This is a genomic window from Moraxella osloensis (assembly GCF_001553955.1).
Classification (GTDB): domain Bacteria; phylum Pseudomonadota; class Gammaproteobacteria; order Pseudomonadales; family Moraxellaceae; genus Faucicola; species Faucicola osloensis.
This window is the reverse complement of record NZ_CP014234.1, coordinates 749731-807401: the sequence shown is the minus strand read 5'-3', so window position 1 is coordinate 807401 and position 57671 is coordinate 749731. Positions and strand designations below refer to the sequence as shown.

Annotated in this window: 45 protein-coding genes, 4 tRNA genes and 3 rRNA genes (2 of these 52 only partly in view); 30 read left to right on the top strand and 22 right to left on the bottom strand. The window is 45.2% G+C overall.

Annotation, left to right across the window (positions count from 1 at the left end; all coding sequences use genetic code 11):
- The 6 genes in view from pseG to AXE82_RS03480 are tightly spaced (at most 55 nt apart) and all read left to right on the top strand, a layout consistent with a single transcriptional unit that may run on beyond the window.
- Positions 1 to 433, top strand: the end of a protein-coding gene (gene pseG, locus AXE82_RS03505; protein ID WP_062331479.1) for a UDP-2,4-diacetamido-2,4,6-trideoxy-beta-L-altropyranose hydrolase. 1262 nt of this gene lie to the left of the window's left edge; only the last 433 of its 1695 coding nucleotides appear in the window; the start codon falls outside the window, past its left edge; it ends in the stop codon at positions 431 to 433.
- Between the two features lie 55 nt (positions 434 to 488).
- Positions 489 to 1541, top strand: a complete 1053-nt coding sequence (gene pseI / locus AXE82_RS03500) for a pseudaminic acid synthase (RefSeq protein ID WP_062334749.1) — start codon at positions 489 to 491, stop codon at positions 1539 to 1541.
- Complete coding sequence (locus tag AXE82_RS03495) at positions 1541 to 2797, top strand: oligosaccharide flippase family protein (protein WP_062331475.1); 1257 nt, start codon at positions 1541 to 1543, stop codon at positions 2795 to 2797. The genes pseI and AXE82_RS03495 overlap by 1 nt, the downstream gene beginning before the upstream one ends.
- Entirely contained in the window at positions 2794 to 3795 is a 1002-nt protein-coding gene (locus AXE82_RS03490; protein ID WP_062331473.1) for a glycosyltransferase family 52, read from the top strand. Before AXE82_RS03495 ends, AXE82_RS03490 begins: the two co-directional genes overlap by 4 nt.
- Positions 3796 to 3799: 4 nt before the next feature.
- Positions 3800 to 4624 carry a beta-1,6-N-acetylglucosaminyltransferase gene (locus AXE82_RS03485; RefSeq protein WP_062331469.1) on the top strand — a complete coding sequence of 275 codons (825 nt, stop codon included), beginning with the start codon at positions 3800 to 3802 and terminating at the stop codon, positions 4622 to 4624.
- On the top strand, positions 4621 to 5430 hold the full coding sequence (locus tag AXE82_RS03480) for a glycosyltransferase family 2 protein (protein WP_062331466.1): 810 nt from the start codon (positions 4621 to 4623) through the stop codon (positions 5428 to 5430). Before AXE82_RS03485 ends, AXE82_RS03480 begins: the two co-directional genes overlap by 4 nt.
- A 1-nt stretch (position 5431) precedes the next feature.
- Here AXE82_RS03480 and mnmC1 read toward each other — a convergent pair whose 3' ends face one another.
- On the bottom strand, positions 5432 to 7549 hold the full coding sequence (mnmC1, locus tag AXE82_RS03475) for an FAD-dependent 5-carboxymethylaminomethyl-2-thiouridine(34) oxidoreductase MnmC1 (protein ID WP_062331463.1): 2118 nt from the start codon (positions 7547 to 7549) through the stop codon (positions 5432 to 5434).
- A gap of 161 nt (positions 7550 to 7710) precedes the next feature.
- Between mnmC1 and AXE82_RS03470 the strand changes: the two genes are divergently transcribed.
- On the top strand, positions 7711 to 8190 hold the full coding sequence (locus AXE82_RS03470) for an APC family permease (RefSeq protein WP_174901003.1): 480 nt from the start codon (positions 7711 to 7713) through the stop codon (positions 8188 to 8190).
- 52 nt (positions 8191 to 8242) lie between these two features.
- On the opposite strand, the gene AXE82_RS03465 is transcribed toward AXE82_RS03470, so the two are convergent.
- From AXE82_RS03465 to AXE82_RS03450, 4 genes are all read right to left on the bottom strand, one after another.
- Positions 8243 to 9523 carry a TIGR03862 family flavoprotein gene (locus tag AXE82_RS03465; protein WP_062331460.1) on the bottom strand — a complete coding sequence of 427 codons (1281 nt, stop codon included), beginning with the start codon at positions 9521 to 9523 and terminating at the stop codon, positions 8243 to 8245.
- A 30-nt stretch (positions 9524 to 9553) separates the two neighbouring features.
- The gene (locus AXE82_RS03460) at positions 9554 to 9982 is read right to left on the bottom strand and encodes an SH3 domain-containing protein (protein WP_062331457.1); all 429 of its coding nucleotides are present in this window, start codon (positions 9980 to 9982) and stop codon (positions 9554 to 9556) included.
- A 65-nt stretch (positions 9983 to 10047) separates the two neighbouring features.
- Positions 10048 to 10350 (bottom strand): YciI family protein, encoded by a 303-nt coding sequence (locus AXE82_RS03455; protein WP_062331453.1) that lies wholly within the window; start codon positions 10348 to 10350, stop codon positions 10048 to 10050.
- Between the two features lie 12 nt (positions 10351 to 10362).
- A complete protein-coding gene (locus tag AXE82_RS03450) occupies positions 10363 to 10926 on the bottom strand; it encodes an inner membrane-spanning protein YciB (protein ID WP_062331450.1) in 564 nt (187 codons plus the stop codon).
- A 204-nt stretch (positions 10927 to 11130) separates the two neighbouring features.
- Between AXE82_RS03450 and AXE82_RS03445 the strand changes: the two genes are divergently transcribed.
- Positions 11131 to 12054 (top strand): PHP domain-containing protein, encoded by a 924-nt coding sequence (locus tag AXE82_RS03445; RefSeq protein WP_062331448.1) that lies wholly within the window; start codon positions 11131 to 11133, stop codon positions 12052 to 12054.
- Positions 12055 to 12148: 94 nt separating this feature from the next.
- Here AXE82_RS03445 and AXE82_RS03440 read toward each other — a convergent pair whose 3' ends face one another.
- Positions 12149 to 12715 (bottom strand): FixH family protein, encoded by a 567-nt coding sequence (locus AXE82_RS03440; RefSeq protein WP_062331444.1) that lies wholly within the window; start codon positions 12713 to 12715, stop codon positions 12149 to 12151.
- A gap of 126 nt (positions 12716 to 12841) precedes the next feature.
- Complete coding sequence (ccoG, locus tag AXE82_RS03435; protein WP_062331441.1) at positions 12842 to 14266, bottom strand: cytochrome c oxidase accessory protein CcoG; 1425 nt, start codon at positions 14264 to 14266, stop codon at positions 12842 to 12844.
- Between the two features lie 585 nt (positions 14267 to 14851).
- Here ccoG and AXE82_RS03430 point away from each other — a divergent pair.
- From AXE82_RS03430 to upp, 6 genes are all read left to right on the top strand, one after another.
- A 16S ribosomal RNA gene (locus AXE82_RS03430) occupies positions 14852 to 16383 on the top strand.
- 136 nt (positions 16384 to 16519) lie between these two features.
- Positions 16520 to 16596: transfer RNA gene (locus tag AXE82_RS03425), tRNA-Ile, on the top strand.
- A gap of 85 nt (positions 16597 to 16681) precedes the next feature.
- A tRNA-Ala gene (locus AXE82_RS03420) sits at positions 16682 to 16757 on the top strand.
- Positions 16758 to 17141: 384 nt separating this feature from the next.
- Positions 17142 to 20276 (top strand): 23S ribosomal RNA (locus tag AXE82_RS03415).
- Between the two features lie 113 nt (positions 20277 to 20389).
- Positions 20390 to 20503: ribosomal RNA gene (rrf, locus tag AXE82_RS03410) — 5S ribosomal RNA — on the top strand.
- Together the 16S, 23S and 5S rRNA genes with 2 tRNA genes alongside form the textbook arrangement of a ribosomal RNA operon.
- A 161-nt stretch (positions 20504 to 20664) precedes the next feature.
- Complete coding sequence (upp, locus tag AXE82_RS03405; protein WP_062334748.1) at positions 20665 to 21300, top strand: uracil phosphoribosyltransferase; 636 nt, start codon at positions 20665 to 20667, stop codon at positions 21298 to 21300.
- 72 nt (positions 21301 to 21372) lie between these two features.
- Here the strand turns inward: upp and AXE82_RS03400 are convergent, their stop codons facing one another.
- The 3 genes from AXE82_RS03400 to AXE82_RS03390 form a co-directional block, all read right to left on the bottom strand.
- Positions 21373 to 23031: a vWA domain-containing protein gene (locus AXE82_RS03400; protein ID WP_062331438.1), complete on the bottom strand. Its 1659-nt coding sequence runs from the start codon at positions 23029 to 23031 to the stop codon at positions 21373 to 21375.
- A 113-nt stretch (positions 23032 to 23144) separates the two neighbouring features.
- Positions 23145 to 23357, bottom strand: a complete 213-nt coding sequence (locus tag AXE82_RS03395) for a DUF2905 domain-containing protein (protein ID WP_007115869.1) — start codon at positions 23355 to 23357, stop codon at positions 23145 to 23147.
- A gap of 510 nt (positions 23358 to 23867) precedes the next feature.
- Positions 23868 to 26267 (bottom strand): YgiQ family radical SAM protein, encoded by a 2400-nt coding sequence (locus AXE82_RS03390; RefSeq protein WP_062331435.1) that lies wholly within the window; start codon positions 26265 to 26267, stop codon positions 23868 to 23870.
- A gap of 424 nt (positions 26268 to 26691) precedes the next feature.
- Here AXE82_RS03390 and AXE82_RS03385 point away from each other — a divergent pair, with 424 nt between their 5' ends.
- Entirely contained in the window at positions 26692 to 27579 is an 888-nt protein-coding gene (locus AXE82_RS03385) for a threonine/serine exporter family protein (RefSeq protein WP_082741401.1), read from the top strand.
- Between the two features lie 48 nt (positions 27580 to 27627).
- Positions 27628 to 28095, top strand: a complete 468-nt coding sequence (locus AXE82_RS03380; RefSeq protein ID WP_062331433.1) for a threonine/serine exporter family protein — start codon at positions 27628 to 27630, stop codon at positions 28093 to 28095.
- 42 nt (positions 28096 to 28137) lie between these two features.
- Here the strand turns inward: AXE82_RS03380 and AXE82_RS03375 are convergent, their stop codons facing one another.
- Positions 28138 to 28605 carry an Lrp/AsnC family transcriptional regulator gene (locus AXE82_RS03375; RefSeq protein WP_062331430.1) on the bottom strand — a complete coding sequence of 156 codons (468 nt, stop codon included), beginning with the start codon at positions 28603 to 28605 and terminating at the stop codon, positions 28138 to 28140.
- 173 nt (positions 28606 to 28778) lie between these two features.
- Here AXE82_RS03375 and rarD point away from each other — a divergent pair, with 173 nt between their 5' ends.
- Complete coding sequence (rarD, locus tag AXE82_RS03370; RefSeq protein ID WP_082741400.1) at positions 28779 to 29756, top strand: EamA family transporter RarD; 978 nt, start codon at positions 28779 to 28781, stop codon at positions 29754 to 29756.
- A gap of 136 nt (positions 29757 to 29892) precedes the next feature.
- A complete protein-coding gene (locus AXE82_RS03365; RefSeq protein WP_062331427.1) occupies positions 29893 to 30435 on the top strand; it encodes a BLUF domain-containing protein in 543 nt (180 codons plus the stop codon).
- A 58-nt stretch (positions 30436 to 30493) separates the two neighbouring features.
- On the opposite strand, the gene AXE82_RS03360 is transcribed toward AXE82_RS03365, so the two are convergent.
- Complete coding sequence (locus AXE82_RS03360; protein ID WP_082741399.1) at positions 30494 to 31060, bottom strand: DNA-3-methyladenine glycosylase I; 567 nt, start codon at positions 31058 to 31060, stop codon at positions 30494 to 30496.
- Positions 31061 to 31185: 125 nt separating this feature from the next.
- Positions 31186 to 32535, bottom strand: coding sequence for an MFS transporter (locus tag AXE82_RS03355; protein WP_406946758.1), 1350 nt, complete (start codon positions 32533 to 32535; stop codon positions 31186 to 31188).
- Between the two features lie 208 nt (positions 32536 to 32743).
- Between AXE82_RS03355 and AXE82_RS03350 the strand changes: the two genes are divergently transcribed.
- From AXE82_RS03350 to gorA, 3 genes are all read left to right on the top strand, one after another.
- Positions 32744 to 34039: an McrB family protein gene (locus tag AXE82_RS03350; RefSeq protein ID WP_197931407.1), complete on the top strand. Its 1296-nt coding sequence runs from the start codon at positions 32744 to 32746 to the stop codon at positions 34037 to 34039.
- Positions 34036 to 35274, top strand: a complete 1239-nt coding sequence (locus tag AXE82_RS03345; protein WP_062331419.1) for a 5-methylcytosine restriction system specificity protein McrC — start codon at positions 34036 to 34038, stop codon at positions 35272 to 35274. Before AXE82_RS03350 ends, AXE82_RS03345 begins: the two co-directional genes overlap by 4 nt.
- 133 nt (positions 35275 to 35407) lie before the next feature.
- Positions 35408 to 36778, top strand: coding sequence for a glutathione-disulfide reductase (gorA, locus tag AXE82_RS03340; RefSeq protein ID WP_062331416.1), 1371 nt, complete (start codon positions 35408 to 35410; stop codon positions 36776 to 36778).
- Between the two features lie 96 nt (positions 36779 to 36874).
- Here the strand turns inward: gorA and AXE82_RS03335 are convergent, their stop codons facing one another.
- The 4 genes from AXE82_RS03335 to potA are packed head-to-tail and all read right to left on the bottom strand — an operon-like array spanning position 36875 to position 40948.
- Positions 36875 to 38011, bottom strand: coding sequence for an ABC transporter substrate-binding protein (locus tag AXE82_RS03335; protein WP_062331411.1), 1137 nt, complete (start codon positions 38009 to 38011; stop codon positions 36875 to 36877).
- A gap of 10 nt (positions 38012 to 38021) precedes the next feature.
- Complete coding sequence (potC, locus tag AXE82_RS03330; RefSeq protein WP_197931408.1) at positions 38022 to 38825, bottom strand: spermidine/putrescine ABC transporter permease PotC; 804 nt, start codon at positions 38823 to 38825, stop codon at positions 38022 to 38024.
- 10 nt (positions 38826 to 38835) lie between these two features.
- Complete coding sequence (gene potB, locus AXE82_RS03325; protein ID WP_060995225.1) at positions 38836 to 39705, bottom strand: spermidine/putrescine ABC transporter permease PotB; 870 nt, start codon at positions 39703 to 39705, stop codon at positions 38836 to 38838.
- A 55-nt stretch (positions 39706 to 39760) separates the two neighbouring features.
- Positions 39761 to 40948: a spermidine/putrescine ABC transporter ATP-binding protein PotA gene (potA, locus tag AXE82_RS03320; RefSeq protein ID WP_228140541.1), complete on the bottom strand. Its 1188-nt coding sequence runs from the start codon at positions 40946 to 40948 to the stop codon at positions 39761 to 39763.
- Between the two features lie 350 nt (positions 40949 to 41298).
- On the opposite strand from potA, the gene AXE82_RS03315 reads away from it, so the two are divergent.
- The 4 genes from AXE82_RS03315 to gloA all read left to right on the top strand — a co-directional run bounded on the left by AXE82_RS03315 (position 41299) and on the right by gloA (position 44448).
- Positions 41299 to 41691, top strand: a complete 393-nt coding sequence (locus AXE82_RS03315) for a hypothetical protein (RefSeq protein ID WP_062331409.1) — start codon at positions 41299 to 41301, stop codon at positions 41689 to 41691.
- A 78-nt stretch (positions 41692 to 41769) separates the two neighbouring features.
- On the top strand, positions 41770 to 42876 hold the full coding sequence (locus tag AXE82_RS03310) for an RNA-guided endonuclease InsQ/TnpB family protein (protein WP_062331406.1): 1107 nt from the start codon (positions 41770 to 41772) through the stop codon (positions 42874 to 42876).
- Between the two features lie 188 nt (positions 42877 to 43064).
- Positions 43065 to 43706, top strand: a complete 642-nt coding sequence (locus tag AXE82_RS03305) for a carbonic anhydrase (protein ID WP_062331404.1) — start codon at positions 43065 to 43067, stop codon at positions 43704 to 43706.
- A gap of 247 nt (positions 43707 to 43953) precedes the next feature.
- Positions 43954 to 44448 (top strand): lactoylglutathione lyase, encoded by a 495-nt coding sequence (gene gloA, locus AXE82_RS03300; RefSeq protein WP_062331401.1) that lies wholly within the window; start codon positions 43954 to 43956, stop codon positions 44446 to 44448.
- A 67-nt stretch (positions 44449 to 44515) separates the two neighbouring features.
- On the opposite strand, the gene hemF is transcribed toward gloA, so the two are convergent.
- On the bottom strand, positions 44516 to 45511 hold the full coding sequence (hemF, locus tag AXE82_RS03295) for an oxygen-dependent coproporphyrinogen oxidase (RefSeq protein WP_062334739.1): 996 nt from the start codon (positions 45509 to 45511) through the stop codon (positions 44516 to 44518).
- Positions 45512 to 45863: 352 nt separating this feature from the next.
- Here hemF and AXE82_RS12240 point away from each other — a divergent pair, with 352 nt between their 5' ends.
- From AXE82_RS12240 to AXE82_RS03270, 5 genes are all read left to right on the top strand, one after another.
- Positions 45864 to 46043, top strand: a complete 180-nt coding sequence (locus tag AXE82_RS12240; RefSeq protein ID WP_062331398.1) for a hypothetical protein — start codon at positions 45864 to 45866, stop codon at positions 46041 to 46043.
- Between the two features lie 216 nt (positions 46044 to 46259).
- Entirely contained in the window at positions 46260 to 49907 is a 3648-nt protein-coding gene (gene smc, locus AXE82_RS03285; protein WP_062331395.1) for a chromosome segregation protein SMC, read from the top strand.
- Between the two features lie 158 nt (positions 49908 to 50065).
- Entirely contained in the window at positions 50066 to 51025 is a 960-nt protein-coding gene (locus AXE82_RS03280) for a cell division protein ZipA C-terminal FtsZ-binding domain-containing protein (RefSeq protein WP_062331391.1), read from the top strand.
- Between the two features lie 185 nt (positions 51026 to 51210).
- Complete coding sequence (ligA, locus tag AXE82_RS03275) at positions 51211 to 53232, top strand: NAD-dependent DNA ligase LigA (RefSeq protein ID WP_197931481.1); 2022 nt, start codon at positions 51211 to 51213, stop codon at positions 53230 to 53232.
- A gap of 203 nt (positions 53233 to 53435) precedes the next feature.
- On the top strand, positions 53436 to 53714 hold the full coding sequence (locus tag AXE82_RS03270) for a hypothetical protein (RefSeq protein ID WP_036601927.1): 279 nt from the start codon (positions 53436 to 53438) through the stop codon (positions 53712 to 53714).
- Between the two features lie 239 nt (positions 53715 to 53953).
- Here the strand turns inward: AXE82_RS03270 and AXE82_RS03265 are convergent.
- The 4 genes from AXE82_RS03265 to AXE82_RS03250 form a co-directional block, all read right to left on the bottom strand.
- Positions 53954 to 54029, bottom strand: a tRNA-Lys gene (locus tag AXE82_RS03265).
- Positions 54030 to 54124: 95 nt separating this feature from the next.
- Positions 54125 to 54200, bottom strand: a tRNA-Lys gene (locus AXE82_RS03260).
- A gap of 256 nt (positions 54201 to 54456) precedes the next feature.
- On the bottom strand, positions 54457 to 56439 hold the full coding sequence (locus tag AXE82_RS03255; protein ID WP_062331386.1) for a MacB family efflux pump subunit: 1983 nt from the start codon (positions 56437 to 56439) through the stop codon (positions 54457 to 54459).
- Positions 56440 to 56517: 78 nt separating this feature from the next.
- On the bottom strand, positions 56518 to 57671 hold the 3' portion of the coding sequence (locus tag AXE82_RS03250) for an efflux RND transporter periplasmic adaptor subunit (RefSeq protein ID WP_062331382.1). It continues 157 nt past the right edge of the window; the window shows 1154 of its 1311 coding nt (coding positions 158-1311); its start codon lies off the right edge, out of view; its stop codon occupies positions 56518 to 56520.

The window sequence follows — 57671 nt, the reverse complement described above, 5'->3', positions numbered from 1 at the left end:
GCTGATTTTTGAAACGGATGGGAGTAAAGGCGGCGAGCCGATGGGGCTAGTCAATGTTACCCAAATGACGGCAGATAAATACCAGACGCTGCAGTTGGCAAACACCCATGCGCCAAACCCTAATGCGTCAAATCCTAATTCTTTAAGCGCGAATGAAAAAACTGCCAGTTGGGGGTTTTATTTATCCCCTAATAGCGCAAAAGGGCAGGGGCTTGGCTTTGCGTTGGGAGTTTTGGCGATTGCACGGATTTTCAACACCACTGACATTGGCAAAATCACCGCGCAAGTGCTGGCATATAATACCGCGTCATTGGCGTTACATCGTAAATTGGGATTTAGCGAAACAGGTGTGTTAAAACAGCATTTTGGTGTGGGTGACAAAGTGTATGATGTGGTTGAGTTTGAATTAAAATCGCAAGATTTTTTATTTTAGGGGTGGGTCTGAGTGGGGTATATATGAAAAAAACGGGGTGTCTATGAATCAAAATATGAATCAAAATTTCAGCATTAACAATCGCCCAATCGGCATTGACCATGCGCCATATATCATTGCTGAAATGTCCGCCAACCACAACGGCGACATCAATAACGCTTACCGTATCATTGACATGGCAAAGGCGTGCGGTGCTGATGCGGTCAAAATGCAAACTTACACCGCAGATACCATCACCCTCAACAGCAGCGCCGCTGACTTCCAAATTCATGGGGGACTGTGGGACGGGCGTACCTTATATGACTTGTACCAAGAAGCTTACACGCCGTGGGACTGGCATAAACCATTGTTTGAGCACGCCCACAAAGTCGGTATCACCATGTTTAGCTCACCGTTTGACTTTACTGCGGTGGATTTGCTCGAGGATTTGAACGCGCCAGCGTACAAAATCGCTTCGTTTGAAGCCATTGATTTACCGCTTATCAAATATGTAGCAAGTACCGGCAAGCCAATGATTATCTCCACAGGGATGGCGGACCAAACCGAAATTGCCGAGGCGATTGCCGCCGCTCGTGATGGCGGCTGCAAGCAGCTTGCGTTATTGCACTGCGTGAGTGGCTACCCAGCTCCCGCACAGGACTATAACCTGCGTACCATCACCGATATGCAGCGCCGTTTTGGCGTGCCGATTGGCTTATCCGACCATACGCTTGACAACACCACCGCCGTGACAAGCGTGGCATTGGGGGCGTGTATCATTGAAAAACACGTCACCCTAGATCGCAATGGCGGCGGGGCGGATGACAGCTTTTCACTGGAAAAAGACGAACTCACCGCGCTCTGCCGTGATAGCAAAACCGCTTGGCAGTCGCTCGGACAAGTCGATTATGGGCGAAAATCAAGCGAAATCGGCAATGCGCAATTTCGCCGTTCACTGTATTTTGTCAAAGACATGACGGCAGGGGATGTGATTGATGAAAGCTGTATCCGAAGCGTTCGCCCTGGCTTTGGGCTTGCCCCGAAGTTTTATGATGAATTAATGGGCAAAAAAGTGCTAACGGATATCCAAGCCAATACCGCTACCTCGTGGGATGTTCTTGAAAGGTAATGTTAAATAAAATCAAACGTTTAACACACTCTGCTTTGCTCAAAGACAGCCTGATTTATGTGGTGGGCGAGATGACCGCCAAAGCCGTGCCGTTTTTGCTATTGCCCTATTTGACACGGGTATTGGGAACGACGGGCTTTGGTGATTTGTCTTATTATTTATCGCTCACGGCATTTATTGTAATCGCCATGAGTCTGTCGCAAAATGGCGCTTTGACCCGTTATTTTTATGTGTATGGCAGGCATGGGCTGGGCAATATTTTACTGGCGGGTGGGCTATATAGCGTGGGCGTGCTGCTGATTGGCACAGCGATTAGCTGGCTGTTACATAGCGAATTGTTATTTTACTGCTTTTTTACTGCCTTTTTGCAAACCTTGATTCAAAACCAACTGGCACTGCGGCAATGCCAAAAACGCCCGTTTAGCTATCTGACCATCCAATTGGGCTTAGCCTTGGGAAATTTACTATGGACGGTGCTGATTTTTCAGTTTTTTGCGGGCGATACCACGGATAAAGTTGCCCAGCGTCTTATCGCGATTATCTTGGCGCATGGGGTTACTTTTGTGGCAGCGTTGGCGTGGGCAAAATACCAATTTGCTATCAAATTTCGCTTTACCCCAAAACGGCTCAAACTGGGACTTGGCTATATTTTAACCCTAGGCTTGCCGCTGCTGTTACATGGGTTAAGCTATACCATCAAAGGGCAACTTGACCGAGTGTTGATTCACCAGCGGTTTAGCAGTCATGAGCTAGGCGTATACTCGGCAGGCGTGCAAGTCGCCAGTAGCTTGACTATTGTGATTATGGCGGTCAATTCTGCGCTGGTGCCTCACTTATATGAACGGCTAAAATCGCAGCGCATGACAGTGATGCAATTGCATCGACTGTTTTGGCTGAGTTTGATGGTGCCTGTTATATTGACTGCCATGGCTTGGGCGATGCCGTCGTCATTAATGGCGTGGCTATTGGGGGCAGATTTTGCCCAAAGCCAGTATTATGTAGTGATGTTTGTACTGGCGTTTTCGCTGATAATTCCGTATTTGTTGTTGGTGAATTTTTTGTTTTATCATGCCAAAAGCGCGCAAATCTCACTGTGTTCCGTCATCTCAACGGTGGTGTATTTGGTTGCCTTGTGGGTGTTAAGTGGCGTATCACTGGCGGTGGTGCCGTATGCGACTATTATTAGTGGCGTGGTGATTTTGCCGCTGTTATATTATTATACGCTGCAGGTGGAAAAGGTCAAAAAAACGCCATGAATCTCATTATTTGTATCACCCCCTTGCAAGTGTTGATTGCCAAGCAAATTATTAAGCAACACAGTACCCCCTTTATAGGGCTTTATTTGCCGTATGGCATCCATTCAAAAAGCGAGCCCAAACACCGCTATTATTTTGAACAACTTGAGCAAGTCTGCCAAAAATCCGCCTTTATCGAATTGAACAATAAAACCTGGGGCGAACGTTTTGTCACCCTAAACCACATCAAAACCACACTTAACATGCTTGATATTTGGCAAAAACCTATCGAAAACGTCTATCTTGCCAGTATTGACGTGTTGTTTTTGCAATATGTTATTTCTAAAGTAAAATTCCAACAGCTGTATACCTTTGATGACGGCACCGCTAATATTTTCCCCAACTCTAGCTATTTTCAACCGTTACCAAAATCCTTACCATTACAACTGTTTAAACGCGTTGCGGGCATTACTTATCCCAGTATCCCTAGTATTTTGGCTATCTCCAAAAAACATTTCACCATTTTTCCTCAGGAAAAAAATATCATAGCTACTACCGAGCCTGTTTATTTGTTTGATAAAGCAGACAATCAGCCTGATGAAAATTTGCCGGTAAAACGGCTGTTATTGGGGCAAGCCCTCGACAATTTTATCGGTGACAAAGCTTATGCTGATATTGTAGAAACAATGGTCAAGGTATTTCACCTTGACGCATTTTGTCCACACCCGCGAGAAAAATTGGATTTTAGCCATCTTTTGCCGGTGATTGATAGCGATAAAATCATTGAAGATTATCTAAGCGAGGCATTGCAACAAAACCCCCAGCAACGCTTTGAAATTTATACCTTTATCAGCACTGCCGTGTTCTCGCTCAAAGAATTTCCCCGCACCCAAGTATTTATGGTATATACCCAAACACTATGGAATAAATTCCCTGATGCGTATCAGTTTCTTGCCAGTCGTGGTTTTACCCTCATTAATTTAGATGACGCAGATAATCTAAATGGGTTCAAAGGGTAACCGCATGAAAAAACACGCCTTACTTATCCAAGCCCATCAAGATATCAGTTATTTTATTAAGCTGGCGAAAATTCAGCCAAACGTCAATTTTTATGTGCATATGGATGCTAAATCTAATTATTTTCCTGAGGCTGAGACTGCACAGCTAGCCAATGTCGTTTTGCTCAGCGACAGGGTATCGGTGCGTTGGGGCGGGTTTAGCCAAATTGAAGCAACATTAAAATTGTTTGAAACGGCGTTTGCCAATGAGGACAATGCTTATTTTCACCTGTTAAGCGGTGAAGATGTGGTGTTACAACCATTTGAAGTGATAGAAAAACAGTGGCAACAGCGGTTTGATTTTCAGGCGATGATGACCTGCGAGAGGGCGCCACAGTATGCGTATCGCTTTATTATGGACAGCCCCCATGCCGACAGCAACTGGCAACGGCAATTGACGGGTAAAATCATCACCAAACTGCAACAGGCCGTGGCAAAAGTAAAACCCTATCACTCGCCCATTTATTTTGGCTCACAATGGTTTTCAGTGACGCGTGCAGACTGGGAAAAAATTATGCCTTTTACCGATGAATACAGTGATTTTTTCCGTCACAAGCTGGTGCCCGATGAACACTTTTTTCAAACCCTAATTACTGAAAAATTAACCAATCAAATTCGCCTAAGTAATGATAACCGCCGACAAATTATTTTTGATAAAAATGTGAATAATGGTAATAGCCCGATTTATTTGGATTTATTAAAGCTTGAGCAGGCGAAATTTAATGGCTATTGGTTTGCCCGTAAAGTAAAAAAGGATGTGGCATTGACTTGGCTGGGTGAGTTAACATGAAATTTTCTGTATTGATGTCCCTATACGACAAAGAAAACCCCGAATTTCTAGCCGAATGTCTAACCAGCTTGGTCAACCAAACACGACAAGCCGATGAAGTTGTATTGGTTTTTGATGGTCCAATCAATTTGGCATTACAAAAAGTGGTACAAGAGTTTAAGCCGCAACTGCCGTTAACGATTATCGCTTTAACAAAAAACGTCGGGCTTGGACAGGCTTTGAATGCAGGTCTAAACGCTTGTCAACATGACTGGGTCATGCGTATGGATACGGATGATATCTGTGTGGCTAACCGCTTTGAGCAGCAAATCAACTTTATCCAAAATCATCCCGAAATTGACGTGTTGGGCGGGCAAATCATTGAATTTGAAAAGCAGCTATCACAGGGGAAAAAATCTCGCACGGTGCCAACCTCACACGAGGCAATTTTTGCCTCAGCCAAGTCGCGCAATCCCATCAACCACATGACGGTTGCCTTCAAAAAATCAGCGGTACAAGCGGTCGGTAGCTATCGGCATGCGCCGCTGTTTGAAGACTATGATTTGTGGGTGCGGTTGTTGCTCGCTGACTATCAGTTTGCCAATTTGTCCGAGGTGCTGGTGTATGCACGGGCAGGGGATGCAATGTATGAACGGCGCGGGGGCTTGGCGTATGCCCGTTACGAGTGGGCTATTCAGCAAAGCTTTTATCAACAAGGGTTTTTGCCTATTGCGCAATTGCTTAAAAACCTCGCCATTCGCTTACCGGTGCGATTATTGCCAAATAGTTTACGCAGTTTGGTTTATCAAAAACTTTTAAGAAAATAACTTAGCGCCGAATGACCTTGCGATTGGGGCTTAAACTGTTGACCATGTTGTTAGCTAACGGCAATATTTCCCCACACATCAGTCCCGCCAACAGCTCACTACAAATCGGGGCATAAGCATAGCCTTTTGACCCCAATGCCGAAAAGCTCCAGACTCGGCTGTTGCTTTCATAACCCGCTTGCCACACCTGCCCAACTAGGGGTAGATAATCCACGGTTTGGCTGCGGATACTGGCGCGACCCTGCCAATGGCGTAGGTTTTTTTCGACAGTAAACATATCGGTGTTGTTGACCAAATCGGGCACCGCAGCCGCCAAATCTGCCACATTCATCTGGTGGTCAGTGGTGGCTGGCGTGGTATCCAAGGTATCCCTGACAAAACTTGCCCCAAGCATGACATGGCGTTTGCTGTTCTCGTTAAAACTGGCGTAATAACTGCCATACTTTAGCGGCAGTTTTGGCAATTGCGCTTTATCATGCTCATCGACAGCAAACCACGTCACTTGCCCACGGCTGTGATTAAAGCGTTTGACGGTGGGTAAAAAATCGCAGGTGTCTAACGCCATGCACAAAATCACATGGTCAAAAAACTGCTGATGCTCAGTGAATGTTAATAGCACTTGGTCGCAATCTTGCTGAAAATAGGCTTGCTGAAAATAGGTTAATTCCTCGGTTTGAAAGCTGATATTGGGGTGGCATAAAACAGCTTGGGCAAAGTTTGCGGTAGTGATTAACCCGGCATTGGGCAAAAATATCGCTTGCCCGACATCAAAACCTGTCATTGCTTTAGATTGTTCAGCGGTCAATAAACGGGCAAATTGGGGTGGGAAATCTTTGACTTCATCAAGTTGTAACCGATTGTGTGAGAGTAAATCCACACAGCCGGTGGTTTGTAGGATGTTAATACCAGTTTGTGCGGTCAAATAAGGATAAAATCGACAGCTTGCCAAATAACCAATCGCATGTAGATTGGTTTCAAGGCGTTTTAGGCTCGTAAGTTTTGGCGCAAGAAAACCGCGGATATTGCCCGATGCGCCTGCCAATGGCTTAGCTTTATCAAAAATGGTGACCTTGTGTCCACGGGCAGCTAAGGCATACGCACTGCTTAACCCCGCCACCCCAGCCCCAATCACCGCCACAGACAGCGGTTTTGTGATGGCGGAAAAATTGGGTAGTTCAAAGCCTTTAACCTTATTGGCTTTTCGACGTTGACGACGTCGGGATTCAAACGTGTCAGTAAAGGGTAGGGTAACAAAAAATGGTTTAATTTTTTTGTTATAGCGAAAATAAGCTTCGCAAAAATTGGCGGATGTTGACTTAGGTTGAAAGCTTGCGGTGAGCATTTCTCGCTTTTTGCCAAAGCCTTTACGTTTGGCTAAGCTAAAACCCTGATGTTTTAGCCCCTGTTTGACTGCGCTTGCCACGCTAAATGTCGCCAAAGTCGTGTGAGGTTTGGATAACCTTGCAATTTGAGCCAATAAATCCGCTGACCAAAGTTCTTGGTTACAGCTCGGTGCAAACCCATCAAGCAGCCAGGCATCGACTTTGCCTTGCCCAGTCACTTGCGACAAACTACTCGTCGCATCGCCAAGCCATAAATCAATCGTCAATCGTTCGTCAAACCAGTTCAAACGATGGCAGCCAGCCAGTGGCGGTGGATAGTTGTCAATGAGCTGTTGTGATAACCCAGCAAGCGCTGTCCACACGCTCAATGCTTGTTCAAGGTCAGTTTTGCTTAAGGGAAATTTTTCGGTGGTAATGATATGTAAATGGCTGTGATTGTCAGGTCTGATTTGTTGCCACAGTTGCCAAATAGCCAAGATATTAAGCCCTGTGCCAAAACCAATTTCACCGATGACAAATCGTTCAAAGTTCCGCAAATTAGCGAGGCGAGTGGCTAAGTCGTTGCCATCAATAAAAACATGGCGAGATTCTGCCAAGCCGTCTGTTTTGGAAAAATAAACATCGCCAAAGTCGCCAGAAATGGGGACAGTCACGCCGTTATCATCTAGCTGCCAGTGCAGTTTGGCGGTTTGAATGGTTGCTGCTGGGGTGCTACTTTTGCTTGAGCTTGAGCTTGAGCTTGAGCTTGAGACAGGAGGTTGGCTAGATTGTGACATCAGTGACCCATAATAAATAACTAAAAGTTAGTGCTAAATAAAATATTACTAATACAAGGCTTGAAAACAGCGATTAGGGGGTATAGCATAACTGATTTTTTATCGTTGCAACATGGCATGCAGCTTTTTTTGGGTGTGGCAAAGCCTTTTTGGTATTTGTGGTGATTTCAGTGATGGGTACGGTCAATGGCTTGGTATTAGGGATGATTCGTCTGCCGCATTCTTTAGCGCTCAAATCATTGATTCCGTTTAGCACGCAATTGCGTCAGGTCTCCCCCAACTATCAGCTATCGGTTGCTTCAGCGCTGCTAGGTTTTGTCTTATCTATGTTTTGGGCGGCTGTGCATTATGCGGTGATGAAAAATCAGCTACTTGGCGATATGGATATTTCAGAAATCGCGATTGTGGTGAGTTACTTGCTGTATTTGGTATTTTACTTTGCGGTGTTTCGCTTATGGCAACAAGGTCATATTAAAAGTATGTTATTGGGTGTGATATCGCCGATTTTGGCGGCATTGGGCTCGCTGATGGTAGTGTTCGGCGGGATGCAAAATCCGCTGTTTTTACCTGTGTGCTTACCGATTTGTGCGCTTGTGCTCTTGCTTGCCTACTTTTACAGTCGCTATCTACACAGTCGATAAGTACCTTATGTCAAGTGCCTTATGTCAAGTGCATTGCGTCCAATGCATTGCGTCAAGTGCATTGCGTCAATTTTTTGGATAACGCTAAAAACTGCGCCACGCCTTGTCCGGCGGCTCGACCCGTGGCAAAACAAGCCGTCAGCAGATAGCCACCTGTTGGCGCATCCCAATCAAGCATCTCACCACAGCAAAATATATAAGGATTGGATTTTAGCGCAAAATCCTCGGTTAATGCGGTGCGTTTTACCCCGCCGCCACAGCTAATCGCCTCTTCAATCGGTCGAAAACTATCGAATTCTACGGTTAACTGTTTGATTGCCTTTGTCATTTTATCGGCATCATGCCAGTGCGTTTTTGCGACGATTTCTCTGAGTAAGGCGATTTTGACAGGGTCAAGTCCTGCCTTTCGCCAAAGGTTCGCTAGCGATTGTTTTTTGGGATTTTTTAAACTACTCAATAATTTTTCGTTAGCCACATCAGGTAGCAAATCAAGTTGTAGTGATACCTTGCCCGTATGATTTAATTGCTCACGCATGGCACGATTGAGCCGGTATATCAGCCCGCTTTCCATCCCATACTGGGTGATGATAATGTCGCCAAAACCCTGCTCAATTTTGCCATCGGGCAATGTCAGCTGGGCTTTCACCCGTTTTAATGCTTTGCCAAAATCGCGGTGCAAATGCGCCGACCAAGGCTGCGACAGTGGGCGACAGATACCGACATTGCTGGCATAAAACGGCGTCAATTCTGTGTCGCTGAGCCATGTCTGCCATTTGCCATCACTACCGAGCCGCGACCATGACATCGCACCCGTTGCCAACACAATCGCATCAAAGCTTTGGCTAACAGTCAGATTACCGCTTTCACGCGCTACCGAAAAAGTCGCTTGCTTGCCGTCAATGTCGTCACAGCTATGCCGATAAAAAAACGTTACACCGTCCTGCTGCAGCGCTTGCAACCAAGCCCGCAGCAGTGGCGAGGCTTTCATCATGGTAGGAAAGATGCGACCTGTCGAGCCAACAAAAGATTCAATCCCCAAGCGGGTCATAAAATCACGGATATGCGCCGCATTAAAATCTTCAATATGCGGCGTAAGCCAGTCGTCGGGCTGATAGCGCGTGACAAAGGTATCAACGGGCTCAGCGTGCGAGATATTGAGTCCAGATTTACCGGCCATCAATAGTTTGCGGGCAGGGGATGGTTTTTGTTCAAATACGTGGATTGTAACATCAAACTGGCGCAGATAATCTGCCGCCATCAGTCCAGCAGGACCTGCGCCAATGATGGCGACGGTGGGCTTTTTTGGCAAGTCGGCTTGGTTATTTGGCATCATGGCAAGTCAATGTTAGGCTTATAAAGTCGACTACCAACGACCTTTACGCCCTGCGACCATCCAGCCCAGTGCGATACCAAGGATCCCACTGAGCAGTGCAGTGACCGCACCGTAGATAAAAATCTGTCCACTGCGCTCATTGACAAGTACTTTGACCTGCGTATTTAAACTATCGACTTGGTTTTGTAATTCAGCATTTTTTGCCAATAGTTGTTGGTTGGCGTTGGACAACTGGCTGTCAGTGGGCTGGTTGAGCTGGGCAAGGGTAGGTTGTTTGGGATTTTGCATTGGTGAGGTGCTACTGGCAACGCTTGAGGCAAGCTCTGGCTGTTTGGCGAGTGGTTGTCCTGTTTTTGGGTCAGTGACGACAACTTGCGGTGCTGCATGGGTCAGGCTTGTCACCTGTAATACCGTCAATAACACTGCGCCGCTTGCCAATCTGCCCACCAATTTTTTCATGCTTGTCACTTATCACCACCCAGACTTTGCCAATTATGCACTACAAACAACTGCTAAACCCAACATTAACTCGCTGATTTAGGAAAAACTTGGATAAAAGGTTTGATATCCACATGACTATACACACCATTTAATAAGTAAGGCTCTTCACTTGCCCAAGCTTGCACGGCTTCATCGCTGTCAAAATCCACGACCAATACACTGCCACTCATTTCAGGCTCTCCATGCGCAATTGGCGTAGGGCCTGCGATGATTAGACGGCGCTGCTCATCTAACACCGTTAGACGCTCAAGATGAGCAGAACGGAATTGTTTGCGTAGCTCAAGGCTATCAGGGACGTCATGACCGATAATGACAAAAAGTGCCATCCATATTCTCCTTTAGTTTTTTCCTTTATCATTGATTTGTTGCTGCATGTCTGGATTTAGGTGGTTTTTTAAGAACACAAATTGCCCGATTAAAAATACCAGCATCACCGGTATCCATCCCCAGCTTTTAAAATTAATCCAGGTATCGTTGTTGGTAAAAAACGCAAAATAATATTGCAAACCTGCCATCAGTAAGAAATACCCTGCCCAAGCGAGGGTGAGTCTATTCCAGCCCGATTGGGTCAATCGAAACACATTTTTCATTGCCAACTCTAATAGCGGTTTACCTATCGCGACACTGATAATGAGGGCAACTGCAAATACGCTATTGATGACGGTTGATTTCCATTTTAAAAACGCTTCGTCATGGAAAATTAAGCTTAATCCACAAAATCCCACGGTTAAAATCAGTGTCACCCACTGCTGTTTATTGAGCTTGCCTTTTTGTCTGGCAAAATGCACGACATATACCACCAGTGTGGTAATCAATAACGCCGCCGCACCTGCCAGTACCCCTTGCTGTTTGGAAAAGTAAAAAAATGCCAGTAAAGGTAGCAAATCCAATAAACCGCTCATAGTCGTCTCTAACAAAAATCGCTTGTAAAAATCTTAGCCGCTAGTTTACACGGATATGCTAAAATCGAAAAGTAACTTTGCGATTTTCCTTGCTTCATCAATCACGTGCACTTGTGAATAAGCCTGCGCAGAGTTAACCCCTCTTTGTCTTAACCCCTTTTTGTCCTATTGTTGGCAACTAGCTTTTGTAATTAAGGCGTATTTGTGAATTCTTTAAATCTCGATATTTTGTCTAGCAGTCCTATTTATACCCAACTCCCGATTGATATGCACTGCCACAGTACCCGCTCCGATGGCACTTTTAGCCCAAGCGAAGTGGTGCAAAAAGCGCATGAAAAAGGGGTGAAAGTATTATCCTTAAGTGACCATGATACAGTACTTGGTATCCTTGAGGCGCGCCAAACCGCTGAGAGTCTTGGTATGACGCTGATTCACGGTGTTGAAATCAGCTGTCGTCATCGTGTCATGGGCGGCTACGCCAAAAAACCTGCCCAAAATGAAAAAGTGATTCATGTACTGGGGTACGGCTTTAGTGATATCGAAACAATGCACAGCAAACTGGCTGCCATCCAAGCCAATCGAGAAACGCGCGGATATGCGATGTGCGAGCGTGTGGCAAGTACCTTTAAACGCCCGATGGATGAGATTTGGCAGGCGGTGTTAGTGCAAGCCAAAGGTAATCCCCAAGCGGTCGGTCGCACCCATATCGCCAAAGTGATGGCGGATCAAGGCTTGGTGAGTGATGTGCAAAAAGCCTTTACTGGCTATTTGGCTGACCATAAACCTTGCTATGTGGCACTCGATGGCTTATCGCTTAAAGACTGTATCAATTTGATTCATGACTGTGGTGGCAAAGCGTCTTTGGCTCATGCGACCCGTTACAATTTAACCGCCAACAAAGTGCGTAAACTGATTGCGGATTTTGCCAGTAGTAGTGGTGATGCGGTGGAATTGCCTGCCAGTAATGAACCGACTTCAACCCGCCATATGGTCGATAGAGTGATTAAAGCGCATGAGTTAAAGGTGTCTATCGGTAGTGATTTTCATGGCAGCACCATGCCGTGGCGGGTGCTTGGCGGTGTGCCAAAACTTCATGAAGGGCAAGTGGGGATTTGGGAGAGTTGTTAAACACTTGCCATTTCGTTGACTACCCAGCAAGGTTTTAAGGAAGCCAAGCACCTGTAACCAATGTAACTAAGTCCCTGTAATTAGTTGACTGAAACTAAGATTTTTTGTCAAACGCGGTCAGTGGCTTAAACTCAATCGACTTTGCCATCGGCAACTCTTCAATTGCACGCAGTCGCCAGCTATTGGCTGGGTCATGCACCACAATATAGTATTTACCTTTAGACGGGTCTAGCTGTACATTGCCCGCATAACTGCCATCACTTAACCGTTTGATAATGATGTCACGGTCTTTTTGCTTTTGGGTGGCATGGGAAATCTCCACTGCCAATTGCTCAGGTGCTTTAAACTTGTCACTAGCGGGCGCCTCAAGTTTAAAATTGACGGACTGATTATGAATCATCATTTGACCGGTTAGCCCCAAATCATGCGCCAGTTTGTCTTTTGACACATCCGCATATAAGGTCTTACCATCCATGTACCAGTCATCACGCACAGTAGAATCTTGGATTCTCACCGAGTAAAACACGAACCAGATACAGGCGACTACCACAAATAGCGGCAGACCAATGACAAAAATCCAAACCATATAATTTTTATACCAAAGTTTGGATATCGACTGATTAGAAGTTGATGAAGCAGAAGAATTTGTCGGTGTTGCCATAGACCACTCAGCAGATAACAATCAAAAAGCTAGTATAGCAGAAAAACCCATGCCCCAATAACGTGCCCCAATAATTTGGCACAAAAAAAGCCGATTATCAAAACCAGCTTTTTTAGACAACCAAACTTATTTATCCGTGGTAAACACGTTATCTTTTACCGCTTTATATTTACCGCCATCATCCACACTTACCACTTGCATTTGGATAGGAATATTGCTTTTGGTAATCACTTTTGGATCGCCCAGCACAGTGACAGGGAATTCATAACTTTCGCCCGCTTCTAATGGAATGGTTTTAAAGCGGCTATCAAGTTTTAAGCCGGGTTGTGGTGTCAATGTCACCGCATACTCATGGTCTTGCTGGGTTTTATTGGTGATTTTAACGATGTAGTTATTTTCTACCAAACCTTGCGCATTGATTGACGACAACTGATTACGGTCACGGCGAATATCAATCTGCAGCGGTACACGGCTGGTTAAAAAATAAACCCCCGTCCCAATCAACAACGCAATCACCGCCAAATAAGCAAAAAACCGTGGACGCAAAATTTTACTTGGCTCATTCTCTACCAACTGGCGTTCGGTACTATACCGTATCAAACCGCGTGGTTTATTGACTTTATCCATAATGTCATTACACGCATCGATACAAGCCGCACACTGGATACATTCCACTTGCAAACCATCACGAATATCGATACCCGTCGGACACACTTGTACACACATCAGACAGTTGATACAGTCACCTAAATTCTCATCTTCACCGCCTCTTTTACGCGCGCCACGTGGCTCACCACGTTTATAGTCGTAGGTTACAATCAACGTATCTTTATCGAACATCACGCTTTGGAAGCGACCATAGGGGCAAATATGGGTACAAAAGTGCTCACGCATATAGCCTGCATTGGCAAACGTCGCAAAGGTAAAAATAAGTACCGAAACCCAAGTTAATGGCGTCCAATTTGGCACAGGAATAACGCCAAACCATTGCCAATTATGATAAAGATAATCAGTCCCAACAGCATAACTAGTAAACGTCAATGCCGTCACCAACGCCATGATAAACCAAATCAGATACACCAAGCCGCGTTTCATGATTTTTTCGCCATTCCAAGGCGCTTTATCTAACTTAAACTGCTTATTACGATCGCCAATGACAAGCTTCTCAGTATATTGGTACATATGCGTCCAAATCGTCTGTGGACAGGCATAGCCACACCACACACGACCGGCATAAACGGTTACCATAAACAATAAAAAGGCCGCAACCATAAAGAAAAACGCAAAAATAAAAACGTCTTGGGGTAAAAAAGTTAGCCCAAATAGCACAATCTTAGAACCCGAGAAATCAAACCATATTGCTTGGTGTCCGTTATAGCGAATCCATGGCAACACCAAAAACAACAACAATAAAGAATACATACTGACAACGCGGATGTTTTGATAAAAACCCGTCACAAAACGAGGATGTACGCGTTTTTTAGTGGCATCTACTTGGTGGACAGGTAGTCTAAAATCATTACCAGCAGGGGAAGGAGGTTGTACAGACATTGTTTGCCCTCACATATTTTCTGACATGAACATAAAAAAATGAAAGACGACAACCGCAAAACCACCGAACATCGCCTAACGAAAAATTGTTTAAACAATATATTCAATTATATATCAAATGGCAGTAAATACCCACAAAATAAAGGGAGTTATCAACAACTGCAAAATAAATCAAAAAAATTTTCGTAGTGGTATTGACAGGCAAAAAGAAAAGCGTATAATACGCACTCACTGGCAGCGACTACAGCCGTAAACTGTAGTAAAAACAACAACTTAAATTAATACAGATATAAGTTGAGCGGTCATAAAAAATTAAAGAAAAAAGTTATTGACAACACAAAATAATCTGTTAAAATAGCGACCTTCTTAACAACAACCAGACGATGGTGTTGGCACTAAATAACAACAAACACAAGAACAACTTGTGTGGATTTTCACTTAGGGCGATAAAATTAAGACTTTAATTAATTATATTGTCAGAGTGAAGATACTCGTAAGTTTATTTGAGCAAAGACAGTATAAATAATTGAGTCAACAAATTAAATCTATTGACACCGCTACGCGGTGACAATAGATAGAAAGATTAAACTGAAGAGTTTGATCATGGCTCAGATTGAACGCTGGCGGCAGGCTTAACACATGCAAGTCGAACGATGACTCTCTAGCTTGCTAGAGATGATTAGTGGCGGACGGGTGAGTAACATTTAGGAATCTACCTAGTAGTGGGGGATAGCTCGGGGAAACTCGAATTAATACCGCATACGACCTACGGGTGAAAGGGGGCGCAAGCTCTTGCTATTAGATGAGCCTAAATCAGATTAGCTAGTTGGTGGGGTAAAGGCCCACCAAGGCGACGATCTGTAACTGGTCTGAGAGGATGATCAGTCACACCGGAACTGAGACACGGTCCGGACTCCTACGGGAGGCAGCAGTGGGGAATATTGGACAATGGGGGCAACCCTGATCCAGCCATGCCGCGTGTGTGAAGAAGGCCTTTTGGTTGTAAAGCACTTTAAGCAGGGAGGAGAGGCTAATGGTTAATACCCATTAGATTAGACGTTACCTGCAGAATAAGCACCGGCTAACTCTGTGCCAGCAGCCGCGGTAATACAGAGGGTGCGAGCGTTAATCGGAATTACTGGGCGTAAAGCGAGTGTAGGTGGCTCATTAAGTCACATGTGAAATCCCCGGGCTTAACCTGGGAACTGCATGTGATACTGGTGGTGCTAGAATATGTGAGAGGGAAGTAGAATTCCAGGTGTAGCGGTGAAATGCGTAGAGATCTGGAGGAATACCGATGGCGAAGGCAGCTTCCTGGCATAATATTGACACTGAGATTCGAAAGCGTGGGTAGCAAACAGGATTAGATACCCTGGTAGTCCACGCCGTAAACGATGTCTACTAGCCGTTGGGGTCCTTGAGACTTTAGTGGCGCAGTTAACGCGATAAGTAGACCGCCTGGGGAGTACGGCCGCAAGGTTAAAACTCAAATGAATTGACGGGGGCCCGCACAAGCGGTGGAGCATGTGGTTTAATTCGATGCAACGCGAAGAACCTTACCTGGTCTTGACATAGTGAGAATCTTTCAGAGATGAGAGAGTGCCTTCGGGAACTCACATACAGGTGCTGCATGGCTGTCGTCAGCTCGTGTCGTGAGATGTTGGGTTAAGTCCCGCAACGAGCGCAACCCTTTTCCTTATTTGCCAGCGGGTTAAGCCGGGAACTTTAAGGATACTGCCAGTGACAAACTGGAGGAAGGCGGGGACGACGTCAAGTCATCATGGCCCTTACGACCAGGGCTACACACGTGCTACAATGGTAGGTACAGAGGGTTGCTACACAGCGATGTGATGCTAATCTCAAAAAGCCTATCGTAGTCCGGATTGGAGTCTGCAACTCGACTCCATGAAGTCGGAATCGCTAGTAATCGCGGATCAGAATGCCGCGGTGAATACGTTCCCGGGCCTTGTACACACCGCCCGTCACACCATGGGAGTCTATTGCACCAGAAGTAGGTAGCCTAACGAAAGAGGGCGCTTACCACGGTGTGGTCGATGACTGGGGTGAAGTCGTAACAAGGTAGCCGTAGGGGAACCTGCGGCTGGATCACCTCCTTAACTAAAGCACTAAGTGAGAATTCACAGCAAGTTGTTCTTGTGTATAAATAAGCTAATTCGAGGGTTACGGCTTTAGAATTTACTTCGTAAATTCTCTTGCACTCGGGCAAAGCGATGCTTTGCTAATCCTCGTTCAGGGTCTATAGCTCAGTTGGTTAGAGCACTGCCTTGATAAGGCAGGGGTCATAAGTTCAAGTCTTATTAGACCCACCATTTAACCAGAGGTTAAATGCTTTAGAATTTACTTCGTAAATTCTCTTGCGCTCGGGCAAAGCGATGCTTTGCTGATCCTTGCTCAGGGGCCATAGCTCAGTTGGTAGAGCGCCTGCCTTGCACGCAGGAGGTCAGGAGTTCGACTCTCCTTGGCTCCACCATAATTAGCTTAACGTTATAAAGCAGACAGAGTAATTTAGTAAGTATTAAGAGATTACTTCAATCTGTTTTATCAGAAATCACGACCTGACGAAGGTCTGATAATTCAATAACAACATAGAGAAATGAGTCTGGGTTAATTATCAAGTTCCAACGAAGATAATTAACCTTTACCGCACCTTGCTGCCTTTAGCAGACAGGTGCGGTATAAAAGTAAAGAGAACTGAATCAAGCGTAAACATAGGTGAAGATCGTTACCATTACGAATATAACTCAAATAGAAAAGTGCAGTAAGCACTTGCTTGAAATCTCGAATTATTTCGAGATGCAAAGCAAGTAATAGCTGTCACTCATTTGGCAACAGATGAAGCTATTTAGGGTTGTATAGTCAAGTAATGAAGTGCACATGGTGGATGCCTTGGCAGTCAGAGGCGATGAAAGACGTGACAGCCTGCGAAAAGCGTCGGGGAGGCGGCAATATCCTGTGATCCGGCGATATCTGAATGGGGAAACCCACTTGTCATAAGACAGGTACCCCGCTATATTTTATAGCGGGGGGCAAACCGGGAGAAGTGAAACATCTCAGTAACCCGAGGAAAAGACATCAATAGAGATTCCCCTAGTAGCGGCGAGCGAACGGGGAGGAGCCGACTGATTATAATTTAGAGGAATGACTTGGAAAGGTCAATCGTAGAGGGTGATAATCCCGTACTCGAAAGGTTATAAGAAGCATATTAAGTAGGGCGGAACACGAGAAATTCTGTCTGAAGATGGGGGGACCATCCTCCAAGGCTAAATACTCCTGACTGACCGATAGTGAACCAGTACCGTGAGGGAAAGGCGAAAAGAACCCCTGTGAGGGGAGTGAAATAGAACCTGAAACCGTGTGCATACAAGCAGTCGGAGCCCCGCTACTTAATTATTTTGGAATGATAATGTTCTACGTATATATACTCAAAGGTGAAGATGGTTCGCATTATTGTGGATACACATCAGACCTAAGACAACGATTTGCCGCCCATAACAGTGGTGGAAACAAATCGACCAGTTACCAGCAATGGCAACTACTATACTATGAAGCATATCAAACAAAACAATTAGCAATGAGAAGAGAGCAAACGCTCAAACATCATGGCAAAGTTTACCAGTCCTTAATCAAGCGACTGGCAGAATAATTAAGTAGCGGGGTGACGGCGTACCTTTTGTATAATGGGTCAGCGACTTATATTCTGTAGCAAGGTTAACCGAATAGGGGAGCCGTAGGGAAACCGAGTCTTAATAGGGCGTCTAGTTGCAGGGTATAGACCCGAAACCGAGTGATCTATCCATGAGCAGGTTGAAAGTGACGTAACAGTTACCGGAGGACCGAACCCACTGTCGTTGAAAAGCCAGGGGATGACTTGTGGATAGGGGTGAAAGGCTAATCAAACTCGGTGATAGCTGGTTCTCCCCGAAAGCTATTTAGGTAGCGCCTCGGACGAACACCATTGGGGGTAGAGCACTGTTTCGGCTAGGGGGTCATCCCGACTTACCAAACCGATGCAAACTCCGAATACCGATGAGTGATATCCGGGAGACAGACGGCGGGTGCTAACGTCCGTCGTCAAGAGGGAAACAACCCAGACCGCCAGCTAAGGCCCCAAATTCCTAGTTAAGTGGGAAACGATGTGGGAAGGCACAGACAGCTAGGAGGTTGGCTTAGAAGCAGCCACCCTTTAAAGAAAGCGTAATAGCTCACTAGTCGAGTCGGCCTGCGCGGAAGATGTAACGGGGCTCAAACTAGGAGCCGAAGCTGCGGATTTAATTGTTTCAATTAAGTGGTAGGGGAGCATTGTGTAAGCCTGTGAAGGTGTGTTGTAAAGCATGCTGGAGGTATCACAAGAGCGAATGCTGACGTGAGTAACGACAATGCGAGTGAAAAGCTCGCACGCCGGAAGACCAAGGGTTCCAGTCCAACGTTAATCGGGGCTGGGTGAGTCGACCCCTAAGGCGAGGCCGAAAGGCGTAGTCGATGGGAAATCGGTTAATATTCCGATACTTGTTTATGATGCGATGGAGGGACGGAGAAGGTTATGCCAGCTTGGCGATGGTTGTCCAAGTGGAAGGATGTAGTTAGGTTTAGTAGGCAAATCCGCTAGACTATTAATGAGATCTGATAGCAAGCTGTACTTGTACAGCGAAGTGGCAAATACCCTGCTTCCAGGAAAAGCTTCTAAGCGATAGTCATAAACAAATCGTACCCGAAACCGACACAGGTGGTCAGGTAGAGAATACCAAGGCGCTTGAGAGAACTCTGCTGAAGGAACTAGGCAAAATGGTACCGTAACTTCGGGAGAAGGTACGCTGCCGATGGTGAGTAGTCACGCACTACAAAGCTATTGGCAGTCGCAGATACCAGGCCGCTGCAACTGTTTATTAAAAACACAGCACTCTGCAAACACGAAAGTGGACGTATAGGGTGTGATGCCTGCCCGGTGCTGGAAGGTTAATTGATGGGGTCAGCCGCAAGGCGAAGCTCTTGATCGAAGCCCCAGTAAACGGCGGCCGTAACTATAACGGTCCTAAGGTAGCGAAATTCCTTGTCGGGTAAGTTCCGACCTGCACGAATGGCATAATGATGGCGGCGCTGTCTCCAGCAGAGACTCAGTGAAATCGAAATCGCAGTGAAGATGCTGTGTACCCGCGGCTAGACGGAAAGACCCCGTGAACCTTTACTACAGCTTTACATTGAACTTTGACCTTACCTGTGTAGGATAGGTGGGAGGCTTTGAAGCAGGCACGCCAGTGTCTGTGGAGCCATCCTTGAAATACCACCCTGGTAATGTTGGGGTTCTAACTCAAGCTTAACAGAGCTGAGGACAATGTATGGTGGGTAGTTTGACTGGGGCGGTCTCCTCCTAAAGAGTAACGGAGGAGTACGAAGGTGCGCTCAGAACGGTCGGAAATCGTTCGAAGAGTATAAAGGCAAAAGCGCGCTTAACTGCGAGACCCACAAGTCGAGCAGATACGAAAGTAGGTCTTAGTGATCCGGTGGTTCTGTATGGAAGGGCCATCGCTCAACGGATAAAAGGTACTCTGGGGATAACAGGCTGATACCGCCCAAGAGTTCATATCGACGGCGGTGTTTGGCACCTCGATGTCGGCTCATCTCATCCTGGGGCTGAAGCAGGTCCCAAGGGTATGGCTGTTCGCCATTTAAAGAGGTACGCGAGCTGGGTTTAGAACGTCGTGAGACAGTTCGGTCCCTATCTACCGTGGGCGTTGGAAATTTGAGAGGATCTGCTCCTAGTACGAGAGGACCAGAGTGGACGAACCTCTGGTGTTTCGGTTGTCACGCCAGTGGCATTGCCGAGTAGCTATGTTCGGATGGGATAACCGCTGAAAGCATCTAAGCGGGAAGCCCACCTTAAGATTAGATTTCCCTAAAGAGCCGTTGTAGACTACGACGTTGATAGGTTGGGTGTGGAAGCATAGTGATATGTGTAGCTAACCAATACTAATTGCTCGTTTGGCTTGACTATACAACGCCTAAATGGCTTTGTATGATAATGTATGATGTTCACCAATACTTGATTTAGCTTATTCATTACTTTTAACTAAATAAAAAAACAGATTCATTCCTCTATCCCCCTTTGCTGACGATAATAGCTTGGAGGTACCACCTGATCCCTTCCCGAACTCAGAAGTGAAACTCCAATGCGCCAATGGTAGTGTGGTTCGCCCATGTGAGAGTAGGTCATCGTCAGCTCCCTATTCCAAAACCACCCCCCTTACACTAGTAAGGGGGTATTTTTTTGCATTCTTGAAAGCCTCAGAGAAAAACTCAGAATAGAAAATTAATGTTTTTATCGCAGACTTTGGGTAAAATAGGCGAAAATTTTTGGTGTGAAATTTAAAGTGAGTGTTACCATGCAAATTACCGTTATTGACCACCCCTTAGTTAAGCATAAATTATCTTTGATGCGCGAGGTAGATAGTAGCACTTATAAATTTCGTACCTTGACTAAAGAACTTGCACGTTTGATGGCGTATGAAGCAAGCCGTGATTTTCCCATAGAAAAAATCAGCATTCAGGGTTGGGAAGGCAACCAAATAGAAGGGATTCAAATCAAAGGTAAAACCGTCACTGTCGTACCTATCTTGCGTGCAGGTTTGGGAATGCTTGATGGGGTTTTAGACCTTATTCCCACGGCTAAAATCTCGATGGTTGGACTGCAACGTGATGAGGATACCCTTGAGCCTGTGCCTTTTTTTGAAAAGTTGGTCAAAGATATTAATGAGCGTCCTGCGTTGATTTTAGATCCTATGCTTGCCACGGGTGGTAGTATGGTAGCAACGATTGATATGATGAAAAAACACGGTTGTAAAGATATTAAAGCCTTGGTATTGGTTGCAACGCCTGAAGGGGTGAAGGCGGTGAATGATGCCCATCCTGATGTGAAGATTTTTACCGCAGCCCTCGATAGTCATCTCAATGAACAGGGGTATATTATCCCAGGGCTTGGGGATGCAGGGGATAAAATTTTTGGCACAAAACAGCACTGATGGACAAAACATTAAAAGTAGGAAAAAAGCTAGATGATTTATCTAGCTTTTTTATTGACAGTTGTATAGTGGCTATTTTTTGGTCGGTTGTAAGCTATCGGCTAAGTCGATAAGCTTGATAAACTCGCGGCGAATACCTTGTGGGTCGTTGCCGATATTGGCTTGGGCGAGTCGCTTGCTGTCGTTTAGTTGCCAATTACCGAGGTATTTGCTTTGCTTGAGGGTTTCACCAAAACTTGCCACACTTAGCGCAAACGCCAGCTCGCTGCTCGGTGGTTGCGTTTTACTGGTAATGGGCAGGGTCAAAAGCGTTGATGTGTTGCTATTTGGGGCTTTATAGCGCAGTTTTAAAAACCCTAACTCAGTATTTTTGCCTGTGTGATTGATAGGGTGAGATTGATAGCGGCTATCATCTAGCCAACCTTGCTGACCCACAGGGGTAACTTCAAACAGCGCAACCACGGATTTGCCTGCCCCTAGCTCACCTGCGTCTACTTTATCGTTGTTAAAATCTTCTTTTGCAAGGACACGATTTTCATAACCAATTAAGCGCCATTCTTTAACCGTCTGGGGATTGAATTCCACTTGGACTTTGACATCTTTTGCTACGGTATTAAAGGTTGCTGACATTTCGTCTAACAAGGCTTTTTTGGCCTCAGACAGGCTGTCGATGTAGCTATAGTTACCGTTGCCGTTATCCGCGACTTGCTCCATCATGTGGTCGTTTAAATTGCCTTCACCAAAGCCAAACGTGGAAAGTGATACCCCGCTGTCACGCTCACGGCGGATAATATCTAGCATTTCATCGACGTCCGATACGCCGACATTAAAATCCCCATCGGTCATCATCAAAATGCGGTTGATGCCGTCTTTTTTATAGTGGATTTTTGCTTGTTGATAAGCCAACTTTATCGCTGCTTCGCCATTGGTCGAGCCACTGGCATCTAGGCTATCAATTGCGGCTAATATTTTGTCGGTATCACTGCCTTTAGTGGCAGGAAGCGTCACTTGGGTATGACCTGCATAGGTCACGATACTGATGGTATCTTGCGACCTCAATTGCTTGGTGAGCATTTTTAGCGAAGATTTGACCAGTGGCAATTTATCGTTGTCTGACATCGAGCCTGACACATCCACCAAAAATACCAAGTTGGCAGACGGTAAGACGCTTTTTTTGGTGATGGTAGGGTCATCCGCTTTGATAGCCACTTTGATGATACGATTGGTAGCACGCCAAGGTGCGGCAACTGTTTCGGTACTTACTAAAAAAGGGGCGTTGGCAAGGTGCTTGGCTTGTGAAAAGTCATAGTTAAAATAGTTGATAAGCTCTTCAATACGCACCGCGTCAGTGGGCGGTAATTGTCCGTTGTTGAGAAAACGGCGCACATTGGCGTAGCTGCCCGTGTCGGTATCGATACTAAAGGTGGCAACGGCATCGGTGGCGGTTTGGTGAATGGGATTGACTGCAAGGTGCTGATATTTTTCGCTATTATCCTGTTGTCTCGGCATCGGCATCGGCATCGGCATGATAGGCGAGTAGCGTGCCATCTTGCTCATTGCTGCCGCTTCCATCATTATGGCAGGCGCAGCAACCACGGGCGTTGGTTGGGCGATGACGGGTGTGGCAGGGCTGGTATCACGGCTATTTGACGGTGAGGGGCTACACGCCGTCAATAAGCTTTGGGCGATGACAAGGCTCAGTAGTGTTGGCTTAAAAATGTCGCGCTGCATGACTAACTCCTTTTCAATCGTGACTGGCGTAATCACAGTTTACGACATTTTTTAATGAAAAAGGCAGTTTTTTGCGATAAAACCCGCTAGACATCGCTGTGATTAGCGCGGTGTCAGCGGTTAAATAGGTTAAGAATAATGGTAAGAATGATACTCACGATTATCATGGTGACGATGGGAAAGTGAAAGCTAAAGCCACCGCCTTCTGAGCGATAATTAACGTCCCCCGGCATACGACCAAACCAACTAAAGGCATTGGGAAAAAACAGATAAATTAAGCCAATGATGAGAAATAAAATCCCTATCCCAATAAAAATTTTTGCCATGCTCAGAACCTTTTTGTTTTTATAATGGCTTGTATTTTATTGATTTTTTAATGTTTTTAGTGCTACGTTTAGTTGTTAAGATGTAAGCTTAATGTGAAAATAAAAATTTAAATTTTATTGAGAATTTTTTATCAATAAGAAAGGCTGTCACATAATGTTTGAGGCTTCGAGTCTTTATTTGGAACAATACATTGGATTTTTAGACAGAAGGTGAAATAACGCAGCCATCAGTCATGGGAATGGTTTAATCCATTCAGACTATAGGTTATTTCTAGCTAATTATTTTGCATTTAACGATTACAGTATTCGAAGAAAACACCAAAATCAAATTGGGTACTTTTAGAAATCATCAAAGTCTAAACCAAGTTAAAGGTGCTAAACACTCTCTTTTTAATCATGCAAAAGACATAAAATTGCTATCAATCTTCAGACATGGCATTAAAATTGAAATTATTTAAAAATAAATGAGGCGGCTTGTAGAAATACTCTACAAGCCTTGAATAACATAAACTATTTAGTTTTCCGCGGCGGTAAGCCTGTATGTTGCGTTTGGAAATTACTCTTTTTCGGATTCGGTTTTTTACCAAAGCTCGTGGGCGTGGGTTTTTTTTCCGATTTACTTTGCCCATTATTTGAATTGGAGTTATCCGCTTTACCATTACGCTTAACAGAATCGCCACCTGCTGAGCTGTTTTTCTTTCTTGCCGATTGGTAAATGTCTTCGCCTTCCAATTTTGGGTTATAAGGCGGAATTAAACACTGACTGCCATGCCCAATCAAATCCTCACGCCCCAAATCTTTAAGCGATTGACGCAGCAGTGCCCAATTTTTGGGGTCATGGTAACGTAGATACGCTTTGTGGAGTTTACGCTGTTTACCCGATTTGACGATTTCCACCCCTTCGCTGTCACGGGTGACTTTATGCAAGGGGTCTTTGGCAGTATGATACATGGTAGTAGCAGTTGCCATTGGGCTTGGGTAAAAGGCTTGTACTTGGTCGGCACGAAAGCCATTGCGCTTGAGCCAAATCGCCAAGTTCATCATGTCCGTGTCGGTGGTGCCAGGGTGCGCGGCGATAAAATACGGAATCAAATATTGCTCTTTACCTGCTTCACGGCTGTATTTGTCGAACATCTGCTTGAAAGTATCGTACGTCCCCATACCCGGTTTCATCATTTTGGAGAGTACGTTGGTTTCAGAATGTTCGGGGGCGATTTTGAGATATCCGCCGACATGGTGGGTGACCAATTCTTTGACATATTCGGGGTCTTTGACCGCCAAATCATAGCGCAAGCCTGACGCAATCAGGATTTTTTTCACCCCTTTGATATCACGAGCTTTGCGATACAGTTGGGTGAGATGACTGTGGTCGGTGAGTAAGTTGTCGCAGATATCGGGATACACGCAGGAAGGTTTGCGGCAGTTTTTCTCAATGGCATCGTCTTTACAATGCAAACGGTACATGTTGGCAGTCGGTCCACCAAGGTCAGAAATTACCCCAGTAAATGATGGCTCGGTATCGCGGATTTTTTTGATTTCGCCCAAGATAGACTCTTCTGAGCGGTTTTGGATAATGCGTCCTTCATGTTCGGTAATCGAGCAGAAGGTACAGCCGCCAAAACAGCCGCGCATGATATTGACTGATAATTTAATCATGTCGTAGGCAGGAATTCTTGCGTTGCCGTAGCTAGGGTGGGGCAGACGGGCATACGGCAAATCAAAGATATAATCCATCTCTTCCATGGTAAGTGGAATGGGCGGCGGATTGAGCCATACATCAATGTCGCCATGTCGCTGCACCAAGGCGCGGGCATTATGCGGATTGGTTTCTAGGTGCAAAATACGGTTGGCATGGGCGTAAAGTACGGGGTCAGATTTGACTTGCTCAAAGTCGGGCAAGCGAATCACGGTTTTGTCACGCGGCGGCAACGGGCGTTTGTGTTTTAAGGCGTTTTTATTGGGGTCTTTGAGGTTAACCACTTGGATGTCTTGGCTTTCAGCGACCTTATCAGCATTGAGGACTTTGTGCTCGACTTTATCTGCTACAAAACCTTTATATTGACTCTCAAGGGTTTTTTCTTGTTCGATGTGACAGTCGCCCACATCTTCCATCATCACATATGGATTGATAATCGGGTCAACGCGCCCAACGGTGTCGACGTCGTTACTGGCGATTTCTATCATATCGGCTTGCCAGTGTTTTTTGGTTTGTGTCGACAGATACGCGGTGCCACGCACTTTGGCAAGGTCTTCAAAACGGTAACCTTTGGCAAGTGCATGTACAACATCGACAATCGCGCGTTCGGCATTGCCATACAGCAAAATATCAGCGCGGCTATCCATCAAAATGCTACGGCGCACTTTGTCTGACCAATAATCATAATGGGCGATACGGCGCAGCGAGCCTTCAATCCCGCCCAAAATAATGGGCACATCGGGATAGGCTTCACGGCAGCGCTGGCTATATACCACAGCCGCACGGTCGGGGCGTTTGTCGGGGGCATTGTCTGGCGAATAGGCATCGTCACTGCGAATGCGTCTATCGGCGGTGTAGCGGTTAATCATACTATCCATATTGCCTGCGGTGACGCCCCAGGCGATGGTCGGTTTGCCAAGTGTCATAAAAGCGTCTTTGCTCGTCCAATCTGGCTGGGCGATGATACCGACGCGAAAGCCTTGCGACTCCAGCAATCTGCCGATGATTGCCATACCAAAGCTTGGGTGATCGACGTAGGCATCGCCTGAGACGATAATGACATCACAGGCATCCCAACCAAGGGCATCCATTTCGGCTCGGCTCATCGGCAAAAATGGCGCAGGCTCAAAGCAGCTTGCCCAGTGTTTGTCATAGTCAAATAAGGCTTTGGTGCCTTGTTTAAAGGCTTTGTTGGCAATAGTTTCGGCAGACATAGGCTTGGATGTTAAATAAAATGAATATGGCTCATTTTATCATGAATCAATTTTGCGATGGGGGTTTATAGGGCGAAATAACAAAAAAACCTGATTAAATTAGTCGGGTTTAATTAAAGGGTAAGACGATTCCATATTTTGTAAAAATTAACGGAAAAAATGACTGTCAAATCGCTAGACTTTGATTAAGATGGAAGGTATTGAATATCGCCCTACTATTTAAACCAAAATAAACCAATCGCAGCTTTTTAAGTGGGTAGAATTTTTTTAAATAACGGGTGGTTTTCAACTTTTTGCTCATTTTCACTCGGCTTTTTCATCAACTTTTTAATCAACCTTTTAATCAATAAAGCAATACTGATTCGCCCTGATTTTATGCTGGTTTAATGCTAGAATGAGATATCAAGGTTGTTAAAATGATGCTATGACCGATACCTTTGCTGATGCCCTAGAAGCGCTTGATCCGCTGACACCTGAGCCTGCCAAGCTTTCGCCCCCGACAGAGCCGAAGCCTAGACGGCGGTTGCCGTATATGGCGTATGAACACCAGCAGCAAATCACCCGTCTGTGTGTGCGCTGTGGGCTGCTACTCATGCAATATGGGGCAGAGTCGGCAACGGTAACAGATTTGTGCCGCCGATTGGGGTTAGCGTTGGGGTTGGCTAGCGTGGAGTGTGGGATTGCCTATAATGGCTTGACCATCACCACAATTTATAATAACCGCTGTATTACCACCCTGCGCGCGTCAACTACCCATGCCATCAATGTCAATATCATTGTGCAAATTCAGCGAATTGTACTGGATTTGGAAAGTATGCCGGTGACGAGTACCCTAGAGCACGCGACCTATCGATTTGATGAGATTGATCGGGGCACTTATCCTGCCAAGATGGTCGCGCCGATGGTCGGTGTGGCGTGTGCCTGCTTTGCGTATTTGGCAGGGGGCGATATACTGGTGTGTTTGGTGACTTTTATTGCTAGTATGATGGGGTATTCGCTGCGGCTATGGCTGAGTAACCGCAACTTTAACCCCTTTATATCCGCGCTCATAGCGGCGTGTTTTGGCTCCATCTTCGCCAGCACCGCGCTGTTATTGGGGATTGGTAACGACCCGCATATTGCTATGGCATCAAGTGTGCTTTGGTTGGTTCCCAGTTTTCCTTTGATAAATTCGTTGTCGGATATGTTCAAAGGTTATATGAACATCGGTATCGGGCGCTTTATGTTTGTGATTATCTTGACGTTATCGAGCTGTATCGGCATCGTGTTGTCATTGCTATTACTAAATATCAGTCATTGGGGCGTGGGTTGATGAAAGCGTTTGATAAAATTCTATTGCCAATATTGGGTCGGGTGAAAAATGGCGATTGATGCGATTGCCTTGATACGCGCAGCAACTTTTGCTTGCTTGATGACGCTTGGCTGGACACTGCTTGTCAATGTGCCGCGCCGCTATATTTGGCAATGCTTATTGTTGACTGTGCTGGGTTACGGACTTAGAGAACTCTTAAAACAACTGTCAGTCAATTTGATACTAGCGACGTTTGTAGCAGCGGGTATTTCATCCTTTGTAGCAATTTATTTGGCAAAAAAATATTTACTCACCCCAAAGATGATTTTGGTGCCTGCCATGCTGTGTATGATGCCGGGGATTACCGCGTACAAAGCCATGATTAGCTTTGTACAGCTAGGCTACTATGGCTACAATCCACAAGTATTTGCCCAAATGATGGATTTTAGCTTCAATGCGATATTTGTGACCGCTGCGTTGGTGTTTGGCATTTCGTTACCGACGTCATTTTGGTATCGAACTAAGCCCATTGTTTGAGCCCATTGTTTGAGCCCATTGTCTGATGGCGCATTAATCTAACTAATCTAACTGGATTTTAGTGCCTACCTTAGAAAAATTCATCACAAATTGACTCTTAAAGCGTCGGACATTGTTTTCATAAGTTAAATTATCACGGGTAAAACGGTGATATTCCGCCATATTTTTGGCATGTACCAATAGCAAAAAGTCATAATCCCCTGAGATTTCATAGCAACTCATCACGTTAGGCAATCGGTTCATCAAACGCTCAAAGCCATGCTGCAGCGCGGTATTTTGTTTTTCCATTTCAATCAGCACAAACGCGCTTAAATCAAAGCCCAATTCGGTGGGGTTGACAATCACCACTTGCCGAGTAATCACCCCGGTCTCTGTCATCATTTGGATACGACGCTGACAGGTCGCTACTGATGCATGCACTTTTTCGGCGATGTTCTTAAGCGGTAGCGTCGCATCTTCTTGCAATAAGTTTAAAATACGTTTATCGATATCATCGATTTCATGAATCATAGCCATGTCCTTCTAAAAATGCATAATGATAAAAATTGAGAAAAATATAGCAAATTTATCTTATATTAATATTAAATTATCATAAATAAAGGTATTTTGAAATAATTTACCAAAAATAATTGTTATACTGCTTGCAATTTAACCGCAAAAGCAAAAATATAACAAGGTCAATTATGTCAGTCTCCAGCGTTTTATCACCATCGCCTATTGTTGTCCCCCCCAAGGCAACAACGCCACAGCCTGCCACCGCTGGCAAAAAGTTACGTTTTGGGGTGGTGCTGGCATTGATTTCTAATGTGTTGTTTGGCGTGCTGTATCTGTACAGTCACTGGCTTGCACCGTTGTCAGGCACGCAAGTTTTTTTGTGGCGCATGGTGGCGATGTGGTTTGGGTTGGTGGGGTTATTGGCTGTGACGCAAAGTTTTGGTCAACTCAAAGCATTTTTGATGGGATTAAACAAACAACAATGGGTTTTATTGCTGTTGCCGACACCGATTTTGGCAAGTCAGCTGTGGCTGTTTATGTGGGCGCCTATCAATGGACAGGCGGTCAATACCGCAATGGGGTATTTTTTGTTTCCCTTGATGATGGTACTGATTGGTTGTGTGGTGTTTAAAGAAACCTTAAATCGATTGCAGTGGGCGGCGATTATCGTTGCGGCAGCAGGGGTGGGATTGCAATTTTGGCTCGCGGGGAGCGTATCGTGGGCGACTGCATGGGTGTGTTTGACGTATCCGATTTATTATGGACTGCGCCGCTGGCAAGGGGTACCGGCGCTGATGGGGCTGTTTGTGGATTTGTCAGTGATTGCCCCGATTGCCCTAGGTTTTTTATTATGGCAAAACACGAGTGTATCGATAGTCACAGGGTCAATGACAATGGGGCTGTTAGTGATTGGGCTGGGTGTGATTAGTGCGCTTGCCATGCAGACCAATCTCAAAGCCAGTCAGGTGTTGCCGATGAACACCTTTGGTATGCTCAGTTATCTTGAACCTGCGCTGATGTTTTTATTGTCTATTTTTGTGCTGCATGAAGCTGTCAATGACACCATGATTGCCAGTTTTGCTTTGATTTGGGTAGGGGTGTTGCTGATGATTGTAAATGCAATACGAGCGTCCAAAAATAACCACTCAACCGCTATTTGTGACTAGGTAAGTTAATATTCTTGATTTAATGGATGGATTATTATGTAAGAAATTGTTAAAATTGCGCTAAACAAAAATTGTACAACGATAAAGACTGAGGTGCTGCTTGGGGCAAATTCATTATGTAACTTATGTGAGCCGCATGACGTTGAAAGCTGGCGTAACCCCTAGAACGCTGTCTGATATCATGACGGTGGCACAGCGTGAGAACCTTGTCCATCAAATTACCGGTTTTTTGTGCTTTGGTAATGGCTATTTTTTTCAGTACATTGAAGGCGAAAAATCAGCGATTGAGCAATTATTTGGTAACATTCAGCGTGATGGGCGCAACCGCGATGTCACGCTCAAGTCTAAAGGGGTGATCGAACAACGGCTGTTTCAAGATTGGCAAATGTTGATGGTCAATATCAATAACCCAGAAACGCATGAAGATGTTATCAATGCGTTTTTACCTATGTTGTCAGCTGGGTCAACAGCGGCGGCGGCTGATAAGTTTGTTGAGGTCATGCGGTCACAATATCATCGCCGTAGCTTGGTGGATTTTCAAAGCTATTCTCTCAAAAATGTCAGTCATTATGGGGTCAGTCTGCGCGGATTGCTCAAAGTGCATCAGCATTTTTTAGTGGTTCAAAGCATTTTACTGGTATTGATTTTGATTAGTTTTAGCCTATTTTGGGTGCTTTAGCATCGAGAAATCTGTGGCATCGAGAAATATGTTGTCCGCTGTCGACTATTAAACCTGCTTAGCGAAAATCACACGCCGCTACATGGTCATTCACCATGCCGACTGCTTGCATAAACGCATAGCAAATCGTCGAGCCCACAAATTTAAACCCGTCTTTTTTAAGCGCCTTTGACATGTTATCTGAACATTCAGTGTTGGTGGGGATATCAGCAAAGGTTTTTGGGTGGTTATCTTGCGGCATTTTTGCCAAGCCACTGGGCGACAAGTCCCAAAGGTAATCGCTAAAAGATTGCGTTTGGGTGATTTTTAGATAGCATTTGGCATTGTTGATGATGGCTTTGATTTTACCGCGGTGGCGAATAATGCCTGCATCGGTCATGAGACTATCGACCATGTCATCATCAAACTGCGCGATAATTGCAGGGTCAAAATCAGCAAATACTTGGTAATAACGCTCGCGTTTTTTGAGGATGGTAATCCAGCTGAGTCCCGCTTGCATGCCTTCTAAACACAACATGGCAAATAGATGACGGTCATCATAACTGGGCTTTCCCCATTCATTGTCGTGGTAAGCTTGATAAAGTGGGTCTGTGCCGCACCATTCACAGCGGTTATAGGCTTTCATCCTAGGTCTCATGGTATTAAAAATTTTATTATAACCGCCTTGGGCAAAAAAAACGCCAGCATTTGCCAGCGTTTTTTAGGTATCAGTTTTTAGTCTGTATTTTAGTCTATCTTCTAATCTATGTTTTAATCCATCAAATCGATATTTTTGGTTTCTTTAATTGAGAATAACGCAATGAGAGAAATCAAACCATTAATAACAATATATATAGCCACACCTTTCATGCCATATTGCTCATTGATTTTGATGGCATAAATCGCAGGAATCGATGCACCCACAATCGCCGCTAGATTGTAAGCCAGTGACGCACCTGAATACCGTACTTCAGTGGGGAACAGCTCTGGTAATAGCGCCGCCATTGGACCAAATGACATACCCATACATGCCATGCCCAAAATGAGGAAAATAAATACAGTCGTTGGTGTACCATTGCTGAGCAGCATTGGCATAAAGCAGGCAAACACCATACATAATATAGTCACGCCAATCAGCCATTTTTTACGACCGATTTTGTCAGCGCCAATCCCTGAGATACTGGTAAAAATACCAAACACAATCGCAGCCACCAATAAAAAGCCAGTAAAGGTATTTGGGGCAATACCTAACCCTGTTGGGAAGCCAAAAGAAGATAATTTTGCCGGGCTTTTTGAATAGGCTTGTACGAAGGCAGTCATGATATAAAAAATCACATAAGTCATTGACATCAAAAATGTGCCTTGCACCAGCGGACGCCAATATTGGGTAATGACTTTTGACACAGGGGCATTAACTTTTTTGCCTTCGGCTTCAGCGGTAAGGAATACATGGCTTTCATGCAGGCTTAAACGTACCCAAAGACCCACACCCACCAGCACGATTGAAATAAGAAACGGGATGCGCCATGCCCACTCGACCAAGGCATCTTTTCCTAAAAAATAACTGAGTAAAAAGAACACTAAGTTGGCTAAAAATAACCCAATCGGCGCGCCTAACTGCGGGAAAGTACCATACCAAGCACGTTTGCCTGCTGGCGCATTTTCGGTGGCGACCAAGGCAGCACCGCCCCATTCACCGCCAAGCCCAATCCCTTGACCCACACGAAGTAAACATAACAACAATGGGGCAATGACGCCTACTTGGGCATAAGTCGGTAGCAAACCAATCGCTACGGTTGATAAACCCATGGTGAGCAGAGAGGCCACCAAGGTTTTTTTACGACCAAGTTTATCACCAAAGTGACCAAATAACGCTGAACCGAAAGGACGGGCAATAAACGCCAATGCCAACGTCGAAAGCGAGTAAAGCATCGCCGCTTTTTCATCGGTTTTATCAAAAAACTGGGTATTAAAAATCAATACCGCCGCAGCGGCATAAATATAATAATCATAAAACTCAATAGCCGTACCAATCATGGATGCCACGGCGACCTTTTTTGGGTCATTGCGTAGCGCGATATGCTGATGATCAGGGTGCGCGGTTGAAGCGGTTGTCATGATGTCTGCCCTCCTTATATAATAAAAGTTTAAGCGAAAATTAAGATACATAAAATATTGGAATGAATTATAAATCATAATTTATCAAAAACTTGATAAAAATAGTTAAGGTGATGCAAAAATTTGGTTATTAATCGCTGATTTGATAAATTTCGTCAGCTTATCCATAATAAGCCACCACAAGATAGACATTAAAAATTAAAGGGTAACCATGATTCGTGAGCTAGCAAAAAATATTATCTATACGGGCGTAGCAGGGACAGGCAAGACCTACCAACTGCAACAAATCGCCAAACAATATACCGAGTTTTTGCCTACCGCCACACAAGACGATTTACTCAAAAATCTGGTCGAGCCGTTAAGCTGGCGGGAAGTGATTTGTTTGGTGTTGTTGGATGAAAAACAAAAAGGTAAAAGTTTGCTAAAAGTACCTGAATTGGTGCAATCGGCTATTTTTTTAGCGAAAGCGAGTTTAAAAGATAGAAAAGAAAATTTAAATCAAACGGCTTGGGGCACATTGATGATGTACAGTGATAAGAACTCAGTTCGTGTCAAATATCATCGAAGGGCTAGCCAATCGTATTTTGATAAAGACGATAGCAGTAATTGGTTTTTATTAGCAGACAGCTTACCGTTATTAACAGACTTGCAAAACAAACTCGATGATTACCAAGCGGCAATTCACAGCCAGTTTCAGCCCAACTATTTACAGCCAAAGCTAGAACGCTTTAGTTTTGTCAGTTTTCATCAAGCGTATGGGTATGAAGAATTTGTCGAAGGGATTCGTCCTCACATCGCGGATAATGGGCAGATGAGCTATCGCGTTGAGTCAGGGGCATTTCTTAGACTGTGTCAACAAGCCAAACATGACCCTAGCCACCGTTATGCCATGTTGATTGATGAAATCAACCGCGCCAATGTCGCCCGCGTGTTTGGGGAGTTGATGAGTTTGATTGAACCGAGTAAACGTGCAGGACAGACAGATAGCCTGTCGGTGAATTTGGCGTATTCGCGTCAGCCGTTTAGTGTGCCTAGCAATGTCGATATCTACGCCACCATGAACAGCCAAGATCATTCATTGGCGCCGCTCGATATGGCATTTCGCCGCCGTTTTGAATTTATTGAATATCAACCACAGCCACAGTTATTGGGTAAAGTGATGGCAAATGGGATGGAGATTGATTTAGCCAAATTGTTGACTGCACTCAATGAAAGAATCTCGCAAAATTTGGCAAAAGACAGCCAGTTAGGGCATAGTTTTTTGTGGGGTATTGATTCGCTGCACGCGTTAAGCGCTGCGTTTAGCCAATCCATCATCCCCCAAGTTGCCCAAGCCTGCCAGCACCATGGACAAATCCTGCAAGCAATCTTTGGGCAACGCTTTATTAGGCTAGTTGATAACAAAAAAGCAACTGGATTTATGGCGCAGCAAGCGGGTTTTGATATCCATACCCCGGCGCTTGATGACCCAAATAGCTATCTTGCAATCTATCAAAGCGCCCAATGAAAACCATCATCACGTTTGAACATAGTTACCTGACCGCGGCAGATTTTGACGATGGGCAAGATTTTGACTGGCTTATCGAGCAAAATTTTGACGTGTTTCGCATCGAGCGTAAACAGCAGCAGTGGCAACTCAAAGTGCGCCACTATATCGGTGTGATTGGGTTGCCCAGTGGCGGGCAAGTTGAGATTTTGCCAAAACTTGCACAAGCCCAAATCACCCATGCCGATGAAGTTGCCCAAACCCGTCAATGGGTGCAACAGATGCTGAAAGCAGTGTGGCAAGCCTTATTGCCCAAATCGTTAGCCAATCTAGCCAATCAACGACTCATTAATCCTCCAGCCCCCAATCCTCCACCAATCAATCATTCGCTATCGCTTAGCGAGTGGCTGCAAGCGTATTTTTGGCAGGGATTTGCGCAGTATGTGCCCAATCAGCAATATCAGCAATTTGAGCAAAATCAGCCCTATCTGCAGGGTAAATTACTCATCAAAGAGCAATTGCAGCATAACTGCCACCAGCCACATAAGTTTTATCATCAGAGTGAAAATTTTGTGATGGATACCGCTGGCAATTGCTTGGTGAAAACCACCATCGAGCGTGTGATTGGCAGCATGGCTAGCAGCCCATTGTCGAGCCCATTACTGCCGCAGTGGCAGGCAGTGGGTAGCGTTGCCAGAGACTTATACGACACCTTATTGTCTCAAGCGCTGCAAGAATTGACCGCGTTGCCCAGTCTGACTGCCCAGCGTAATTATAATTTTATCAGCTTTTGTTACGCGCTGCTGACGCTACAACAAGCGAGTAGCCAAGGGCAGTTTTTGACCCCAACTTGGCTGGTGAATATGCCATTTGCCTTTGAAAAATGGGTGGGCAGGAAAATCCAACAACAATTTGCCGCGCAGAATTTTGAGCTAGTTGAGCAAAAAAGACAGCCATTGACCGTGCAGCAAGGGTTAACCATCAAACCCGATATTTGGCTAAAGTCTGCCGATAAACTCATTATCGCCGATGTAAAATGGAAAAAAACGGCTACTTTTAACGACATAAGCTTGGCAGACATGTACCAACTACTTACCTACGCCAGTGAATTTGATGCCGACGAAGCCTGGCTGATTGTGCCAACGCTAGGCACGCAATTGCTGGCACAGCCGATTGAATTTTGTCAACCCAAAAAAACCCGATTTTATCTGATACCTTTTGCTGTGAGGCAAGGGTGTTTAAACCTTTTTCATTAAAATTATTCAAAAAAAAGCTAATTTGTTTTATTTTATCAATGAGAAAGGTGAGAATTAACAACTTTTCTAGCCGCCAAAACTTGGTAAAATAACCACATGTAACTTTGAAAATGACCAAAAAACAGGAAGAATTATGAGCAAACATTATGATTATATCGCGATTGGTGGTGGGTCAGGGGGCATTGCATCCATCAACCGTGCTGCCAGCTATGGTAAAAAATGTGCCTTGATTGAAGCCAAGCAGCTAGGCGGTACTTGCGTCAATGTGGGCTGTGTGCCCAAAAAAGTGATGTGGTATGGCGCCAATATGGCAGCAGCGATAAATCATTATGCGCCTGACTATGGCTTTGATTTGGATGTTAAACAATTTGATTTTGCCAAATTGGTACAAAGTCGCCAAGCTTATATCAGCCGTATTCATCAGTCGTACAACAATAGTCTTAAAAATAACCAAGTCGATGTGATTCATGGTTTTGCCAAATTTGCCGATAAACATACCGTTGAGGTATATAAAAATGACGGCACGGTAGAGACCATTACCGCTGACCATATTTTGCTAGCGATGGGCGGTCGACCTGTTCGCCCCGCGATTGAAGGGGCAGAGTTGGGTATTGACTCGGACGGTTTTTTTGACTTGACCGAATTACCACCACGGGTAGCGATTGTCGGTTCAGGCTATATCGGCGTTGAGATTGCAGGGGTGATGAACGCACTGGGCTCAAAAACCCATCTGATTGTGCGTAGCAAGCGGGTGCTCAAAAACTTTGATGCCGACATTGTCACCACGCTCACTCATATCATGCACGATGATGGCATTGAATTTCATTATGGAGTGCTACCACAACAAGTACGCAAAAACCAAGATGGCTCATTGAGCATTGAATTGTCAAACAATGAGACCTTGACGGTGGATTGTTTGATTTGGGCAACGGGTCGCGCACCTGCAACCGATAGCATCAATCTTGATAAAGCGGGCGTTGAAGTCAATGAGCAAGGCTTTGTTAAAGTCGATGCCTATCAAAATACCAATGTCGAAGGTATCTATGCCGTCGGCGACATCATCGAAAATGGTATTCAATTGACCCCAGTGGCGGTGGCAGCAGGTCGCAGACTATCTGAGCGCTTGTTTAACAACAAACCCAATGAGCATTTGGACTATAACCTAGTGCCGAGCGTGATTTTTAGCCATCCACCGATTGGTACTATAGGGCTAAGTGAAGAAGAGGCGGTCAAAGACTATGGCATCAATGCGGTTAAAGTCTATAAATCCAGTTTTACCCCGATGTATAGTGCAGTGACCAAGCACCGTGAGCCGTGTCACATGAAGCTGATTTGTGTGGGTGAGGAAGAAAAAGTGGTGGGCTTGCATGGTGTAGGTTTTGGCGTCGATGAGATGATTCAAGGTTTTGCTGTTGCTATCAAGATGGGCGCAACCAAACGTGACTTTGATAACACGGTGGCGATTCATCCGACTGGCTCAGAAGAGTTTGTCACCATGCGCTAAGCAGATTTTTAGGGTAAAAAAGCGGGCTTATGATTAAGCCCGCTTTTTTTTATAGTTGTTTTTTTATGGATGTTTTAATAACCGCTAGTTTAACAGTTACATATCCACTTTGAGCCTATCCCAATACTGCTGATATAGCGCCATTATCTCATCGCCTACGTCTTCACGGAACATGGCATGTTTTAGCAAATCAGCTGGCGGATACACAATCGGATTGTTGGCAAGCTCAGGTGGCATCTCTTTTTTTGCCGCCTCATTGGGCGAGCCGTAGCCAATTTCTTCGCTAATCATGGCAGCGTATTTGGGTCGCAAGATAAAATCGATAAACTTATGGGCGTTGTCGTTGTTTTTGGCATTTTTGGGGATGACCATGTTATCCATCCACATAATAGCGCCTTCTTTTGGATAGACAAAGTCGAGCTCTGGCATTCCTTGGTCTTGCGCCATGATGACTTCACCATTCCAAGCCAAGCCCAAGTAAGTTTCCCCTTCCATAAACGGCATGCGCGGTGCATCTGAGTTAAAGGTACGCACGTTTGGCATCAGCTTGGTGAGTTTTTCATAAGCCTGTTTGATGGCTTCAGGGTTTTTGGTACTGCCGTTATAGCCAAGGGTCAATAGACTCATGGTAAACACGTCACGGATGTCATTCATCAGCATGACACGCCCCTTGTACTCTGGCTTCCATAAGTCATTCCAGCTGCTCAAGCTTGCTTTAGCAATGCGTTTGGTATTGACGGCAATGCCTGATGAGCCCCACAGATAGGGGATACTAAACTTGTTTTCAGGGTCAAAAGGGGCATTGATAAAGGTTTTGCCCAGGTTGCCAAAATTGGTTAATTTGGCATGGTCAAGCGGCTCAAGCATCCCTTCTTTACGCATTTTGTCGACAAAATCCGTACCCGGAAATGCCACATCATACTCACCACTGCCATTCATCAGTTTGAGTTTGGCATACATGGCTTCGTTAGAATCAAAGGTGCTATAAATAACGTCAATACCTGTCTCTGCGGTAAAATCTTTAAGCACTTGGTCAGAGATATATTCCGTCCAGTTATAGACATTGACGACCTTGCTACCTTGATTGGCAGTAGGCGCGGCAGCGCTAGTCGCGGTTTCGCTCGCTTTTTGACAACCCGTTAAATTACTTGCCAGCCCCCCTGTTAAAACAGCGCTGCCAACACCCAAGCCATATCCTAAAAAACGTCTTCTATTGAGCATCCGAGATATCATATAAGTCTCCTTAACGTTTTTGGGTCGATGGTAGATTTATCGACTTTTTGGCAAGTAATAACTGCGAGATAATCAGACCCAGCAGCGAGATTACGAGCAAGATTGTGCCAACGGCATTGACTTCAGGTTTTACCCCAACACGCACCATCGAGTAAATCTGTAAGGGTAAAATCTCAAAGTCAGGTCCTGTATTGAACGTCGATACCACCACATCATCAAGTGATAGGGTAAAGGCAAGCACCCAGCCCGCCAAAATCGCAGGCAAAATAATCGGTACAAGCACGGTACGAATCATGGTAAATTCATTGGCACCCAAATCACGCGCCGCTTCCAATACGCGGGTGTCGAGGCTAGATAGACGTGCAGTCACCGTAATCACCACAAAGGGCAGACAAAAGGTAATGTGCGCAATTAGCAACGTCATAAAACCCAGCTGTATCCCCACAATCAAAAATAACGCCAATAGCGAAATCGCCAAGACAATCTCAGGCGACATCATCAGCACAAATAGCAAGCTTTGTAGTATCGATTTACCTTTAAAGTCATAACGCTGTAACGCTAACGCCGTCAAACCGCCAATCGCAGTAGAAATCGTCGCAGCCACTACCGCCAATATGACCGAATTGATGGCAGCTTGTACCATCGCGGCATTACTAAATAACTCGCTGTACCAATGGGTACTAAAACCGCCCCACTGATAACCGACTTTTGAGGCATTAAACGAGAAAATCACCATCACCGCAATCGGCGAGAACATCAGCAGATATACGATGGTCAAATACAGGCGAGACAACCATTTCATAGTATTAGACATAGCGTCCCCCTTATGCCACTTCGTTGTAGTCAGTTTTGCCAATGCGTTTACTACTGGCTCGATACGCCATAATCAGCAATGCCATGGCAAGCGTCAATAGCACGGACGCCGCGGCACCAAATGGCCAGTCACGGGCATCCAAAAACTGCGATTTGATGATATTGCCCACCAGCAAGTTACGTGAACCGCCCAAGATATCCGCCACATAAAACATGCCCATGGCAGGCAACAGCACCAGCAATACCCCTGAAATAATCCCTGGTGTAGTGAGCGGCAAAATCACGTGCCAAAAGGTTTGTAGCTTGTTAGCGCCCAAATCTTTGGATGCCAAAATATAATCGTCACGCAAATCCACAAATACCGCATACAGGGGCAGTACCATAAACGGAAACAGCAAATACACCAAACCGCCAATCACCGCTTTTTGGGTATATAAAATTTGCAGTGGCTCGTTGATAAGCCCAAGGTTAATCAGCAGGGTGCTGAGCAGACCATTGGCCGCCATAATGAGTTTCACCGCATACAGACGCACCAATGAGTTGGTCCAAAACGGAATCACGAGCAGTAACATCAATAATGACTGCCATTTTTTATCGGCTTTACTGACCAAGTAGGCAAATGGATAACCGAGCAGCAAACAGATAATCGTCGTCATCCCTGCCATCGACAGCGAATGCAAAAACACTTTTAAATAAAGCGGATCAATCAATCGAATATAGTTGCCCATGGTGACAGGCAGTGTTAAAAACTTATCTTCATCACGGGTCAAAAAACTGGCGGCAATCACCAAGATATTGGGAATCAGGGCAAAAATAATCAACCATGCCCAAATCACAAACAGGGTCGCACGCTGAAAGCCACGCCCGCCTTGTTTTGTCATAACAGGGGCAGGCGTGTTAGCAGCCGAAACGCTAGAGGTCGAAGGTGAAGTAGTATTATTCATCTGGCAAAATCCACTCCCAACCATCGACCCAGTCAATACGCACTTCTTGACCCAGTTTATAGTTAAAATTCGGATCGTCTTCGTTAAAGTACTCTGACGTTTTGACGATATTGCCGTTTTTTAATCGAATCACAGAATCTAGGGTACTGCCTTTGTAGGCACTGTCTACCACGTTGCCGATTAAGCCTTCATGAGCTTCATGGGTGTAGTACACGCGGATATCTTCAGGGCGCAGCAGTAAGTTGACATTTTGACCGACTTGCACGTCAAATTTTGGACGGGGCAATTCACGAATCGGATGAAAGCCGTCATTTTGCTCGACCACTTCCACTTTGATGGTGGCTGGGTTGACCTCTAGCACTTTACCTTTAAACAAATTGGTTTCGCCAATGAAGCTTGCGGTAAATAGATTGGCAGGCGATTCATAGATACCAATGGGCGTATCAATTTGCTGGAATACGCCGTTTTTCATGACGGCAATCCGGTCAGACATCGACAAGGCTTCTTGTTGGTCGTGGGTCACGAATACAAAAGTAATACCCAGTTCACGCTGCAAGCGTTTGAGTTCTGATTGCATTTGCTCACGTAGTTTGGCATCGAGCGCTGATAGAGGTTCATCAAGTAGCAGCATTTTTGGGCGATTCACCACGGCACGGGCGATGGCGATACGCTGCTGCTGACCCCCCGACAAATCTTGCGGACGGCGATTGATGGTATGGTCAAGTTGTACCATTGCCAGCGCTTCACGCACCCGCTGGTCGATTTCGGTTTTGGGTACGCCTTTAAGTTTTAGTCCATAAGCGATATTGTCGTACACATTCATGTGCGGAAACAGGGCATACTGCTGAAACACCGTATTAATCGGACGTTTTTCCGCAGGTAAGCCTGCAATATCAACCCCTTCTAACTGCAAACTACCGGCATTGGGCAGCTCAAACCCGCCAATCAAGCGTAGCAGGGTAGTTTTGCCGCAGCCAGAAGGCCCTAGCAGCGTCAAAAACTCCCCGTCATAAATATCTAGATTAATATTTTGCAAAATTTGGGTATCGCCATAAGATTTGGATAAATGACGGATTTGTAGTAGTACCGGTTTTTGGTTGGTCGGCTGGGCGCTATCAGGCATATCTGATGGTGCGTTTAGGGTGGTTTGTGGCGTTGATGCGGACGTTGATGCAGACATAGGCACAATCTCACGGCAAGGCTAAAATAGCGGGCTAAAATGGCATATTTATGTAGGGTCAAAGCGCAATCAGCATGACAACATAAATACAGAGTTTTTCGATAGTTTCACCTGTGAAAATACAGTTAAAAGTTGCGTTCAGTATAACGGCTAAAATTAAAAAATGTTACTGAAAATTGACCTGCTGTTCATAAAATTTTAGTGGATAATAAGAGGTTGATTTGGCACAAATAAGCAACGTAACTTTTTACCAAAGCCATTAAAATAGCAAGCTTGAGCGACTTTTATGTGATGATAATTTAGCCAGTGAATGATTGAAGATTACCTATTGAAAATTTAAGAGACACGCCATGCCTAACAAAAAAAAGCCTCAAGACCCAACGACTGAAACAACAAATGCCCAAACAACAACCACTCAAGCAGGTGCAAACAATACGGCTTCTCAAACCACGGCTAAAAAAATACCCGCAAAAAAACCAGCCGCTAAAGAAACAGCGACCAAAAAAATAGCAACACACGCAACAGCCGCGCTGCCCATCGCTATTGCTTTGCCCAAATCCTTACAGCATGCTCAGTGTGTGGATTTGACGCGCCATCGCTACCAAGGCAAGCTTCTAAGCCAAGCAGATAGTATTGCACTTGGCAAACAGCAGCGTAAGGCGTACCCATTAAAAACCTTGGCTGCCATCAGCCAACGTCCGAATTCCATCGACGCGCTCAGTCTTTATCAGCCGTTGCCGTAAAACCACCGACTTTAGGCGGTGGATATAAGGCAACTTGTACACTATAACGCTTGCATAAATTTTGCTAAAATAATTTGCATGAAAACACTCAAGCTACGCATACGAGATAAACACACAGCAAAGCTTAACCGCCTAAGTGGTTTGGTTAATTTCGTATGGAACTACGTTAATGCGTTAAGCTATGAGCATCTTAAGCGTACTGGCAAGTTCTTTTCAGCCTACGACCTAAACGAATACACCAAAGGTAGCGGTGAGTTACTTGGTTTACATTCTCAAACTATCCAAGCCATCAATGAAACCCACGCCAAATCGCGTCGCCAATTCAAAAAAGCCAAACTAAACTGGCGAACCAACAACCCAAATTCAAAACGTAAATCATTAGGCTGGCTACCGTTTAAACAATCTGCCATCAAACACATCGCCACACACCAAACAGGTAAAAAAGGCTTAAAATCCACCTTACAGCTTAGTTTAGCCAAAGGGCAAAAGCTAATCATCGACCTATGGGACAGCTACAACCTTAGCCTATACCAAATCAACACATGCGAATTGGTACAAGACAGCCGTAACCGTTGGTATGCCTGTATCACCGTCAAAGACTACCCCAAGACACAATGCGGTACAGGCAGTGTAGGCATTGACTTAGGGCTTAAAGACAGTGCTACCGCCTCAAATGGCGACAAACTCACCATCAAGCAAACGCTCAAATATGCTAAAGCGTTAGCCATTGCTCAACGAGCTAAAAACAAACAGCGTGTCAAAGCGATTCATGCCAAAATCAAAAACACACGCCAAGACCTCATCCATAAATTCACCACCCAATTAGTTAAAGATAATGCGCTAATCGTGGTCGGTGATATTCAGAGTAATCAATTTAATAGTAAAAAAGGCAAACTCGCCAAATCGGTTTACGATGCAGGCTGGTTTGAACTCAAACGACAATTGACCTATAAATGCGAGAACGCAGGTTGCCGTTTTGAAATCGTGAATGAGAAATACACTACCCAAACTTGCTCGTGTTGCGGTCAATTTGACCGCAATAGTCCGAAAGGTAGAGCAGGCTTGCGAATAAGAGAATGGACTTGTGCGAAGTGTGGCACATGGCATGATAGAGATATTAATGCCAGTCGGAACATTCTTGCGGTCGGGCTTGGCCGTCTGGGAGCAGGAATCCCCGAACGATAGGGAGGGGAGGAAGTCAAGAACCAAATAGCCGATGGGCATATTGCTGTGGCAGGCGATGAGGTATTATAGTAGCTATAGAACCATCTTAAAAAAATTTTGAGTTTTAAAAAGTTTAAAATGATAAAAAATATCGCGTTTTATATCATCAAAAATTTCGTTATTATCACAGGGTGAAAGGAGAAAACCAAATGCCAAACAGTCACTTACCGCGTCCAGAAACTGCCGAGCAAGCGCTCGAGATGCTCAAACAAGGCAACGCACGATTCGTAGAGAATGTGCAAAACCCCCAATCAACCTTGCTAGCGTCTAATGCGCTCACCCACGTGCATGAACCGTTTGCGATTATTTTGGGTTGTTCTGATGCGCGCGTCCCCGCTGAGATTGTCTTTGATCAAGGTTTGGGTGATTTATTCGTCATTCGTGTAGCAGGCAACGTGGTCGCGCCGTCTCAGATTGGCTCGGTTGAGTTTGCCGCTGAGAAATTCGGTACCAAGTTAGTCGTGGTGTTGGGTCATTCCCATTGCGGCGCGGTGACGGCTTGTGTGGAGACACTGATCAATCCTGATCAGCAGTTTTCGCCCAATTTACGTTCGATTGTTGACCGTATCCGTCCCAGTGTTTACAACTTGCATGAAATTTATACCGCCAATGGACAAGACATTGACGAGCAAGAGTTGATTAATCGAGGCATTAAAGCCAACGTGCGTATGTCAGTCACCCAGCTCAAACACGGCTCTCGTATTCTTGAAGATGCGGTTAATAATGGTAGCTTAATTATTGTTGGGGCAGTGTATGATTTGGACACCGGTAAAGTGACTTTTATTGAGTAGCGAGTATTGAATAGCGAATATTGAATAGTAAATAGCGAATTGAGCAACTTACCTAAGCGTAATGTTATGAGCAATGATTTTATAAGCAATGATGTTATGAGAAATAAGGGCTATATTTTTATCCAAAAGTTAATTAAAATTAAACAGTATTGAATTTTTGGCAAATTCTCGCTATTAATGAACTTTAGTCAACATCTTTTTCTTTTAAGGTTTTTTCTTTTAGAGGCATATTACAATAAGGATCACTATGTCAAACTTGTCCGCTACCAATGGGTTTGTCTTTAATCACACCATGCTTAGGGTGAAAGACCCGCAAGTGTCTTTGGCTTTTTATCAAGATGTATTAGGCATGACGCTACTACAAACCAAACGCTACCCACAAGCGGAATTTGATTTGTATTTTTTGGCAAAGCTCACCGATGAACAGGTGGCAAATTTGCCAACCGATACCGCCGCGCTAGCAGCATTCACCTTTAGTCAGCCAGGGGTGCTAGAATTGACCCATAATTATGGCACTGAGTCTGATGCAGAGTTTCACTATCATAGTGGCAATAGCGAACCACAAGGATTTGGGCATATTTGTTTTGCCGTGCCAAATTTGCAAGAAGCGGTTGCTTGGTTTGAGCAACATCAAGTCACCTTCAAAAAACGCCCTGAAGAAGGCATGATGAAAGATATTGCCTTCATCTTGGATCCAGATGGTTACTGGATAGAAATCGTACAACCAAACTTAATGGGTTAATCGCCCATTAAAAAAAGGGCAACTGTGATTGCCCTTTTTTATTGTTTTTTATTAAGATTGCGTTTTGTTAAGCCTTGAGATTTAGCCAATCTCTGGGTTTTAGATAAAAATCCGTAAGTTCAAATTCAGGCGTTCCTGCCAGAGGCTCATAACCATATTCCCAGCCAGTGAGCGGCGGCAGACTGACCAAAATCGACTCAATGCGCCCGTTTGATTGCAAGCCAAACAAAGTACCGCGGTCATACACCAGATTGTATTCGACATAGCGACCGCGACGGTACAACTGAAAATTACGCTGCGGCTCGCTATAGCGCGTGTGTTTGCGTTTCTCAAAAATCGGGAGAATACCTTTAAGATAGCCGTCACCTACCGCCTGCATAAAGGCAAAGCACTTATCAAAATCCCAACCCATGCTAAGCGTGTTCAAATCATCATAAAACAAGCCGCCGATGCCGCGTTGTTCGTTACGATGCTTTAAATAAAAATACTCATCGCACCACGTCTTAAACTTGGGATAAACGTCTGCCCCAAACGGCGCGCACAAATCATGACACACTTGGTGCCAATGCACACAGTCTTCCATCACGGGATAAAACGGCGTCAAATCAAAGCCCCCACCAAACCACCAAATCGGCTCGTAGCCTTCTTTTTCTGCGATAAACATGCGCACGTTGGCATGACTGGTTGGCACGTTGGGATTGGTCGGATGAATCACCAGCGAGACACCGAGTGCTTGTGCTTGGCGACCGGCAAGTTCAGGGTGGCGAGCGGTGGCGGTGGCTGGCAGATGGTTGATAACAATGTGGCTAAACATCACCCCGCCTTTTTCAATCACTTTGCCACCTTGGAGTACATTGGAGCGACCACCGCCCAAATTTTGATGGGTGCCTTGCTCAGTGGGTCTTTCCCAAACATCGGCGACAAATTTGGCATTACTGGCACCTTCAGCATATAGATTAAAGCCGCCAGTGGCTTCTTGGTGTTCTAGCGCTTGGCAAATACGGTCTTGTAAATCAAGTAAATAAGCGCGAACGGCTTGAACATTGGGTGAGGAGAGCAGCATAGACATAGCAATAGTTCTTTTAAAAATTTTTAGCGATTAAATTTTAGTGGTTAATTTTTAATGGTTGATTTTTAATAATCATTGTAGCACACAATGGCGTGGGTAAAATTTAGTGTATTGACTGATGATACGCATAAATATTTACATAAAACCCTTAAAAAAAATCGTCACAGCCGCTATCCAAACGGTCAGAAAACGCATAAAATGCCATGACGTCTTGATAAAATTAAGTTGAGATTTTATAAACTGATTAGCTCAGTGATACTGATTGATATAGTTATTGGGATCGTATAGTTATCAGACTATTAAGTTATCAGATGGATGATTACATTAACCGTTTTTGGAGAAAGCTATGAATAAATTATTAATCGCATTAGTGACGGTCATCAGCCTTGTGGGTTGTGGTAAGAAAGAAGAAGCCAAGACTGAAACCACCACCACGACAACCACCACCACAACAGCGTCTGTACCTGCCAATACCGCAACTGCAACGGCGAATACCGCGACTGCTACTGCGTCACCGGCAAAATAATATTAACCAACAGCCTATAAAACCGCTAAGCCACTTAGCGGTTTTTTTTATGCTTTTTTTTATGCCATGGCAGATTTATCAGTTTAAGGGCTTAGCAGGTTTAGTCTGATTTGTGTGTACCCAGTTAGCATAGATCAAGTCAGCATAGATTTAATGAATAATCGCTAAAAATTTGCTAAAATAAGCGCCTTTTTTTGATACCTACACTTTAGCAACATGCGGTTAAAACAGCTCAAACTGGCAGGCTTTAAATCTTTTGCCAATCCTACAACGTTTCATTTCCCCAAAACCATCACCGCGATTGTCGGGCCCAACGGCTGCGGCAAATCCAATGTGATTGATGCCATCCGCTGGGTGCTCGGTGAATCCTCCGCCAAGCAGCTTCGTGGCGGCGCGATGAGTGATGTCATCTTTGCAGGCACAGAAGACAAGTCCGCCAAAAGCTTGGCAAGCGTAGAATTGGTATTTGAACATACCCGCGGCGAAGATGGTAGCAGCGGCATCCACCACGCGCTCAATCTGTATCAAGAATTATCGGTACGTCGGCAAATCAATAAAGAAGGCAAATCCGATTACTTTATCAATGGCACCAAAGTGCGTCGCCGCGATGTGGTCGATATTTTTTTGGGCACAGGTCTTGGCGCCCGCTCGTATGCGGTGATTGAGCAGGGTATGATAGGGCGCATCATTGATGCCAATGCGCTGCAGCTACGAGAGTTTATCGAAGAGGCGTCGGGCGTGTCGCGCTACCAAAGCCGGCGTGATGACACCCAAAAACAGCTCGATACCGCAAGCGATAATTTGGCGCGGCTACATGATATGGTCAGCGAACTGACCAGCCAACAAAAACGCCTAGAAAAACAAGCCAAAACAGCACAACAAGCCCAGCAATGGCAACAAGCGCAGCAAGCAATCAGTGAGCAGCTACTCATTGATGACTATGGGCAGGCATGGCAAAAACAGCAAACACTCGCGGCAGATTTTCAAGCGATGCGTGAGCGCGTGGATGCCCAGCAAGTATTGATTGAAGGATTAATCGAGCAGCAGCAACTTGCCCAGCAGGCTCTGACTGAGCAACAGCAGACTCTACAGACCCAGCAAAATCTTGCTAAGGATTATTGGCAGCAGCAGCATGAAACCCAAAGTCTACTGAAACAAGCTGAGCAAGCCCTTGCCAATGACCAACAACGCCTGAATATCCTCAATGTTGAGCTGGGTCGTTTTGCCAAGTATCAACAAGAATTGCAAGCACAAAAACAGCAAGCACAAATGCGTATTGAAGGCTTGCCCAACCAGCTTGAACAGCTCACCGCACAGTTGCAGCAATTGCGTGAGGAGCAAGATGATTGCAAACAGCAGCGTGAGCACATTGCGAAAAATTTAGTGGCATTAAATAAGCAAAAGCAAGACGTAGAAAAAAATCTTGCCGTCAGTGAAAATGCCCTCAAACACCATGCCAGCCAGCAACAGCGCCAACAACAGCGCCAAAGCGAACATGACAAAGCCGTATTGGCATGGCAGACTGCTAAGGCCGCATTTGACCAGCAATTTGCAGCGTTTGAGAATAACGAACTAGATACGCAAATGACGAGACTCAGTGATGAGATTGAACGTCTTGAAGCCAATATCATCGCCCGTCAAGAATCTATCGCTGACCAAGCCGATGAAGTTGACAGCTTAACCCGTCAGCATCGCCAAGCTGAGCAGCAGTACCAAGCGTGGCAAACCGAGCAAGCGACACTCCAAAATTTGCTAGCACAACAAGAAACTGCCCTTGCCCAAGTTATCCACCAGTCAGCCAATCAAGAACACACTAGCAGTTTGCCAAAACTTATCAGTCAACTGCAATTGACCGAAACAGGTAAGGGGTATGCCAATATTTTTGATACCCTAGTTACGGTATTTGCCAAATGGTCTATCGCGGCTGACCAAGATTTTGCCCAAATTATCCATGACCATGCAGTGTTTATTGATAATCAATCAACTTTAGCTAACATCTCGAAAAATCACCCAGCGAACAGTCAGCTAATAGAAGGTTGTTTGCCACTGTCTGCTTTGATTGCGGCGCCCAATCTGGCTATTTTTCAGCAGGTTTGGATCAGTGCGACGCCGCTTGACTGGGCAGAGGTGCAGGATAAAGGGCTGCTCGATAGCTTGCCAACAGGCGATTGGTTGCTGGTGCAGACCTCAGCGCAACAGCTGATACTTTGTAATCAGCAGCTGCTGATTAACCTAAGCCATTTGTTGCAAGCTGAGGGTCAGCAGGTTATCAGTTTTAGCCAGCAGTTGATGAATGAAGCCCGTATTGGGCAGCTCGATGAACACTTAGCGCAGCAACAACCGCAACTGCAGCGTCTAGCCAATCGCTTGCAACAAGCGAAGGTTAGTCTGCAAGAATGGCAAGCGCAAGACCGAACCGCGCGTAATCAACTGCTAAGCCTAACCCAGCAACAACAGCAATGCCAGCAACAAAAACTACAACAGCAGTATCGCTATCAATCCGCACTCGATAAACTTACGCAAGATAAAAAACGCCTCGACAGTGATAGCGAGCGTCTACAACAAGAGGGGCAAGATTTTGCTGACAAATTGCAGCAAGAGCAACAGCGGTTTTATGAGCTAAGCAAGACGCTTTCGCATTTACAACCGCAATTACAGCAGCAAATCAGCGAGCGCCAGTCACTCGATGAGCGCTTAAACCAGTTTGCCAGTCAGCAGCGCGAGCTAGAACAACAACAAAATCGCATCACCCAAACACTGGCAACCGGACAATTGCAAATCACCGCAAGTGAGCAGCAACTTGCCAAAGCTTTGCAAGACCAAGCAAGATTCACCAGTGAGCAGCAGCTGCTGAGTCATAAAATTAGCGAGCAGCAGGCACGCTTGCCGCAGCTACAACAACAACTCGCGGTGGACTCGACGCAACTACAAACCGCCAATGACAGCGTTACCCAATTGACAATCACCTTGAAAACCATGGAAACCAAGGTGCAGCAAGCGCAATTGGCTGTGCAAGAGTCTCAGCAGCAGTTGAGCCAACTACAACAGCAATATCACACCACCGACACCGCATGGGCACTAGCAAAACAAAACGTGGCATTGATTGGTGAGCAATTGACTAGTCGCAAAATCGCCGTACCAAAAACTGACGACATTGAGTTACTGGGTAGCCCCAAACGCGAACAACTACAACGACAACTCGAGCAGTTAGCATCACAGCTGCTTAATCTTGGGGCAGTCAATCATGCCGCGGTGGCTGAGCTCAGCGAAGTGAACAGCCGCTTAGCGCCCCTTGCTGAGCAAATCTCGGATTTGACCGCCAGTATTGATAAGTTGCAACTTGCTATCCAGCAGATTGACAGTCAAACCAAACAGCTTTTTATGGATATGTTGACCCAAGTCAATATCGATCTTAACAAGCTATTTACCCAAGTATTTGGTGGCGGGCAAGCTAAGCTGGTGTTATCAGACCATACCAATGACAAAGATGGCAGCGGCAAAGGCTGGCAGTCAGGGCTAGAGCTTATGGCACAGCCGAAAGGCAAAAAGAACAGCCGTCTGGCACTGTTGTCGGGCGGTGAGAAAACCTTGACTGCGTTAAGTTTAATCTTTGCCATTTTTAAACAGCAGCCCGCGCCATTTTGTGTGCTCGATGAAGTCGATGCGCCGCTCGATGATGCCAATGTCGCGCGCTTTACCCGCTTAATTGAGCAGCTTGCCAAAGACGTACAGTTTGTTTTTATCAGTCATAACAAACTTGCCATGCAAATTGCCGATGAGCTCAAAGGTGTGACCATGCCAACGGCGGGCGTGTCCAAGTTGGTCAGTGTCGATATGACTGAGGTGGAATCTTATTTGGCATAAGCGATTTTCACCTGTCAAATACGCAAAAAGTCAAGCCTTGTCACGGTTTTTTCTAGCTGATTTTATGAAGTCATGATAGTATAACGGCAAAAATACCGATGTAAAAATTTTTACACTACAAACAGGGTCGTTATCGTCTTTCTCAAAGGTCGTTGTTTATGTCTATCACTCAGCTTATTCTTATCATTCTAGCGGTTGTTGCTATCGTTTGGGGTATTTACACGCTACTAAAATCCATTCGTCAAAAAAACCAAGATGTATTAGCGACTGACGCGATTGAACATGACAAAGATGGTCTACCTATTATTCCACGCCATCAGCGTCCTGAGCCCCAAGAAAGCCAGTTATTTAAAGCGGAAATTACATCCGACAATCCTAAAGGCGAAGTAAAGCTAAGCGCGGACGATACCGAGTTACACCTAGACAACTATCCAGCCAATGGCGGTTTTGCCAATGCCAATGCCAATGCCAATGCTACTAAATCTGCCAACGACAAATTATTGGCAGAAACCCATACATTTGTGGAAAACGAAAACGACGCTTTTAGCATGCTTGCCAATGCCACAGAGACTATCACCCCGGTCGTGCATACTTTCGATGAAAATCAGCTAAAAAAAGACAGCTTTACCGATAACAGCCCAATTTTGGACACCCATATCCAAGCGCAAATTGACGAAGAACAAAACAGCCCACTCAATAACGCCATTCAAAATATCAACATCAGTATTTTTCCCAATCAGCAGTTTGTCGACATTAAAGGCGATTATTTGTTAGAGCTGATTGACAAATATGGCTTGAAGTTTGGTGCGATGAATATGTTCCACCGCTACGAAAACAAAGACGGTACAGGCTTATTGTGGTTTAGTCTGATGATGATTGACAATGAGGGTATTTCACCTTTCGATCTCAATCGACTACCGACGCAAACCATGAAAGGCTTGGTATTATTTTTATCACTACCACACCCACGCCCTGTTCAAGGCTTTGATAGCATGATGAGCATCGCAGGATTGCTTGCCAATGATTTAAATGCCACCGTGTATGACGACACAGGCGAGCCGATTAACAAAGAAAACACCCAAGCCATGCGCGAGCTTGCCATTAATTTTGGTCGATAGATTTTACTAAAATAAAAAAAGGTACTCCTCGTGAGTGCCTTTTTTTATTGTAAAAAGTTTTATTATCAAAAGCTTTATGGTCAAAATGTTTATTGTGTTGACTGAGCTGATGACTGAAAAAATTGACCAAGTAAACCATCACTTTGTTGTAAAATATCCGTTATCTTTTTTAAATCATCATGATTATGAACACAGCCGCTATTACTGCGCAAATGCGCAAACTCATTGCACAGCTAAAACAACATAACCACGCTTACTACGTCCTAGATAATCCGCTGTTAGAAGATAGCGAATACGACCAACTTCGCCAGGAACTGGTGGCATTAGAAACCGCGTATCCTGAATTGGTACAAAGCGACAGCCCTACCAACCAAGTAGGCGACAAGCCGTTGCCGTTTTTTACCCAAGTCACCCACCAAATACCTATGCTGTCACTGGGTAATTTATTTACCTTTGACGATTTACAGAACTTTATGCGACGGGTCAATGACCGTTTGGCGGACCATCAGCAAAACCCCGAATATGAAGTCGAGCTCAAACTTGACGGACTTGCGGTTTCATTGTTGTACCAAAACGGGCAGTTGACCCAAGCGGTCACGCGCGGCGATGGTCAAACGGGCGAAGATATTACCCAAAACGTGCGTACTATTCGAAATCTTCCGCTGCAGTTGGCGATTGATATACCGCGGCTAGAAGTGCGTGGCGAAGTACTCATGCCCAAAGCGGGGTTTGCCAAGCTCAACCGGGATGCCCAAGCGAAAGGGGAGAAAACCTTTGCCAATCCGCGTAATGCCGCCGCAGGGAGTTTGCGCCAACTTGACCCCAATATCGCCAAAAGTCGTCCGCTGGCGTTTTATGCCTATTCCGTTAATCAAGGCTTGCCCGCTGAGATTACCACCCAATCCGATGCGCTTTTTTGGCTACAAGCGTTGGGCTTTAGCATCAGCGATATCAAAATCGTGCAAACAGCCGAGCAGCTACAAGCGTATTATCAATCAGTGATTGAACAACGCAGTCGCTTACCCTTTGAAATTGATGGCACGGTGATTAAGGTCAATAGTTTAGCCTTGCAAGAGCAACTGGGCTTTTTAAGCCGTGAGCCACGCTGGGCAACTGCCTATAAATTCCCTGCCGAAACTGTGATGACCCGCCTAAATGCGATTGAATGGCAAGTAGGGCGCACAGGTCAGTTGACGCCCGTGGGTAAGCTTGAACCTGTCAATGTCGGTGGCGTCACTGTTAGCAATGTGACCCTGCATAATATCGGTGAAATTCAGCGTTTAGATATTCGAGCAGGGGACATGGTCAGCGTACACCGTGCCGGTGATGTCATTCCCAAAGTTACGCGCGTCTGGCAAGATGAACGCCCTGCCAATGCCCAAGTGGTGAGCCTGCCGACGCATTGCCCGGTGTGTGATTCACCCGTTATCATGCCAGAAGGTGAAGCGCTGGCACGATGCACCGGTGGGCTATTTTGCCCAGCCCAGCAACAAGAAGCACTGATTCACTTTGTCAGTCGTAAAGCGATGGATATCGACGGGCTCGGTGAGCGCTGGTTGATTAACTTTTTTGAGCAAGGTATTGTTAAAAATGTCGCAGATATTTATACGCTTAACAATCACCGCGACGCGCTCATCAACCTTGAAAAATTGGGGGAAAAATCTGTCGACAATATGCTAGCTGCCATTGAAAAAAGTAAAGATACGACCTTACCGCGGTTTATCTTTGCGTTGGGTATTGGTGGCGTAGGCGAGACCACAGCGATGAATTTAGCCATGCAATTTGGCGACTTGCAGCCGCTCATGGCAGCGAGTATTGAAGCTTTGCAAAAAACCCCCGATGTCGGTGAAAAAACCGCAGACTCGATTTTTGAGTTTTTTCGTGCCGAGCACAATATCGAAGTCATCAATCGATTATTACAAGCGGGCATTCATTGGCAGCCTGTCAGCCAAGTGCCTGAAGGCAATCAACCGCTTAAAGGTCAAAGTTGGGTCATTACAGGCACGCTTGAAGGCATGGGACGTGATGAAGCCAAAGCCAAACTGCAAGCATTAGGGGCAAAAGTCTCAGGCAGTGTTTCTGCCAAGACCACCGCACTGCTCGCAGGCGAAAAAGCGGGCAGTAAACTTGCCAATGCCGAAAAACTGGGGGTAAAAGTGGTCACTGAAGCGCAATTCACCGATTTATTAAACAGTTATCATGCTTAATATATGCTCGGTATTGTGGAAAAAGTTAACGCAACCTTGAGTAAGCTATTTGTTGTCCAAACTATAGTAAGGTTACTTACAAAACACATATAAATCAGTCTTTATTCATAACAATAGGGTAAAAAATTTACGCTAATATAACTTCCGTAAGTTGCTAAAAGCACCTGACATTTTTGCAAATGGAAACCCTACTGGAGAAAAGTATGAAATCACTTAAAACAATTGCGGTACTTGCGACACTTGTTGGTTCAACAGCATTGACAGCGTGTGCAACCACTGATGCCTATGGCAACCGCGTCACTACCCAAGGCTCTTCTCGCGCGGCGACGCAAGGCGCGGTAGCGGGTGCAGCATTAGGTGCACTGGCAAAATCAGATGGCAACCGTAACGACATCGGTAAAGCTGCGGCAATCGGTGCAGCAGCGGGCGGGGCAACAGGCTATGTATTAAGTACATCACCTAACTACCCATACCAAAAATAAGCTATACTAAAAGTCATAGCCTATCTCGACAGCATCCGACAGCGATGCTGTCAAAAGCCAACCCTTTAATGGTTTGGCTTTTTTCTTTGCTAAACGTTAGGCAAGCTATTTGATACAATCAAAGATAAGTTCAACTAGGTGATTTTTATTTTTCTAACCTAAACTGCTAGCCTAAATCATAGCGTTACAAAATCAAGGGTATAAAAAAGCCCTTATCAATTCGATAAGGGCTTTGGATATGGTGGATCGTCCGCGACTCGAACGCGGGACCAATGGATTAAAAGTCCACTGCTCTACCAACTGAGCTAACGATCCTGAGAAGCGTTAAGAAAACGTCTGGGAGACGTTTTTAGCTTCGCAAGAGCAAATCTATGATTTGCTAAAGCATTAAAAAATTGCAAAGCAATATATGGTGGATCGTCCGCGACTCGAACGCGGGACCAATGGATTAAAAGTCCACTGCTCTACCAACTGAGCTAACGATCCAAAACTGTTAAGGCAATCAAAAACGATTTTTAACGTTTTTATTTTGGCTATTGCCGTTAAGTGAGTGCATATTATACGCATTAAATCTTGGTTTGCAAGCCTTTTTGCACAATTTTTTCAACCAAAGATTTGCATCAAGATAGCGGCTTAAATTCATCGACTTATCATACCTTTAACTTATCTAGCCTTGATTAAATAAATCTTGATTGGCTAGACGTGGATTAACTAGGTATTAATTAACTAGGTGATAAAACTTTTATTCACCACCTGATAAGGCATCGACAGGATTGAGTCTCGCGGCATTGCGCGCGGGAATAAACCCAAAAACCACACCAATGAGAGTGGAACACACCACAGCCGCTACAATGGAGGTGGTTGAATACACCACTTGGAAATTACCCCCTGCAAATTTGTTAATTAAAGCGCCGATACCAAACGCTAGGCTAATACCTAAAATCCCGCCCAAGATACATACCAAAATCGCTTCTATCAAAAACTGCTGCATGATATCAGATTGTCTTGCGCCCACTGCCATGCGCACACCAATTTCACTGGTACGTTCGGTAACTGAGACGAGCATGATATTCATGACGCCAATACCCCCCACGATCAAAGAAATAATGGCTATCGACGAAACCAGTAATGTCATCGTGCCTGTGGTGGATTCAATCGTCTGACGAATTGAATCAGAATTTTGAATACGAAAGTCATCGGTGCCGTGTCGCTGCTCTATCAAATCAGAAACAGCTTGCTCAGCGGCACTAGACGAGATAGTATTTTTTAGTAGCACAATAAAACTATCTACATGACTAGTACCAACCATTCTATGCATCACAGTGGTATAAGGCATATATAGGGTAGGGGTGTCTGAACTTGGACCAAAAGCTTGCTCAGACGGCTGCAATACACCGATGACGCGAGCGGGCACACTACCCACCAACATCACTTCACCAATGGGATCGCTGACATTGGCAAAAAAGGCGGTTTTTGCATTATCATCAATAATCACATCTTGGGTCATCGAGGTAATACTATTGTCATTAAAGGTTTGCCCAAGCGCGAGTTTTTCGCCTTTCACCGTTAGATAATCTTTGCCCACGCCACTGACATTCACAGAAGCTTCTGTTTCGCGGTAACGGGCGGTGGCGGTATTGCTGCTGACTTGTGGACTGACGCTTTGCACATAAGGCTGTTCTGCGACAGCATTGGCATCGGCATCTGTTAAATTATCATCATGGTATTTGCGGCGAGGGTCACCAAATTTATAGCCATCTCGTACGGTTAAAGTATTGGTGCCTAAGGAGCTGATATCATTGAGAATTTTTTGTTGAGAGCCTTGCCCTAGACCCACTACCGATACCACAGAGGCAATACCAATGATAATACCTAGCATGGTTAACAATGTCCGCATTTTATGGGCTTTCATCGCCAAAACAGACATCTTAAAGGCTTCAGATAAGCGGTCTAAAAACGCGGTAACACCAGACTTTTTGGCAAAATTTAGGTGTTGAACCGCTTTGGTTTTATCAAATCTATTGTCGGTATAATAATCTTTAAGAATCTGTCCGTCTTTGATTTCAATCACGCGTTCGGCTTGGGCAGCGATAGAAGGATCGTGGGTCACCATAATGATGGTATGACCTTGGCTATTTAGATTTCTCAAAATTGCCATCACGTCTTTGCCCGATTGGCTATCTAATGCCCCAGTCGGTTCATCAGCCAGGATAATGTCGCCACCATTCATTAAGGCACGAGCAATAGACACACGTTGCTGTTGACCACCGGAGAGTTGGCTCGGGCGATTTTGGGTTTTTGCCCCAAGCCCTAAGTCGTCTAATAATTGGGCGGCGCGCGCTTCACGTTGCCGCACCGGCATCCCTGCATATACGGCAGGGACGGCGACATTGTCTTGAGCATTGATATCACCGAGTAAATGATAGCGCTGAAAAATAAACCCAAAATGTTCACGGCGAAGCTCGGCAAGTTCGTCTGCGCTGAGTTTGTCCACCGCTTTGCCATAGATGTGGTAACTGCCCGCAGTCGCCTGATCTAAGCAGCCTAAGATGTTCATTAAGGTGGATTTACCAGAGCCTGATTGACCGATAATTGCCACCATTTCGCCTTCATAAATGGTCAAGTCAATCCCATGTAAAACCCGAATTTTTTCATCACCTGCAGGGAATTCGCGGATTAAATCTTTCACTTCCATAATAGGTTGTTTGGTGTCTTGCGTTATCATCAGCCGTGTATCTCACAGTTAGCATGCGTCATAGGTTACAATCAACGTTTACAATCTAGGGTTCTCATCTACCGATGACTAAATCATCGGTGGACGACCGTTATTTTTAGATGATGAACTTGATTTACTCACCGCTGCTTGACCCACAACCACCTTATCCCCTTGGTTGACGCCGCTAAGAATTTGGGTGGTAATACGATTGGTGACACCTGTTTTGACCGCTTGTTTTTTGGTACTACCATCGGCTTGTACGACTTCAACATAACTGCCTATTCTTGGGTCATTTTTGATTGCTGCAGCCGGTACGCTAAGCACATTATTGACTTTGTTTTCAACAATATAGACTTGCGCTGTCATATTGATGCGTAGCGCGCCATCGGGATTGGGGACAGTAAAATAACCAATGTAATAAATCGCTGAATCCGTTGACGTCGATGAATCACTGGCGGTAGTGCCATCGGGCGCAGGTCCAATGGTCGACAGTGTGGCTTGGTATTTCTTATCTGGGCGTCCAATGATATTGAAATAAACAGGCAACCCTACTTTTAGGTTAACGACATCGGCTTCTGATATTTTGGCTTTCACGCGCACACTGCTCAAATCTGCCAATGTCACAATGGTGGGGGCTGATTGATTGGCGTTTACTGTTTGCCCTTGTTTGGTGGTGATAGAAATCACCGTGCCTGACATCGGGGCAACAATTTGGCTATATCCAAGATTTTTTTCAGCCGTATTGACGTCCGTTTGCGATTTTTTTATGGTTTGTTGTGCACTAACAATATCGGCTTGCGATGAGGCAATATTTGCTTGGGCAGTCGCAATCGCTTCTTTCGCGCTGTCCACATTGGCTTGGGCTGTTTTGACAGCGGTATCCGCTTGCTCCAGCTCTTGTTTGGAGATGGCATTCATGGCAAGCAAGGATTTTAGGCGATTGTATTCTGTTTGCGATTGTTGCAAGGTTGCTATTTTACCTTTCAAGTCGGCTCGCGCTGTGGCAAGCGCGGCTTGTTTGGTCTGATAGGCGGACTTGGTACTTTCCAAATTCGCTTTGCTTTGCTGTAAGGTAGCTTGCTGCGTGGTTAAGGTATTTTGCAGGGTAACTGGGTCAATTTGAGCAATAACATCGCCTTTTTTGACCGTGTCACCCACCTCGACATACAATTTTGTCACTTCCCCTGACACCTGAGCGCCCACATCCACTTGTTTAATGCCTTCAATTTTGCCCGTGGACA

Coding starts and splice junctions, on each gene's coding strand:
- pseI (WP_062334749.1), top strand. CDS start 489: ATGAATCAAAATTTCAGCATTAACAATCGCCCAATCGGCATTGACCAT.
- AXE82_RS03495 (WP_062331475.1), top strand. CDS start 1,541: ATGTTAAATAAAATCAAACGTTTAACACACTCTGCTTTGCTCAAAGAC.
- AXE82_RS03490 (WP_062331473.1), top strand. CDS start 2,794: ATGAATCTCATTATTTGTATCACCCCCTTGCAAGTGTTGATTGCCAAG.
- AXE82_RS03485 (WP_062331469.1), top strand. CDS start 3,800: ATGAAAAAACACGCCTTACTTATCCAAGCCCATCAAGATATCAGTTAT.
- AXE82_RS03480 (WP_062331466.1), top strand. CDS start 4,621: ATGAAATTTTCTGTATTGATGTCCCTATACGACAAAGAAAACCCCGAA.
- mnmC1 (WP_062331463.1), bottom strand. CDS start 7,549: ATGTCACAATCTAGCCAACCTCCTGTCTCAAGCTCAAGCTCAAGCTCA.
- AXE82_RS03465 (WP_062331460.1), bottom strand. CDS start 9,523: ATGATGCCAAATAACCAAGCCGACTTGCCAAAAAAGCCCACCGTCGCC.
- AXE82_RS03460 (WP_062331457.1), bottom strand. CDS start 9,982: ATGAAAAAATTGGTGGGCAGATTGGCAAGCGGCGCAGTGTTATTGACG.
- AXE82_RS03455 (WP_062331453.1), bottom strand. CDS start 10,350: ATGGCACTTTTTGTCATTATCGGTCATGACGTCCCTGATAGCCTTGAG.
- AXE82_RS03450 (WP_062331450.1), bottom strand. CDS start 10,926: ATGAGCGGTTTATTGGATTTGCTACCTTTACTGGCATTTTTTTACTTT.
- AXE82_RS03440 (WP_062331444.1), bottom strand. CDS start 12,715: ATGGCAACACCGACAAATTCTTCTGCTTCATCAACTTCTAATCAGTCG.
- ccoG (WP_062331441.1), bottom strand. CDS start 14,266: ATGTCTGTACAACCTCCTTCCCCTGCTGGTAATGATTTTAGACTACCT.
- upp (WP_062334748.1), top strand. CDS start 20,665: ATGCAAATTACCGTTATTGACCACCCCTTAGTTAAGCATAAATTATCT.
- AXE82_RS03400 (WP_062331438.1), bottom strand. CDS start 23,031: ATGCAGCGCGACATTTTTAAGCCAACACTACTGAGCCTTGTCATCGCC.
- AXE82_RS03395 (WP_007115869.1), bottom strand. CDS start 23,357: ATGGCAAAAATTTTTATTGGGATAGGGATTTTATTTCTCATCATTGGC.
- AXE82_RS03390 (WP_062331435.1), bottom strand. CDS start 26,267: ATGTCTGCCGAAACTATTGCCAACAAAGCCTTTAAACAAGGCACCAAA.
- AXE82_RS03385 (WP_082741401.1), top strand. CDS start 26,692: ATGACCGATACCTTTGCTGATGCCCTAGAAGCGCTTGATCCGCTGACA.
- AXE82_RS03380 (WP_062331433.1), top strand. CDS start 27,628: ATGGCGATTGATGCGATTGCCTTGATACGCGCAGCAACTTTTGCTTGC.
- AXE82_RS03375 (WP_062331430.1), bottom strand. CDS start 28,605: ATGATTCATGAAATCGATGATATCGATAAACGTATTTTAAACTTATTG.
- rarD (WP_082741400.1), top strand. CDS start 28,779: ATGTCAGTCTCCAGCGTTTTATCACCATCGCCTATTGTTGTCCCCCCC.
- AXE82_RS03365 (WP_062331427.1), top strand. CDS start 29,893: ATGACGTTGAAAGCTGGCGTAACCCCTAGAACGCTGTCTGATATCATG.
- AXE82_RS03360 (WP_082741399.1), bottom strand. CDS start 31,060: ATGAAAGCCTATAACCGCTGTGAATGGTGCGGCACAGACCCACTTTAT.
- AXE82_RS03350 (WP_197931407.1), top strand. CDS start 32,744: ATGATTCGTGAGCTAGCAAAAAATATTATCTATACGGGCGTAGCAGGG.
- AXE82_RS03345 (WP_062331419.1), top strand. CDS start 34,036: ATGAAAACCATCATCACGTTTGAACATAGTTACCTGACCGCGGCAGAT.
- gorA (WP_062331416.1), top strand. CDS start 35,408: ATGAGCAAACATTATGATTATATCGCGATTGGTGGTGGGTCAGGGGGC.
- AXE82_RS03335 (WP_062331411.1), bottom strand. CDS start 38,011: ATGATATCTCGGATGCTCAATAGAAGACGTTTTTTAGGATATGGCTTG.
- potC (WP_197931408.1), bottom strand. CDS start 38,825: ATGTCTAATACTATGAAATGGTTGTCTCGCCTGTATTTGACCATCGTA.
- potB (WP_060995225.1), bottom strand. CDS start 39,705: ATGACAAAACAAGGCGGGCGTGGCTTTCAGCGTGCGACCCTGTTTGTG.
- potA (WP_228140541.1), bottom strand. CDS start 40,948: ATGTCTGCATCAACGTCCGCATCAACGCCACAAACCACCCTAAACGCA.
- AXE82_RS03315 (WP_062331409.1), top strand. CDS start 41,299: ATGCCTAACAAAAAAAAGCCTCAAGACCCAACGACTGAAACAACAAAT.
- AXE82_RS03310 (WP_062331406.1), top strand. CDS start 41,770: ATGAAAACACTCAAGCTACGCATACGAGATAAACACACAGCAAAGCTT.
- AXE82_RS03305 (WP_062331404.1), top strand. CDS start 43,065: ATGCCAAACAGTCACTTACCGCGTCCAGAAACTGCCGAGCAAGCGCTC.
- gloA (WP_062331401.1), top strand. CDS start 43,954: ATGTCAAACTTGTCCGCTACCAATGGGTTTGTCTTTAATCACACCATG.
- hemF (WP_062334739.1), bottom strand. CDS start 45,511: ATGCTGCTCTCCTCACCCAATGTTCAAGCCGTTCGCGCTTATTTACTT.
- AXE82_RS12240 (WP_062331398.1), top strand. CDS start 45,864: ATGAATAAATTATTAATCGCATTAGTGACGGTCATCAGCCTTGTGGGT.
- smc (WP_062331395.1), top strand. CDS start 46,260: ATGCGGTTAAAACAGCTCAAACTGGCAGGCTTTAAATCTTTTGCCAAT.
- AXE82_RS03280 (WP_062331391.1), top strand. CDS start 50,066: ATGTCTATCACTCAGCTTATTCTTATCATTCTAGCGGTTGTTGCTATC.
- ligA (WP_197931481.1), top strand. CDS start 51,211: ATGAACACAGCCGCTATTACTGCGCAAATGCGCAAACTCATTGCACAG.
- AXE82_RS03270 (WP_036601927.1), top strand. CDS start 53,436: ATGAAATCACTTAAAACAATTGCGGTACTTGCGACACTTGTTGGTTCA.
- AXE82_RS03255 (WP_062331386.1), bottom strand. CDS start 56,439: ATGATAACGCAAGACACCAAACAACCTATTATGGAAGTGAAAGATTTA.